The sequence below is a fragment of the Pseudomonas sp. PvP089 genome (assembly GCF_017875165.1).
Lineage (GTDB): Bacteria > Pseudomonadota > Gammaproteobacteria > Pseudomonadales > Pseudomonadaceae > Aquipseudomonas > Aquipseudomonas fortuita.
In genome coordinates, this window is sequence record NZ_JAGGME010000001.1 from 336267 (window position 1) to 393937 (window position 57671).

Annotated in this window: 42 protein-coding genes (1 of these 42 only partly in view); 24 read left to right on the plus strand and 18 right to left on the minus strand. The window is 62.3% G+C overall.

All coding sequences use genetic code 11. The features are described from left to right. The first annotated feature begins 5 nt into the window (after nt 1-5). The 4 genes from gltB to J3A71_RS01625 all read left to right on the plus strand — a co-directional run bounded on the left by gltB (nt 6) and on the right by J3A71_RS01625 (nt 7715). Nucleotides 6-4451 carry a glutamate synthase large subunit gene (gene gltB / locus J3A71_RS01610; protein ID WP_016489619.1) on the plus strand — a complete coding sequence of 1482 codons (4446 nt, stop codon included), beginning with the start codon at nt 6-8 and terminating at the stop codon, nt 4449-4451. Nucleotides 4452-4574: 123 nt separating this feature from the next. Then, nucleotides 4575-5993, plus strand: a complete 1419-nt coding sequence (locus J3A71_RS01615) for an FAD-dependent oxidoreductase (protein ID WP_016489618.1) — start codon at nt 4575-4577, stop codon at nt 5991-5993. 194 nt (nt 5994-6187) lie between these two features. Next, complete coding sequence (hemE, locus tag J3A71_RS01620; protein WP_051099567.1) at nt 6188-7252, plus strand: uroporphyrinogen decarboxylase; 1065 nt, start codon at nt 6188-6190, stop codon at nt 7250-7252. Between the two features lie 115 nt (nt 7253-7367). Further along, the gene (locus tag J3A71_RS01625) at nt 7368-7715 is read left to right on the plus strand and encodes a NirD/YgiW/YdeI family stress tolerance protein (RefSeq protein ID WP_016489616.1); all 348 of its coding nucleotides are present in this window, start codon (nt 7368-7370) and stop codon (nt 7713-7715) included. Nucleotides 7716-7796: 81 nt separating this feature from the next. Here J3A71_RS01625 and J3A71_RS01630 read toward each other — a convergent pair whose 3' ends face one another. Then, nucleotides 7797-8984, minus strand: coding sequence for an MFS transporter (locus tag J3A71_RS01630; RefSeq protein ID WP_224372599.1), 1188 nt, complete (start codon nt 8982-8984; stop codon nt 7797-7799). A gap of 165 nt (nt 8985-9149) precedes the next feature. Between J3A71_RS01630 and J3A71_RS01635 the strand changes: the two genes are divergently transcribed. Then, on the plus strand, nt 9150-10049 hold the full coding sequence (locus tag J3A71_RS01635; protein ID WP_016489614.1) for a LysR family transcriptional regulator: 900 nt from the start codon (nt 9150-9152) through the stop codon (nt 10047-10049). A 76-nt stretch (nt 10050-10125) separates the two neighbouring features. Continuing rightward, nucleotides 10126-10899, plus strand: a complete 774-nt coding sequence (locus J3A71_RS01640; protein WP_016489613.1) for a ParA family protein — start codon at nt 10126-10128, stop codon at nt 10897-10899. Between the two features lie 353 nt (nt 10900-11252). On the opposite strand, the gene trxC is transcribed toward J3A71_RS01640, so the two are convergent. From trxC to J3A71_RS01660, 4 genes are all read right to left on the minus strand, one after another. Then, the gene (gene trxC, locus J3A71_RS01645) at nt 11253-11687 is read right to left on the minus strand and encodes a thioredoxin TrxC (RefSeq protein ID WP_016489611.1); all 435 of its coding nucleotides are present in this window, start codon (nt 11685-11687) and stop codon (nt 11253-11255) included. A gap of 136 nt (nt 11688-11823) precedes the next feature. Further along, nucleotides 11824-13284: a protein adenylyltransferase SelO gene (selO, locus tag J3A71_RS01650; RefSeq protein ID WP_095116151.1), complete on the minus strand. Its 1461-nt coding sequence runs from the start codon at nt 13282-13284 to the stop codon at nt 11824-11826. Nucleotides 13285-13329: 45 nt separating this feature from the next. After that, complete coding sequence (gene mscK, locus J3A71_RS01655; protein ID WP_096426872.1) at nt 13330-16638, minus strand: mechanosensitive channel MscK; 3309 nt, start codon at nt 16636-16638, stop codon at nt 13330-13332. Nucleotides 16639-16673: 35 nt separating this feature from the next. Further along, the gene (locus tag J3A71_RS01660; RefSeq protein WP_016489608.1) at nt 16674-18416 is read right to left on the minus strand and encodes a potassium/proton antiporter; all 1743 of its coding nucleotides are present in this window, start codon (nt 18414-18416) and stop codon (nt 16674-16676) included. A 179-nt stretch (nt 18417-18595) separates the two neighbouring features. Here J3A71_RS01660 and J3A71_RS01665 point away from each other — a divergent pair, with 179 nt between their 5' ends. Continuing rightward, on the plus strand, nt 18596-20746 hold the full coding sequence (locus J3A71_RS01665) for a DUF6543 domain-containing protein (protein ID WP_096426871.1): 2151 nt from the start codon (nt 18596-18598) through the stop codon (nt 20744-20746). Between the two features lie 45 nt (nt 20747-20791). Here the strand turns inward: J3A71_RS01665 and betA are convergent, their stop codons facing one another. From betA to betI, 3 genes are all read right to left on the minus strand, one after another. Then, complete coding sequence (gene betA, locus J3A71_RS01670) at nt 20792-22489, minus strand: choline dehydrogenase (protein ID WP_016489606.1); 1698 nt, start codon at nt 22487-22489, stop codon at nt 20792-20794. A 77-nt stretch (nt 22490-22566) separates the two neighbouring features. Then, nucleotides 22567-24039, minus strand: coding sequence for a betaine-aldehyde dehydrogenase (gene betB, locus J3A71_RS01675; protein WP_096426870.1), 1473 nt, complete (start codon nt 24037-24039; stop codon nt 22567-22569). Between the two features lie 39 nt (nt 24040-24078). After that, a complete protein-coding gene (gene betI, locus J3A71_RS01680; RefSeq protein ID WP_016489604.1) occupies nt 24079-24735 on the minus strand; it encodes a transcriptional regulator BetI in 657 nt (218 codons plus the stop codon). Between the two features lie 532 nt (nt 24736-25267). On the opposite strand from betI, the gene J3A71_RS01685 reads away from it, so the two are divergent. Then, nucleotides 25268-27214 (plus strand): BCCT family transporter, encoded by a 1947-nt coding sequence (locus J3A71_RS01685; protein ID WP_224372596.1) that lies wholly within the window; start codon nt 25268-25270, stop codon nt 27212-27214. Nucleotides 27215-27387: 173 nt separating this feature from the next. On the opposite strand, the gene J3A71_RS01690 is transcribed toward J3A71_RS01685, so the two are convergent. The 4 genes from J3A71_RS01690 to gpmI form a co-directional block, all read right to left on the minus strand. Then, nucleotides 27388-28155, minus strand: a complete 768-nt coding sequence (locus J3A71_RS01690) for a divergent polysaccharide deacetylase family protein (protein WP_024717347.1) — start codon at nt 28153-28155, stop codon at nt 27388-27390. 8 nt (nt 28156-28163) lie between these two features. Next, the gene (locus J3A71_RS01695; RefSeq protein WP_016489601.1) at nt 28164-29480 is read right to left on the minus strand and encodes a S41 family peptidase; all 1317 of its coding nucleotides are present in this window, start codon (nt 29478-29480) and stop codon (nt 28164-28166) included. Nucleotides 29481-29558: 78 nt separating this feature from the next. Beyond that, nucleotides 29559-30866: a murein hydrolase activator EnvC gene (locus tag J3A71_RS01700; protein WP_016489600.1), complete on the minus strand. Its 1308-nt coding sequence runs from the start codon at nt 30864-30866 to the stop codon at nt 29559-29561. A gap of 208 nt (nt 30867-31074) precedes the next feature. After that, the gene (gpmI, locus tag J3A71_RS01705; RefSeq protein WP_060516906.1) at nt 31075-32610 is read right to left on the minus strand and encodes a 2,3-bisphosphoglycerate-independent phosphoglycerate mutase; all 1536 of its coding nucleotides are present in this window, start codon (nt 32608-32610) and stop codon (nt 31075-31077) included. Nucleotides 32611-32816: 206 nt separating this feature from the next. Between gpmI and J3A71_RS01710 the strand changes: the two genes are divergently transcribed. From J3A71_RS01710 to secB, 3 genes are read left to right on the plus strand one after another with little or no spacing between them, the layout of a single operon-like run. Beyond that, on the plus strand, nt 32817-33230 hold the full coding sequence (locus J3A71_RS01710; RefSeq protein WP_016489598.1) for a rhodanese-like domain-containing protein: 414 nt from the start codon (nt 32817-32819) through the stop codon (nt 33228-33230). 1 nt (nt 33231) lies between these two features. Beyond that, nucleotides 33232-33486 carry a glutaredoxin 3 gene (gene grxC / locus J3A71_RS01715; RefSeq protein ID WP_016489597.1) on the plus strand — a complete coding sequence of 85 codons (255 nt, stop codon included), beginning with the start codon at nt 33232-33234 and terminating at the stop codon, nt 33484-33486. Between the two features lie 39 nt (nt 33487-33525). Then, nucleotides 33526-34011 (plus strand): protein-export chaperone SecB, encoded by a 486-nt coding sequence (gene secB / locus J3A71_RS01720; RefSeq protein WP_016489596.1) that lies wholly within the window; start codon nt 33526-33528, stop codon nt 34009-34011. Nucleotides 34012-34165: 154 nt separating this feature from the next. Here the strand turns inward: secB and trmL are convergent, their stop codons facing one another. Then, nucleotides 34166-34627: a tRNA (uridine(34)/cytosine(34)/5-carboxymethylaminomethyluridine(34)-2'-O)-methyltransferase TrmL gene (trmL, locus tag J3A71_RS01725; RefSeq protein ID WP_013974580.1), complete on the minus strand. Its 462-nt coding sequence runs from the start codon at nt 34625-34627 to the stop codon at nt 34166-34168. Between trmL and J3A71_RS01730 the strand changes: the two genes are divergently transcribed. Beyond that, nucleotides 34626-35063: a hypothetical protein gene (locus tag J3A71_RS01730; RefSeq protein ID WP_209953618.1), complete on the plus strand. Its 438-nt coding sequence runs from the start codon at nt 34626-34628 to the stop codon at nt 35061-35063. The two genes, trmL and J3A71_RS01730, sit on opposite strands and share 2 nt — an antisense overlap. 442 nt (nt 35064-35505) lie before the next feature. On the opposite strand, the gene ntrC is transcribed toward J3A71_RS01730, so the two are convergent. From ntrC to glnA, 3 genes are all read right to left on the minus strand, one after another. Beyond that, entirely contained in the window at nt 35506-36942 is a 1437-nt protein-coding gene (gene ntrC / locus J3A71_RS01735; protein WP_016489594.1) for a nitrogen regulation protein NR(I), read from the minus strand. Continuing rightward, nucleotides 36939-38024 (minus strand): nitrogen regulation protein NR(II), encoded by a 1086-nt coding sequence (glnL, locus tag J3A71_RS01740; protein ID WP_016489593.1) that lies wholly within the window; start codon nt 38022-38024, stop codon nt 36939-36941. The genes ntrC and glnL overlap by 4 nt, the downstream gene beginning before the upstream one ends. Before the next feature lie 356 nt (nt 38025-38380). Beyond that, nucleotides 38381-39787, minus strand: coding sequence for a type I glutamate--ammonia ligase (gene glnA, locus J3A71_RS01745; protein ID WP_016489592.1), 1407 nt, complete (start codon nt 39785-39787; stop codon nt 38381-38383). Nucleotides 39788-40256: 469 nt separating this feature from the next. Here glnA and thiI point away from each other — a divergent pair, with 469 nt between their 5' ends. Then, a complete protein-coding gene (gene thiI / locus J3A71_RS01750) occupies nt 40257-41711 on the plus strand; it encodes a tRNA uracil 4-sulfurtransferase ThiI (protein WP_016489591.1) in 1455 nt (484 codons plus the stop codon). Between the two features lie 128 nt (nt 41712-41839). Then, entirely contained in the window at nt 41840-43663 is a 1824-nt protein-coding gene (gene typA, locus J3A71_RS01755; RefSeq protein WP_016489590.1) for a translational GTPase TypA, read from the plus strand. Nucleotides 43664-43785: 122 nt separating this feature from the next. On the opposite strand, the gene J3A71_RS01760 is transcribed toward typA, so the two are convergent. Then, on the minus strand, nt 43786-44190 hold the full coding sequence (locus J3A71_RS01760) for a YkgJ family cysteine cluster protein (protein WP_049870388.1): 405 nt from the start codon (nt 44188-44190) through the stop codon (nt 43786-43788). A gap of 184 nt (nt 44191-44374) precedes the next feature. On the opposite strand from J3A71_RS01760, the gene J3A71_RS01765 reads away from it, so the two are divergent. The 5 genes from J3A71_RS01765 (at nt 44375) to J3A71_RS01785 (ending at nt 49756) form a co-directional block, all read left to right on the plus strand. Continuing rightward, complete coding sequence (locus J3A71_RS01765; protein WP_016489588.1) at nt 44375-46825, plus strand: glycogen/starch/alpha-glucan phosphorylase; 2451 nt, start codon at nt 44375-44377, stop codon at nt 46823-46825. A 269-nt stretch (nt 46826-47094) separates the two neighbouring features. Then, entirely contained in the window at nt 47095-48105 is a 1011-nt protein-coding gene (locus tag J3A71_RS01770) for a class 1 fructose-bisphosphatase (RefSeq protein ID WP_012274595.1), read from the plus strand. Nucleotides 48106-48108: 3 nt separating this feature from the next. Beyond that, a complete protein-coding gene (locus J3A71_RS01775) occupies nt 48109-48705 on the plus strand; it encodes a DUF924 family protein (RefSeq protein WP_096426869.1) in 597 nt (198 codons plus the stop codon). Between the two features lie 227 nt (nt 48706-48932). Then, the gene (gene bamE / locus J3A71_RS01780; protein WP_003249234.1) at nt 48933-49187 is read left to right on the plus strand and encodes an outer membrane protein assembly factor BamE; all 255 of its coding nucleotides are present in this window, start codon (nt 48933-48935) and stop codon (nt 49185-49187) included. Beyond that, the gene (locus J3A71_RS01785; protein ID WP_016489586.1) at nt 49184-49756 is read left to right on the plus strand and encodes a lipocalin family protein; all 573 of its coding nucleotides are present in this window, start codon (nt 49184-49186) and stop codon (nt 49754-49756) included. The genes bamE and J3A71_RS01785 overlap by 4 nt, the downstream gene beginning before the upstream one ends. Nucleotides 49757-49872: 116 nt before the next feature. Here J3A71_RS01785 and J3A71_RS01790 read toward each other — a convergent pair whose 3' ends face one another. Then, the gene (locus J3A71_RS01790) at nt 49873-51237 is read right to left on the minus strand and encodes a formimidoylglutamate deiminase (RefSeq protein ID WP_096426868.1); all 1365 of its coding nucleotides are present in this window, start codon (nt 51235-51237) and stop codon (nt 49873-49875) included. A gap of 144 nt (nt 51238-51381) precedes the next feature. Between J3A71_RS01790 and hutC the strand changes: the two genes are divergently transcribed. The 5 genes from hutC to J3A71_RS01815 form a co-directional block, all read left to right on the plus strand. Next, the gene (hutC, locus tag J3A71_RS01795) at nt 51382-52092 is read left to right on the plus strand and encodes a histidine utilization repressor (protein WP_172455918.1); all 711 of its coding nucleotides are present in this window, start codon (nt 51382-51384) and stop codon (nt 52090-52092) included. Further along, nucleotides 52089-52661, plus strand: a complete 573-nt coding sequence (locus tag J3A71_RS01800) for a HutD family protein (RefSeq protein WP_016489583.1) — start codon at nt 52089-52091, stop codon at nt 52659-52661. The genes hutC and J3A71_RS01800 overlap by 4 nt, the downstream gene beginning before the upstream one ends. A gap of 423 nt (nt 52662-53084) precedes the next feature. After that, on the plus strand, nt 53085-54758 hold the full coding sequence (gene hutU, locus J3A71_RS01805; RefSeq protein ID WP_023048244.1) for a urocanate hydratase: 1674 nt from the start codon (nt 53085-53087) through the stop codon (nt 54756-54758). 108 nt (nt 54759-54866) lie between these two features. Continuing rightward, nucleotides 54867-56399 carry a histidine ammonia-lyase gene (hutH, locus tag J3A71_RS01810; RefSeq protein ID WP_016489581.1) on the plus strand — a complete coding sequence of 511 codons (1533 nt, stop codon included), beginning with the start codon at nt 54867-54869 and terminating at the stop codon, nt 56397-56399. Between the two features lie 147 nt (nt 56400-56546). Continuing rightward, nucleotides 56547-57671: the 5' portion of an amino acid permease gene (locus J3A71_RS01815; protein WP_016489580.1), read on the plus strand. Its footprint extends 279 nt past the window's final position; 1125 of the gene's 1404 nt are visible here — the first part of the coding sequence; it begins with the start codon at nt 56547-56549; its stop codon lies off the right edge, out of view.

Below are 57671 nucleotides of genomic sequence, written 5' to 3' on the forward strand. Positions count from 1 at the left end.
TGTCTATGAAAACAGGTCTGTACCATCCCGAAGAATTCAAGGACAACTGTGGTTTTGGCCTGATCGCCCATATGACGGGCGAACCGAGCCACCACCTTCTGCAAACCGCCATGCAGGCGCTGACCTGCATGACCCACCGTGGCGGTATCAACGCCGACGGCAAGACCGGTGACGGTTGCGGTCTGCTCATGCAGAAGCCCGATCAATTCCTGCGAGCCGTGGCCCAGGAACACTTCGCCGTCGAGCTGCCCAAGCAGTACGCCGTCGGCATGGTGTTCTTCAACCAGGACCCGGTCAAAGCCGAAGCGGCCCGCGCCAACATGGACCGCGAGATCCTCGCCGCTGGCCTGAAACTGGTCGGCTGGCGCAAGGTACCGATCGACACCAGCGTACTCGGCCGCCTGGCCCTGGAGCGCCTGCCGCAGATCGAACAGGTGTTCATCGGTGGCGAAGGCCTGAGTGACCAGGAATTCGCCATCAAGCTGTTCAGTGCCCGTCGCCGTTCGTCGGTGGCTAACGCCCACGACAGCGACCACTACATCTGCAGCTTCTCGCACAAGACCATCATCTACAAAGGCCTGATGATGCCGCGCGATCTCGCGGCGTTTTATCCAGACCTGGGTGATGAGCGCCTGCAAACCGCGATCTGCGTGTTCCACCAGCGCTTCTCCACCAACACCCTGCCGAAATGGCCGCTGGCGCAGCCGTTCCGCTTCCTCGCCCACAACGGCGAGATCAACACCATCACCGGCAACCGCAACTGGGCCATGGCCCGTCGCACCAAGTTCGCCAATGACCAGATCCCCGACCTCGAAGAACTCGGTCCGCTGGTCAACCGTGTCGGTTCCGACTCGTCGAGCATGGACAACATGCTGGAACTGATGGTGACCGGTGGCATCGACCTGTTCCGCGGCGTGCGCATGCTGGTACCGCCAGCCTGGCAGAACGTCGAGACCATGGACGCCGACCTGCGTGCCTTCTACGAATACAACTCCATGCACATGGAGCCGTGGGATGGCCCGGCCGGTATCGTCATGACCGAAGGCCGCCACGCGGTGTGCTTGCTGGACCGCAACGGCCTGCGCCCGGCGCGCTGGGTGACCACCACCAACGGCTACATCACCATCGCCTCGGAAATTGGCGTGTGGGGTTACCAGCCTGAGGAAGTGTTGGCCAAGGGCCGTGTCGGCCCGGGCCAGATCCTGGCGGTGGACACCGAAACCGGCCAGATCCTCGACACGGACGCCATCGACAACCGCCTGAAGTCGCGCCACCCGTACAAGCGCTGGCTGCGTCAGCACGCCACCCGTATCCAGGCGACGCTGACCGACGACCAGGGCGCGGCCAGCTACGACGCTGACCAGCTCAAGCAATACATGAAGATGTTCCAGGTCACCTTCGAAGAGCGTGACCAGGTACTGCGCCCATTGGGTGAGCAGGGCCAGGAAGCCGTTGGTTCGATGGGTGACGACACGCCGATGGCCGTGCTGTCGCAGCGTGTGCGTTCGCCTTACGACTTCTTCCGCCAGCAGTTCGCCCAGGTGACCAACCCGCCGATCGACCCGCTGCGCGAAGCCATCGTGATGTCGCTGGAGATCTGCCTGGGCGCCGAGCGCAACATCTTCCAGGAGTCCCCGGAGCACGCTTCGCGGGTCATCCTCAGCTCCCCGGTCATTTCGCCCGCCAAGTGGCGTTCGCTGATGAACCTGGAGCGCGAAGGTTTCGACCGTCAGCTGATCGACCTCAACTATGAACAGGGCGTCGGTCTGGAAGCGGCCATTCGCAACATCGCCGACCAGGCTGAAGAAGCCGTGCGCGCTGGCAAGACCCAGCTGGTGCTGAGCGACCGCTACATCGCCCCGGGCAAGCTGCCGGTGCACGCTTCGCTGGCCGTTGGCGCGGTACACCACCGCCTGACCGAACAGGGCTTGCGTTGCGACAGCAACATCCTGGTGGAAACCGCTACCGCCCGCGACCCGCACCATTTTGCCGTGCTGCTGGGCTTCGGTGCCTCGGCCGTCTACCCGTACCTGGCGTATGAAGTACTGGCTGACCTGATTCGTACCGGCGAAGTGCTGGGCGACCTGGACGAAGTGTTCAAGTACTACCGCAAGGGCATCTCCAAGGGCCTGCTGAAGATCCTGTCGAAGATGGGTATCTCCACCATCGCCTCATACCGCGGTGCGCAGCTGTTCGAAGCCATCGGCCTGGCCGAAGAAGTGGTCGGCCTGAGCTTCAAGGGCGTGTCCAGCCGCATCAAGGGGGCGCGCTTCGTAGACCTTGAAAGCGACCAGAAGCTGCTGGCGGCCGAAGCCTGGAGCGCGCGCAAGCCGATCCAGCAAGGTGGCCTGCTGAAGTTCGTTCACGGTGGCGAATACCACGCCTACAACCCGGACGTGGTCAACACCCTGCAAGCCGCCGTGCAGCAGGGCGACTATGCCAAGTTCAAGGAATACACCACGCTGGTCGACCAGCGTCCGGTATCGATGATCCGCGACCTGCTGAAAGTGAAGGTGGCCGACCAGCCACTGGCGCTGGAGCAGATCGAACCGCTGGAGGCCATTCTCAAGCGGTTCGACTCGGCCGGTATCTCGCTGGGCGCACTGTCGCCGGAAGCCCACGAGGCGCTGGCCGAGGCCATGAACCGCTTGGGCGCGCGTTCCAACTCTGGTGAAGGCGGTGAAGACCCGTCGCGCTACGGCACCATCAAGAGTTCGAAGATCAAGCAGGTGGCCACCGGCCGCTTTGGTGTGACCCCTGAATACCTGGTCAATGCCGAGGTGCTGCAGATCAAGGTTGCCCAGGGCGCCAAGCCTGGTGAGGGCGGCCAGCTGCCGGGCGGCAAGGTCAACGGCCTGATCGCCAAGCTGCGTTATGCGGTACCGGGCGTGACCCTCATCTCGCCGCCGCCGCACCATGACATCTACTCGATCGAAGACCTGGCCCAGCTGATCTACGACCTCAAGCAGGTCAACCCGCAGGCCCTGGTGTCCGTGAAGCTGGTGGCAGAAGCCGGCGTGGGCACCATCGCCGCTGGCGTGGCCAAGGCCTATGCCGACCTGATCACCATCTCCGGTTATGACGGTGGTACCGGTGCTTCGCCGCTGACCTCGATCAAGTACGCCGGCGCCCCGTGGGAACTGGGCCTGGCCGAAACCCACCAGACCCTGCGTGGCAACGACCTGCGCGGCAAGGTGCGGGTTCAGACCGACGGCGGCCTGAAAACCGGCCTGGACGTGATCAAGGCGGCCATCCTTGGCGCCGAAAGCTTCGGCTTCGGTACCGCGCCAATGATCGCCCTGGGTTGCAAGTACCTGCGCATCTGCCACCTGAACAACTGCGCCACCGGCGTAGCCACGCAGAACGACAAGCTGCGCAAGGACCACTACATCGGCACCGTCGACATGGTGATCAACTTCTTCACCTTCGTCGCTGAAGAAACCCGTGAGTGGCTGGCCAAGCTGGGCGTGCGCAGCCTGGGCGAGCTGATCGGCCGTACCGACCTGCTCGAAATGCTGCCAGGCGATACCGAGCGCCAGCAGTACCTGGACCTGTCGCCGCTGCTGGGCAGCTCGCACATTCCGGCAGACAAGCCGCAATTCTGCGAAGTCGACAAGAACCCGCCGTTCGACAAAGGCGAGCTGGCCGAGAAGATGGTGGACATGGCCCTGCCGGCGATCCGCGACCAGGCCGGTGGCGAGTTCAACCTCGACATCTGCAACTGCGACCGCTCCATCGGTGCCCGCATCTCTGGCGAAATCGCCAAGCTGTACGGCAACCAGGGCATGGCTGCCAACCCGATCACCTTCCGCTTCAAGGGTACTGCGGGCCAGAGCTTTGGCGTGTGGAACGCCGGTGGCTTGAACCTGCACCTGCAGGGTGATGCAAACGACTACGTCGGCAAGGGCATGACCGGTGGCAAGGTCACCATCGTGCCGCCAGCCGGCAGCCCGTTCGAAACCCAGCACAGCGCCATCGTCGGCAACACCTGCCTGTACGGTGCCACTGGCGGCAAGCTGTTTGCCGCGGGCACTGCGGGCGAGCGCTTCGCTGTGCGTAACTCCGGCGCCCACGCTGTTGTCGAGGGCACTGGCGATCACTGCTGTGAGTACATGACCGGCGGCTTTGTCTGCGTCCTGGGCAAGACCGGTTACAACTTCGGTTCTGGCATGACTGGCGGCTTCGCCTACGTGCTCGACATGGACAATAGCTTCGTCGACAAGCTGAACCACGAGCTGGTGGAAATCCAGCGTATCAGTGGTGAAGCGATGGAAGCCTACCGCAGCCACCTGGCGCGGGTACTTGGCGAGTATGTGGAAGAGACCGGCAGCGAGTGGGGGCGTGAGCTCTCGGAGAACCTGGACGACTACGTGCGGCGCTTCTGGCTGGTGAAGCCGAAGGCAGCCAACCTGAAGCAACTGTTGTCCAGCACACGTGCCAACCCGCAGTAAAAACAGCTGCAAGTGGCAAGCCTCAAGCTGCACCTGAAGGCAGTACGAGGTTTGCCCGGCTTAAGTGATCGTCTTGCGGCTTGCAGCGTGTAGCTTGCAGCTGCTGTAAAGAGGTTTTGAAAAATGGCTGAACGTCTGAACAACGACTTCCAGTTCATCGAAGTGGGCCGCAAGGACCCTAAGAAAAAGCTGCTGCGCCAGCGCAAGAAGGAGTTCGTGGAAATCTACGAACCGTTCAAGCCGCAGCAGTCAGTAGACCAGGCGCACCGCTGCCTGGGCTGCGGTAACCCGTATTGCGAATGGAAGTGCCCGGTGCACAACTTCATCCCTAACTGGTTGAAGCTGGTGTCCGAAGGCAACATCCTGGCGGCGGCTGAGCTGTCGCACCAGACCAACACCCTGCCGGAAGTGTGCGGCCGTGTGTGCCCGCAAGACCGTTTGTGTGAAGGTGCCTGCACCCTGAACGACGGCTTCGGCGCGGTGACCATCGGTTCGGTGGAGAAGTACATCACCGACACCGCCTTTGCCATGGGCTGGCGCCCGGACATGTCAAAGGTCAAACCAACCGGCAAGCGCGTCGCCATCATCGGTGCCGGCCCTGCTGGCCTGGGGTGCGCCGACGTGCTGGTGCGCGCTGGCGTAACCCCGGTTGTGTTCGACAAGAACCCGGAAATCGGTGGCTTGCTGACCTTCGGCATTCCAGAGTTCAAGCTGGAAAAGACCGTGCTCAGCAACCGCCGCGAAGTGTTCACCGGCATGGGCATCGAGTTTCGCCTGAATACCGAGGTGGGCAAGGACGTGACCATGGAACAGCTGCTCGCCGAGTACGACGCAGTGTTCATGGGCATGGGTACCTACACCTACATGAAGGGCGGCTTCCCGGGCGAAGACCTGCCGGGCGTGCATGACGCACTGGATTTCCTGATCGCCAACGTCAACCGCAACCTGGGCTTCGAGAAGTCCCCGGAAGACTTCGTCGACATGCAAGGCAAGAAGGTGGTGGTACTGGGCGGTGGTGACACCGCGATGGACTGCAACCGCACCTCGATCCGCCAGGGCGCCAAAGCGGTGACCTGCGCCTATCGCCGTGACGAAGCCAACATGCCGGGTTCGCGCAAAGAGGTGAAGAACGCCAAGGAAGAAGGCGTGAAGTTCCTTTACAACCGCCAGCCTATCGCCATTGTCGGCGAGGACAAGGTCGAAGGCGTGAAGGTGGTCGAGACCCGTCTCGGCGAGCCGGATGCCCGTGGCCGCCGCAGCCCTGAGCCGATCCCGGGCTCCGAGGAGATCCTGCCAGCCGATGCCGTGGTGATCGCCTTCGGCTTCCGCCCAAGCCCGGCGCCGTGGTTCGAGCAGCATGGTATCCAGCTGGACAGCCAGGGCCGTGTAGTAGCCCCGGAGAAAGGCAAGTTCAAGCACCAGACCAGCAACCCGAAAGTGTTCGCCGGTGGCGACATGGTGCGTGGTTCGGACCTGGTGGTGACGGCGATCTTCGAAGGGCGTACGGCTGCGGAAGGTATCCTGGACTACCTCGAAGTCTGATTTTCACTCTATTCGCGGGCATGCCCGCTCTCACAGGGTTAAGCGCAGAACCTGTGGGAGCGGGCATGCCCGCGAAGCTTTTGTATACAAAAACGCTTGATCTATAGCATCCAATAGACAAAACGCATGGCCATGGCCGTGCCTTTTGCGCTGGCGTCTGAGAAAATGCCCGCACTATTTTTCCGGATGCCGACATGACTGCCCTGAAGAACGATCGTTTCCTGCGTGCGCTGCTCAAGCAACCCGTAGACGTCACCCCGGTGTGGATGATGCGCCAGGCCGGCCGCTACCTGCCGGAGTACCGCGCCAGCCGCGCCAAGGCCGGCGACTTCATGAGCCTGTGCATGAACCCGCAGTTTGCCTGCGAAGTTACCCTGCAGCCGCTGGACCGCTACCCGCTGGACGCGGCGATCCTGTTCTCGGACATCCTCACCATCCCTGACGCCATGGGCCTGGGCCTGTACTTCGAAACCGGCGAAGGCCCGCGTTTCAAGAAGGTCATCAGCACCCCGGCCGACATCGAAGCGCTGCCGATCCCCGATCCGCAGAAAGACCTGGGCTATGTGATGGACGCGGTCAGCACCATTCGCCGTGAGCTCAATGGCCGTGTGCCCTTGATCGGCTTCTCCGGCAGCCCGTGGACCTTGGCCACCTACATGGTCGAAGGCGGCTCGTCGAAGGACTTCCGCAAGACCAAGGCCATGGCCTACGACAACCCGCAAGCCCTGCACCTGCTGCTGGACAAACTGGCCCAGTCGGTCACCAGCTACCTGAACGGCCAGATCCTGGCCGGTGCCCAGGCTGTGCAGATCTTCGACACGTGGGGCGGTAACCTGTCGGCGGCGGCCTACCAGGAGTTCTCCCTGGCCTACATGCGCAAGATCGTCAGCGGGCTGATCCGCGAGCACGAAGGGCGCAAGGTGCCGGTGATCCTGTTCACCAAGAACGGTGGCTTGTGGCTGGAAAGCATTGCCGAAGCCGGCGCCGACGCACTGGGCCTGGACTGGACCTGCGAGATCGGCGATGCCCGCCGCCGTGTGGGTGACAAGGTGGCGCTGCAAGGCAACATGGACCCGACCGTGCTGTACGCCAAGCCTGAGGCCATCCGCCAGGAAGTGGCGCGCATTCTGGCCAGCTATGGTCACGGCACCGGCCACGTGTTCAACCTTGGCCATGGCATTACCCCGGAAGTCGACCCGGAGCATGCGGGCGTGTTCATCAATGCCGTGCACGAGCTTTCGGCGCAGTACCATCAGTGACCTGAGCGCTGAAAGCAAAGCCCGGCCCTGTGCCGGGCTTTTTGTTGCATTAAGTTTGGATTCAGCGAACGTCGCTAATCTGGTCCCATCGAAACCTAAACAGGACCCGATCCTCATGAAAGCACGTTATCTCGCCCTTATCTTTGCCCCGCTGTTCAGCACTGCTGCACTGGCCGCCAGCTATACCGGCCCCGGCGCCCAGTCGGTCACCACCGTGGCAGCTGCCAACGACGCTGCCGATGACACGCCCGTGGTGCTGCAGGGGTATGTGACCAAGAAGATCAACAACGACGACAAGTACGAGTTCAAGGACAACACCGGCACCATCACTGTTGAAATCGACGATGAGGACCTGCCGCCGACGCCGTTCAACGACAAGACCAAGGTGAAGCTGACCGGTGAGGTGGAGAAGCACCTGATGAGCAGGGAAGTGGATGTGGATATCGTCGAGATCATCAACTGACCTGATGGCCTCTTCGCGGGCACGCCCGCTCCCACAGGGATTGCACTGAACCCTGTGGGAGCGGGCGTGCCCGCGAATGTTTCACACCGATTTGGGCGGTAACTTGCTGAGGTGCAACGCCACCAGCAACGCAACCGCCAGCAAGCTGCCAATGAACAGCCCGATGCCGTTCCAGCCCCACTGGTGCCAGAACACCCCGCCCGCCGTACCGGCCACGCTGGACCCTGCGTAATAGCTGAACAGGTACAGCGACGATGCCTGCCCCTTGGCTTTGAGCGCCCGGCGGCCAATCCAGCTGCTGGCCACCGAGTGTGCGCCAAAAAAGCCGAAAGTGAACACCAGCATGCCCACGATCACCATCGCCAGCGGGCTGGCCAGGGTCATCAGCAAGCCACCGGCCATCACCACGATACTGGCCCAGAACACTTTGCGCCGGCCTAGCTTGTCTGCCAGGGCACCGACTTGCGCCGAGCTGTAGATCCCGGACAGGTACACTACCGACAGCAAACCGACCAGCGCCTGGTTCATGTGGTAGGGCTCGGCCAGCAAGCGGTAGCCGATGTAGTTGAACAGGGTGACGAAAGCCCCCATCAGCAGGAAGGCTTCCAGGAACAGCCAAGGCAGCCCGGCGTCTTTGAAGTGCATGACAAAACCGTCCAGCAGGCTGCGCGGGCTCATCATCTGCGGGCGGAAGTTGCGCGATTCGGGCAGCACCTTCCAGAACACCAGTGCGGCGACCAGAGCCAGGCCACCGATGGTCAGCATGGCCGTGTGCCAGCTGACGAAGTCGATCAGCACGCCGGTAATCAGCCGCCCGCTCATGCCGCCAATCGCGTTGCCGCCGATGTACAGGCCCATGGCCAGGCCGATGTGCTGTGGGTGGATCTCTTCGCTCAGGTAGGTCATGGCCACAGCGGCCAAACCGCTCAGGGACAGGCCAACCAGGGCGCGGGTGGCCAGTACCAGTTCCCAGCTTGGCATTACCGCGCTGGCCAGGGTGGAGAGGGCGGCGCAAACCAGGGCAAAGACCATCACCGGCTTGCGCCCGATGCGGTCAGAGATGGGGCCGGTGATCAGCAGGCCGAACGCCAGCATGGCGGTGGAAACCGACAGCACCAGGCTGCTCTGCGCCGCGTTGATGGCAAATTCTTTCGACAATAGCGGCATCATCGGCTGCACGCAGTACAGCAGGGCAAAGGTGGCGAAGCCGCCGCTGAACAGTGCCAGCACGGTCTTCATGAAGGCGGGGGTGCCTTTTTCAATCCACATTTCGTTCAGGGAGGCAGGCTCTGGTTCGGCAGGAAGGGGAGCTACAGCAGTTTTCACGGGCGGGTACCTCTGGCGCAATGAAAAAAGCATATAGCTGGCTAATGATTAGATCCAATATATTGTTCGACCTATTTAAGACGTTTTTCGACTCATTAGGAGCTGGTCATGGAACTGCGTCACCTGCGCTACTTCATTGCTGTGGCTGAAGAGCTGCACTTTGGCCGCGCCGCCCAGCAACTGGGCATTTCCCAGCCGCCCCTGAGCCAGCAGATCCAGGCCCTGGAGCAGGAACTGGGAGCGCGGCTGTTCGAGCGTACCAACCGTCGGGTCGAGCTGAGCGAGGCGGGGCGACTGTTCCTTGAGGAAGCGCGGCAGGTGCTGGCGCAAGTGGAGAAGGCCGCAGATGTGGCGCGGCGGGCGCAGTTGGGTGAATTGGGCGAAATGAAGATTGGCTTTACCTCGTCTGCGCCATTCACCTCGAAGATCCCCAAGGCCATCCATGCCTTTCGCCAGCGCTTCCCGGCTGTGCACCTGAACTTAAAAGAAATGAGCAGCCGTGATATCGCCGAAGCAGTGTTCGACGAGTCCATCGAAGTAGGGCTGATGCGGCCGATGCCTTTGCCGGAAGGCTTGCTGGCCACCGAATTGTTCCGCGAGCCGCTGGTGGCGGTGATCAACGCATCGCATCCGCTGGCTGAAGGCACGGAACAAGGGGTGCACATGGCGGCGCTGGCCCATGAGCCGTTTGTGTTCTTCCCGCGCAGTTATGGCAGCGGCCTGCATGCACAGTTGCTCAGCCTGGCGCGGCAGGCGGGCTTCAGCCCGCACTTTGCCCAGGAGGCTGGGGAGGCAATGACCATCATCGGCCTGGTCTCGGCGGGGTTGGGGGTATCGGTGTTGCCAGCGTCGTTCCAGCGTATGCGCATCGAAGGGGTGGTGTACCGCACGCTGCTGGATGAAGGGGCGATGTCGGCGGTGTGGCTAGTGCAGCGCGAGCGGGGCAATTCGGTAATGGCCAAGGCGTTTGCCGAGCTGTTGACCGGGCAGGTGGTCGGCCAGGGCTAATGTTGGCCAAATGGCGCTGGCCATTGCCGCAGTGCCGCCACATACTCGGGCATTCGTTGAAACACGGAGGTCAATCATGCGTCGCGTGGTGTTCAATCAGAAAGGTGGGGTGGGCAAGTCGAGCATCGCCTGCAACCTGGCGGCGGTCAGTGCCAATGAAGGCTACCGGACCCTTTTGATCGACCTGGATGCCCAGGCGAACTCGACCCAGTACCTCACCGGCCTGACCGGCGAGGATATCCCGATGGGTATTGCCGACTTCTTCAAGCAAAGCCTGTCCAGCGGGCCGTTCAGCAAGAAGAACAAAGTCGATATCTACGAAACCCCGTTCGACAACCTGCACGTGGTCACTGCCACTGCCGAGTTGGCCGACCTGCAGCCCAAGCTTGAGGCCAAGCACAAGATCAACAAGCTGCGAAAGTTGCTCGACGAGCTGGACGAGGACTACGAGCGTATCTACATCGATACCCCGCCAGCGCTGAACTTCTATGCCGTTTCTGCGTTGATCGCCGCAGATCGCGTGCTGATTCCCTTCGACTGTGACAGCTTTTCGCGCCAGGCCCTGTATGGCCTGCTGGCGGAGATCGAAGACCTCAAGGAAGACCACAACGAAGACTTGATGGTCGAAGGCATCGTGGTCAACCAGTTCCAGTCCCGTGCCAGCCTGCCGCAGCAGATGCTCGACGAGCTGCTGGAAGAAGGCCTGCCGGTGCTACCGGTGTACCTGGGCAGCTCGGTGAAGATGCGCGAATCGCACCACGCCAGCCTGCCGCTGATTCACCTGGAGCCCAAGCACAAGCTGACCCAGCAGTTTGTCGAGTTGCATGATCTGCTGGAGGAGAGAGGTTAGACGTCTGGTAGGTATCAAGGCTGCCAGGTGCCTGGCGCAGCATTTTCGGCGCCTGTGACATCGAGCGCCGCCCGCGCGGCGCTTCGCGGGACAAGCCCGCTCCCACATCTGTTTTGGGCCAGTCCCTCCTGTGAGTTCACCGCTGTCCGGCTTGTTTGTTCCATTCGATATCAAAGGTTACGCAGCTACCCTTCACCCATCTTTCGCCATATACCAAGGGTGCGCGCGCCTATGGCACAGGAGTAATTGGCCAGAAACAAATGTGGGAGCGGGCTTGTCCCGCGAAGCGCCGCGCGGGCGGCGCTCGATCTCACAGGCGCCATCCTGCTAACGGCATGCACCAGAAAACACACCTAAACCCCTTGGCTACGCACCCACTCCAGCAACGACTGGAGTGGAAATGCTCCGGCCTGGCGGCTGACTTCGCGGCCGTTCTTGAACAGCAGCAGGCTGGGGATCGAGCGGATGCCCAGTTGCCCGGCCAGGTTGCGGTTGGCTTCGCTGTCGAGCTTGGCCAGGCGGCAGCGGCCGGCCAGTTGGCGGGCGGCTTGTTCGAAGGTGGGAGCGAAGGATTTGCAGGGGCCGCACCAGTCGGCCCAGATGTCGACCAGCAGCGGCAGGTCGCCTTTGATCTGGCTGGCGTAGCTGGCTTCGGTGAGCTCGAAGGGGGTGCTCAACAGCACCTCCTGTTTGCAGCGGCCGCATTTCGGCGCGTCGCCCAGGCGCTCGGCGGGCAGGCGGTTGAGGCCGTTGCAGTGGGGGCAGGGGATTACCAGTGGGTCGGACATATCAATTCCTTGTGTTGTTTGTTCGGGCCCTATCGCCGGCAAGCCAGCTCCCACAGGGGGACCGCTTGCCTCAGGTCTGGCACGTTACCTGTGGGAGCTGGCTTGCCGGCGACAGGGCCGGTAGAGCAATCATCAATCAGGAAGAGCAGCTGATTTCCAGGTGCTTGCCCCATTCCGGCGGTCGCTGGGCGTAGGCCTGCATCCCGGGCTGTTCCTCGAAGGGGCGGGTCAGTACCTGGTGCAATTGCCGTACTTCACTGTAATCCCCCGCCTCAGCCGCTTCGATGGCCTTTTGCGCCAGGTAGTTGCGCAGCACATACAGCGGGTTCACCGCATGCATCCGTTCACGGCGGCCTTCGGTATTGCCGGGTTCGCGTTCACAGCGGGCCAGGTAGTCTGCACCCCAGGCATCGAAGCCGGCCAGGTCGATAAAGTCGTCGCGCACCACCTTCAGCGCCTGTGCCGCAGGCTGTTCACCCAGCTTGCGGAAGAACAGGCTGTAGTCCACGCCACCACGCTGCATGCACTGCAGCAGGCGCTCGACCAGTGCCATATCGTCGTCTTCGGCAGTGGTCAGGCCCAGGCGCCGGCGCATCAGGTCCAGGTAATGCGCCTGGTACAGCGGCAGGAACAGCCCCAGTGCTTCCTTCAGTGGCTCAACCTCGATGACAGTGGTCAGGGCCTGAGCCAGCGCGCTGAGGTTCCAGTGGGCGATGGGCACCTGGTTGGCGTAGCTGTAGCGGCCACGGTCGTCGGAGTGGTTGCAGATGAAGTTGGCGTCGAAGTCGTCGAGGAAGGCGTACGGGCCGAAGTCGAAGGTGATGCCCAGGATCGACATGTTGTCGGTGTTCATCACCCCGTGGCAGAAGCCATAGGCCTGCCAGCGGGCGATCAGTTCGGCGTTGCGCTCGACGATGGTACGGAACATGGCCAGGTACGGTTGTTCGGCGTCACGGCATTCGGGGTAGTGCTGCTCCAGCACATGGTCGATCAGCACACGCTGCTGTTCGGGCTGCTTGGTGTAGTAGAAATACTCGAAATGGCCGAAACGTACATGGCTCTGCGCCAGGCGGGTGAGCATGGCGGCGCTTTCACGGGTTTCGCGCCACACCACGGTGCTGGAGCCGATCACGCACAGCGCCCGGCTGCTGGGGATGCCGAGGGCGTGCAGGGCTTCGGAAGCAAGGAATTCGCGGATCGACGAGCGCAGCACGGCGCGGCCGTCGCCCATGCGTGAATACGGGGTCTGGCCGGCGCCCTTGAGGTGCAGGTCCCAGTGCTCGCCTTTGTCGTTGAGGACTTCGGCCAGCAGCAGGCCGCGGCCATCGCCCAGGCGGGGGTTGTACGAGCCGAACTGGTGCCCGGAATAGACCATCGCCCGTGGGTCGGCTTCTTCCCACAACTTATGGCCGCTGAACAGCTCGGCGAACACTGGCAGGTCGGCTTGCGCGGGGTCGAGCTCGAGCAAGGCCATGGCCGACTCGCTGGCTACCACCAGGCGCGGGTCTGCAATGGGCTCGGGCAGCACCTGGGTGGAGAACGCATCGCCCAGGCGGGCGAAGCGGTTGTCGAAGGTGAGTTGGTCGAGGGCTTTCACGGGCTGCTCCTGAGATTCAGCACAGAATAAAGCATTCGAGCCCACTCAGGCCGGTGCAGTGCCATCCGGTTTAGGTTGCTCCAGCGGAATCAACTGCTGCTTGCCGTCCTTCTGGTCCATCAGGAACACCTCCACCTGGCGTACCGAGATCTTGATATTGTGGGCCTTGAACTCGCGGTTGATGTAGCGGTTGATCTCGTCCAGCGTCGGGTTGCGGTCGCCCAGGTCGCGCACGTGCATGCGCAACTCGTGGTCCAGCGAGCTTTCACCGAAGTTGAGGAAGTACACGATCGGCTCCGGGTCCTTGAGCACGCGCGGGTTTTCGTGTGCGCCCTTGAGCAGCAGGTCGCGTACCAGGTCCAGGTCGGAGCCGTAGTCGATGCCCAGCTTCAGCGTCACCCGGGTGACCGTGTCGGTCAGCGACCAGTTGATCAGCTGGCCGGTGATGAAGGTCTTGTTGGGGACGATGATGTCCTTGCGGTCGAAATCGGTGATGGTGGTGGCGCGGATGCGTATCTTGCTCACCGTGCCCGACAGGTTGCCGATGGTGATGGTGTCGCCGATCCGTACCGGGCGCTCGAACAGAATCATGATGCCGGAAATGAAGTTGGCGAAAATTTCCTGCATGCCGAAGCCCAAGCCCACCGACAACGCGGCCACCAGCCATTGCAGCTTGTCCCAGCTCACCCCCAGGGTCGATAGGGTGCTGACGATACCGATGCCGACAATGGTGTACGACAGCAGGGTCGTGGTGGCATAGGCACTGCCTTGGGCCAGGTTCAGGCGTGAAAGCACCAGCACCTCGAGCAGGCCTGGCAAGTTGCCCGCCAGGGCGAAGGTGATGCCGACGATCACCAGCGCACCCAGCAGGTCGCCGAGGCTGATCGGCACCATACTGGCGGCCGTGCCGGTGCCGCTGGTGTATTCGTACAGGACGAAGTTGTTGAGGTAGGCGAACACTGAGATCAGGTCTGCCCACACCCAGTACAGGCCGGCGATGAAGCCGCCGAGCAGGGCCAGGCGGATCAGGCGCAGCGATTGCTGGTTGACCTGCTCGATGTCCAGCGTCGGCTCTTCGGTAATGACTTCGCCATCCAGCCCTTCCTTGGCCGCAGCCCGTTTGCTGAGCGCGCGTTGGTAAGCCAGGCGCCGTGCCGCCACTGACAGGCCGCGCACGAATGCCGCTTCGATCACCAGCCAGAACATTAGCAGGTACAGGGTGTAGATCAGCCGGTCGGTGAGTTTAAGCGCGGTGTAGTAGTAGCCGAAGCACACAGCGACGAACAGGGCGATGGGCAGGGCGGTGAACGCGACGCCCACGGCCTTGCGGAACAGAGAGGTATTGCGGTGCGCGGGGCTGCTGAGCAGCAGGCGGCTGAGCAGCCAGGCCATCAGTGCGTAGCAGGTCAGCACCACGCCGATACCCAGCACGTCGTCGGCCAACGCCGAAGGCTGGTGTTCGGCCACCGCCACCACACCGACCAGTGCCAGCACCACGGTGCCCAGGCGCCGCACCCAGCCACGCAGGAACTCGACCTGCGGTTTGTGCCAGCGGAAGTGGATTTCTGCCACGCCACCGGGGGCGAGGATGCGGTAGGCGGTGTAGAACACCAGCCAGGCCTGGGCCAGCTGCCAGAGTGCGGCGCCCAGGTTGGCGTTTTGCCCGCGGGCGTCGATCTGCAAGGCGTAGCTGCACAGCGCCAGGCCAAGGCTGACCGGCATCGCCAGGAGGATGTTGATAAGGATCGCCTGGGGCGTGTGCCATTGGCTGTCACGGCGGAAGTGGCCGATGTCCTGGTGCACCTTGCCTAGCCGTTGGTACAGGTACTTGCGCCGCCACAACAGCGCGCCGATGACCAGCAACAGTGGCAAGAACAGCAGCGGACGCTGGCTCAGGCCGTCGGCCAGCTCTTTCAGGCCCGAGCCCCACGGCAGGTTGGCGACCTGGTCGGCCAGGCGCTCGGGTACATAGCTCAGCCAGTCCCAGTCCAGCGGCTTGTTGCTGGGGATCCAGAACATCTGCTCGTCCAGGGTGGTGCGCAGGTTCTGCGCGGTGCCCAGCAGCTGCTTCTGGTTGAGCTGCAGGGTGATCGATTCGTTGAGCAGCGCCGACAGTTCGCGGTTCAGCCGCTCCAGCAGGTCACTGCGGGTGATCGCCACTTCCAGCAACGCCTTGCGCAGCTGGGGAGTCACGTCTTCCTGCGGTTGGGCGGCCAGCAGCTTGTCGACGTAGGTGACCGGGTTGCTCATCTGCTCGCGTTGCTGGTTGACCTCGAACTGGTACAGCCGGGTGTCGGCGATCTGGTCGGCCAGGTCGCGGTCGACTTTCAGGTGCGGCAGGGTCTGCTTCTGCTTGTAGAGGATCTTTGACAGCAGCAAGCTGCCCTTGAGCACGTTGATCTGCTCGTCCAGCGCCTGGTCGGCCTGGGTCAGGCTGTCCAGCTGCTGCTTGGTGCGCAGGTTCTGCTGGGTCAGCTCGTTGAGGCGGTCGGTGCTTTTCAGCAGGTAGTCGGAGAGCTTGAGGTTGATCGCGCTTTCGGTCGCCAGCAGGCTGCTGCCACCGGCCTTCTGGGCCTCGATCGACTGTTGGGTAACCGCTTCCTGGGACTGGGCCAGGCGCTTTTCGTTGATCAGGGTCTGCAGGTCCTGGATTTCCTGCTCCAGGCGCGCGGCGCGCTCGATCAGCAAATCATGACGAGCATTGCCGAGATCTTGCAGCAGGGTGTTGCCGGCCAGTTCCTGGCGGCGCAACAGGGTCAGCGCGTTGAGCGAGGCAAGTTCGGCGTTGAGCTGGTTGCGCTGGTCGGCGTTGATCGATTTGCCGCCGTCCTTGCCGGTTTTAAGGATGGTGTTGATCTGCTGGGCGCGGGCCTGGCTGTTGCTGATTTCGGCCTGGGCGCGTTCCGGGCGGGTTTGCGAATTGATGATCAGGCTGTTGGCTTCGGACAGCGCCTTCTGCAGCTCGCCCTGCTGGGTGTTGCGTTCGCTGAGCATTTGCTCGAGCTGCGGCACGGTGAGTGCGGCGTACCGTTGAGCGACGGGCTGCGCCTTGCTTTGCTTGAGCCTGGCGAGCTCCTTCTGGCTGTCACTGGTTTCCTTGGGCGCACTGGTCAACTGCTGCTTGAGCGCGGCGAGCTTCTTTTCGTTGTCTTCCTTGCTGGCAAGCAGGCTCAGCGTTTGCTCGAGCACTTGCTGCAGGGCCTTCTGGTCAGCCTCGGGCAGTTTGCGCTCGGCGATCTTGTCGAGGCTATTCTGGATGCTGGCGGTGGTCGGGGCTTCTGCCGCGGTGGCGGCAAAGGAAAGGGACAGGCACAGCCCGAGCAGGGCTGTGCGAAGGTACGCGCGCAGGGACATAGGCAGACTACTTGTGGATCCGGCAGAAACGAAGTTTAGAGGAACAATCCTGGTCCGGGTCGCGTTCCTTCGGGGAATCTGACGCCTACTTTCTGAATCTTGTTCCCGTCCATGGTCGCCACGGTCCAGATCGTGCCATGCCAATCGACCTGGTCACCTACTACTGGAGCGCCTCCGACCTTCTGTCGGATGAACTGCGCCAACGGCATTTTCGCGTCCAGGCCATCGAGTTTCAGGCCGTAAAGCGCTGCAACGGCTCCCAGTTCGGCATCGCCTTCGAGCACGAAGTCGCCAAAGAAACGCAGGTCCAGGCCGCGTTGTGGCGCTTGGCTGAACAACTTGCCCAGGGCAGGCAGGTTGTGCTCATGACCGATCACGCAGAGCATGTCGTCAACTTGCAGCACGGTACTGCCTGAGGGGTGCAGCAGTTGTTCGCCCCGGAACAGCGCGGCAATCCGCGTGCCTTCGGGCATTTTCAGCTCGCGCAGGGCGGCCCCGATGCACCATTTTTCGGCGCCCAGGCGGTAGACGAACATTTCCCACTCGCTGGTGATGTGCACTTCCAGGGCAGAGCGGGAGATTGGCGCCGGGTCTGGCGGTACGGTCACTTTTAGCAGTTTGGCCACCCACGGCAGGCTGGTGCCTTGCACCAGCAGTGATACCAGCACGATGAAGAACGCCAGGTTGAAGAACAGCTGAGCGTCTGGCAGGCCGGCCATCAGCGGGAACACCGCCAGAATGATCGGCACCGCGCCGCGCAGGCCTACCCAGGAGATAAAGCCTTTTTCGCGGCCATGGAAGGCCTTGAACGGCAGCAGTGCCGCGACCACCGACAGCGGCCGCGCCACCAGGATCATCCACAATGCCAGGCCTAGCGCCGGCAAGGCGATGGGCAGCAGGTCGTGAGGTGTGACCAGCAGCCCCAGCACCAGGAACATGCCGATCTGGGCCAGCCATGCCATGCCGTCGAGCATGTGCAGGATGCCATGGCGGCTGCGGATAGGCTTGTTGCCCAGCACCAGGCCGCACAGGTATACGGCGAGGAAGCCGCTACCGTGCAGGGCGTTGGTCAGCGAGAACACCACCAGGCCGCCGGCTACTACCAGGATCGGGTACAGGCCACCGGCCAGGTTGATGCGGTTTACCAGTTGCAGCATCAGCCAGCCGCCACCCAGGCCCAGCAGCCCGCCGATGCCGAATTCGCGCAACAGGTGGCCCAGCAGGCTCCAGTGCAGGCCGGTCTGGCCGCTGGCGATCATGTCGATCAGGGTGACCGTGAGGAACACGGCCATTGGGTCGTTGCTGCCCGACTCGATCTCCAGGGTGGCGGTAACCCGTTCGTTCAGGCCTTTGCCGCCCAGCAGCGAGAACACCGCAGCCGCATCGGTAGAGCCAACGATGGCGCCGATCAGCAGGCCCTGGATCAGGCTCAGGTTGAACAGCCAGGCGGCGACCAGGCCGGTGAGGGCGGTGGTGATCATTACCCCGACCGTGGCCAGCGACAGCGCCGGCCACAGCGCTACGCGAAAGCTTGCCACCCGCGTGCGCAAGCCACCGTCGAGCAGGATCACGGCCAATGCCAGGTTGCCCACCAGGTAGGCGGTCGGGTAGTTGTTGAAGATGATGCCGCCACCATCGACACCGGCGACCATGCCGACGGCGAGGATGATGACCAGAATGGGGATGCCCAGGCGCGAAGACAGCGAGCTGACCAGAATACTTGCACCCACCAGCAATGCGCCGATCAAGAACAGGCTGTTGATGGTGCTTGCATCCAAAGGCAGGTACTCCGAGACAGCGGCGGGAAAGGACGTGGTAGCGCGTTTTTCAGCAAAAGCTAGCAGGTCGCGTGCCAATCGATTCTAACCTGAGGCCGATGCGGGCTGTAAAGCGATACCGCATCGTTACTGCGGCTTGCCTGTGTAGTGGAACGCCTTGTCCCAGGTAGCCAAGATCCATGAACGATCGAGAAACCTTGTCACTCGCCCAGCTGGCCCAACGCATGCTGGGGCATTTCCCTGATTTGCACAGGATGGCGCGTCAAGCGGCCGGCCAGGTGCTGCACCAGCAACTAGGGTACTGGGTGGATCCGGACAGGCTCTATTGGCACGAATTCCACGCCGCAGCAACGAGCTCGCGCAGCTACACCGGCTGGTGCCACAGCGGGCCGCCTTGGCGCTCCCTGAGCCTGACCGAGCTGGTGATCCAGCGCTTCAGCCCACAGCAGCAGGACAGTGCAGATGAATTAAGCGTTTACGGTGGCTTCTACCGGGTGGACGCCAGCCACATTGACTATGACGAGCGCAACGAAGTGCGGCTTGACCCACAGCACGTGCTGAAGGCGTTCTGGCAACTGGATTTTGCGGGGCGCTATACCGAGGCTCTGAGCAGGTTCCGGTCGCTGCATGGCGAAGATTATTGCGTGCTGGCCCGCGCCCGTTTCCTTGCCGCCGTGGGCCAATCGACGCTCAGCGAGCCAGAGCGGCGGGAGCTGATGGTGGCGACGTTTGCGGTACCCGCACTGCCGATCAGTGTGCAAGGTCTGCGACAGACCCGGCCAGTGAATGCCCAGCGGGGTTGGAGCACGCTTGCCATCGGCGGTATCAGCGCCAGGCTGCTGTTCCAGCATAAGCTGAAGACTGGCAAGTTGTGCCTCTATCTTGCCGATGCGCAGGCTGTTGTGCAGGTATTCGACAATCGCCACGCACTTACAGCATGGCTTGCTGATCAGGCCGTCACGCCTGAGGGGCGGGAGCGCCTGGTCAGGCTGTTCGTCGGGGATGGAGTACTGGCACAGCCGCTACGCCTGCGCATAAGCACATACCTCAAGTGGCTTGCCCAGTCACGGGGCGATATCACGATTGCCGGGCAGGCGATTGCAGGGGACCTGTTCGTCCACCTGCGCGAAGCGGTCATGGATGATCTGACCAGCGATGCCCACGAGCGGCTGACCACCAACGCACAACTGCGCAAGGCCAACTGGTTGGCGGGCTTACAAGCTGCCAGTCTGGTCATTGCACCGATGGCGCCGTTTGGCTGGCCAGTCTTATTGACCTCGCTGGGGCTTGGCACCGTGAGCCTGGCGCTGCACCTGGACCGGGCGCTCAATGGCAAACGGGCCTGGCGCACGGCAGCATGGTGGGCAGTACTGACGGATATCCTTTTCATCCTGCTTGATGCAGCAATGATGCGTGCCGGTGAGCTGTTCAGCGATAGCCGCGTACCCCCGCGCATTGTTGGCCAGGCGCAAACCGCGGTTGCCAAGGTCGATTGGGGGCTTTACATGGCGCCGGCGGCAGACGAATTGCTGGCTGTGTCGGACGGGGCGCTGGCCCGCCAGGAAGCCCTGATGGGCGCGGTGCCGTGGGCTGACCTGGATGCCTTGGGCGCCCGCGGTGAGTATCTGGATGCATTCAGTGAGCCCTTTCCCGTCTATCGCGATGAGCACGGCTTTGGCTCGCCCGCCATTGCCGAGTACACCAGCTCACCAGAGCGCTACAACAACCTGTGGCGGGGGCTGCCCCTCGAGGGTACTCACGCCGAGAATATCCAGCGCAGTCACGACCTTGCCCGTGCCCTTGGCGAGATAGGCGTAAGCAACCAGGTACGGCTGTACCGTGCTGCGTCGGGCTTGCGGGGTTCCGGTATACCGGCGTTCGGCGATGGCGCCATTGAGGTGGGGGACGTGCTGGTGACCACCGACTTCACGTCTTTCACGGAAAACCGTTATGCGCTCTGGGAGGTTTTCAACGACCCGCAGACCCAGGTCAGTGGCAGAGGGGCGTTTGATGACAACGCGTTGGTGTACGTGCTGGAACCGGGCGAGGACATGCAGGCCACGCCTATCGGGCCTTTCTCAAGGCGACCGGATGAGGCAGAGTCGCTGATGTTGCCAGGGCGCTACCTGCAAGTGGAAAAGATGACAGCCGTTCAGGGCCACGATTATCGCTTCATGGAGGTGTGCCTGAAGGCACTGGCGCAAGCGCCAAGCGGGGTGACAGTGCGGGAGATGCGCACGGGGGTATTGTTCGATCGCCAGGCACTGGCTGAGCGGTTGGGCACAGAGGATGACGCGTTGATGCGCACCTTCTTTGCGCTGCCCACCTGACTGGAAGGCGTAAGAGGGGCCGCAGCGCGGCCCCTGATCAGGGTGTCAGCCCTGCTTCACTTCACGCATCGGCTTGCCTTTCACCGGCGCATCCCCTGCCACATAGTACTTGGCGGTGCTGCGCGGCAGCGGCTTGCGACCACGGATCTTGTCCGAGATCTTCTCGGCGATCATGATCGTGGTGGCGTTGAGGTTGCCGGTGATGATCAGCGGCATGATCGACGCATCGACCACGCGCAGGCCCTTCATGCCATGCACACGGCCTTCGCCGTCAACCACTGCCATGTCGTCGGTGCCCATCTTGCACGAGCACGACGGGTGGAAGGCGGTTTCGGCGTGCTCGCGGATGAACTTGTCCAGCTGTTCGTCTGTTTGCACGTCGGCGCCCGGGCTGATCTCGCGGCCACGGTATGGGTCCAGTGCCGGCTGGGCCATGATTTCGCGGGTCAGGCGGATGCCGTCACGGAACTCCTGCCAGTCCTGCTCGGTGGACATGTAGTTGAACAGGATGCTCGGGTGCTGGCGCGGGTCTTTCGACTTGGCCTGGATGCGGCCACGGGCAGGCGAGCGCATGGAGCCCATGTGCGCCTGGAAGCCGTGTTCCTTCACGCCATTGGAGCCGTTGTAGTTAATGGCCACCGGCAGGAAGTGGTACTGAATGTTCGGCCACTTGAATTCAGGGCGCGTACGGATGAAGCCACCAGCCTCGAACTGGTTGCTGGCGCCGATACCGGTGCCGTTGAACAACCACTCGGCGCCGATGGCCGGCTGGTTCCACCACAGCAGCGATGGGTACAGCGACACCGGCTGGGTGCAGGCGTACTGCAGGTACAGCTCAAGGTGGTCCTGCAGGTTTTCGCCAACGCCCGGCAGGTCGTGCACAACCGGGATGTCGAGGCTTTCCAGCAGTGCGCGCGGGCCCACGCCGGAGCGCTGCAGCAGCTGCGGAGAAGCGATGGCGCCGGAGCTTACGATCACCTCCTTGCGGGCACGGGCTTCAACACGCTCTTCGCTGTCGCCGACCAGGTAGGTCACGCCAACGGCGCGTTTGCCGTCGAACAGTACGCGGTCGCTCAGGGCGTGGGTGACGATGGTCAGGTTCGGGCGCTTCTTGGCTTGGTCCAGATAGCCACGGGCGGTGCTGGAGCGGCGGCCGTTTTTAGTGACCGAACGGTCCATCGGGCCGAAGCCTTCCTGCTGGTAGCCGTTGAGGTCTTCGGTGCGCGGGTAACCGGCTTGTACGCCGGCCTCGACCATGGCGTGGAACAGCGGGTTGTTGCCGGCCTTTGGCGTGGCAACGCTGACCGGGCCTTCACCACCGTGGTAATCGTTCGGGCCGATGTCACGGGTTTCGGCTTTACGGAAGTACGGCAGGCAATCCAGGTAGGTCCAGTCTTCCAGGCCTGGCAGTTCTGCCCAGCCGTCGAAGTCCATGGCGTTGCCGCGGATGTAGCACATGCCGTTGATCAGCGACGAGCCACCCAGGCCCTTGCCACGGCCACACTCCATGCGGCGGCCGTCCATGTGCGGCTCCGGGTCGGTCTCGTAGGCCCAGTTGTAGCGGCGGCCCTGCAGCGGGAAAGCCAGGGCGGCTGGCATCTGGGTGCGGAAGTCGAAGCGGTAGTCAGGGCCACCGGCTTCGAGCAGCAGCACGGTGACGCCGGCGTCTTCGGTCAGGCGGGTGGCCAGGGTGTTACCGGCCGAACCGGCACCGACGATGATGTAATCGAATTCTTGGGACATGAAAGTACCCTCGTGTTGGCGGTGATCAGGGAGCGGGAACGCCCGTGCACAGCGGCACGGGCGTGGCTAGACAGGGTTTAGAAAACCGAGTTGTAGCCGCCCAGCTCGACCTGGACCGACTTGATGCGAGTGTATTGAGCCAGCGAGCTGACGCCGTTCTCACGGCCGACGCCCGACTGCTTGTAGCCACCGACCGGCATTTCGGCCGGCGATTCACCCCAGGCGTTGATCCAGCAGATACCGGCGTCCAGCTTGTGGATGATGCGGTGGGCGCGGGTGATGTCGTTGGTGCACACACCGGCGGCCAGGCCGTACTCGGTGTCGTTGGCACGGCGGATCACTTCTTCCTCGGTCTCGTAGGACAGGATGCTCATGACCGGGCCGAAGATTTCTTCCTTGACGATGGTCATGTCGTCGGTGCAGTCGGTGAACACGGTCGGGGCCACGAAGGCGCCCTTGGCGAAGTCACCTTCGGTCAGACGCTCGCCGCCGCACAGTACGCGGGCACCTTCTTCTTTACCCTTGGCAATGTAGCCCAGCACGTTTTCCATGTGAGCGAAGCTGACCAGCGGGCCGAAGTTGGTGTTTTCGTCTTCCGGGTTGCCAACGCGGATGCGCGCAACACGCTCGGCGATCTTGGCTTCGAACGCCGCCTTCATTTCAGCCGGGATGAACACGCGGGTGCCGTTGGTGCACACCTGGCCCGAGCTGTAGAAGTTGGCCATCATGGCGATGTCGGCGGCCTTGTCCAGGTCGGCGTCGGCGCAGATGATCAGTGGCGACTTGCCGCCCAGCTCCATGGTGACTTCCTTCAGCGAGGAGCTGGAGGCGCTGGCCATGACTTTCTTGCCGGTGGTGGTGCCGCCGGTGAAGGAGACTTTTTCGATGCGCGGGTGCTCGGTCAACCAGGTGCCAACTTCGCGGCCGCTGCCGGTCAGCACGTTGAACACGCCATTCGGCAGGCCGGCTTCGGTGTAGATCTCGGCCAGTTTCAGGGTGGTCAGCGAGGTGACTTCCGATGGCTTGAAGATCATCGCGTTGCCGGCGGCCAGGGCCGGGGCGGATTTCCACAAGGCGATCTGGATCGGGTAGTTCCAGGCGCCGATACCTGCGGTCACGCCCAGCGGCTCGCGGCGGGTGTAGACGAAGGACGATTCACGCAGCGGAATCTGCTCGCCTTCGATGGCCGGTACCAGGCCTGCGTAGTATTCCAGCACGTCGGCGCCGGTGACGATGTCGACGTAGCGGGTTTCGGAATACGACTTGCCGGTGTCCAGGGTTTCCAGCTGGGCCAGTTCATCGTTGCGCTCGCGCAGAATTTCGACGGCACGGCGCAGGATGCGCGAACGCTGCATGGCGGTCATCGCAGCCCAGACTTTCTGGCCACGCTCGGCGCTTTCCACGGCCTTCTCGACATCGGCCTCGGTGGCACGTTGTACGTGGGCGAGGACTTCGCCGGTGGCCGGGTTGATGGCTTCGAAGGTGGCATCGCTGCCAGCGTCGACGTAAGCGCCATCAATGTAGAGTTTTTGCGTTCCGAAACGGGCCATAGTGTCCTCGCAAGTGCAGTGTGTGGTTTGGCTTGCGCGTCACGCTCCTGCCGGGTTGGCAAGGGCCGTGCGTGCTGGTTCGGCAGCCTGGTCGTTTGTGCCCAGGGTGTGCTGTTTAGCCAGTTGTAGATCCATGTATTCGTAAGCAATCCGTATCGCCTGGTCGGTGTCGAATGCATCACCCGACAGGGCGCCACGCAGCCACAAACCGTCGATCAGGGCTGCCAGGCCGCGGGCTGCCTTGCGCGCATGGTAGAGCGGCAGGGCGCGGCGGAACTGGCAGCACAGGTTGGAATACAAGCGGTGGTCGTTGATCCGCTGCAACCTGTGCAAATCGGGCTGGTGCATGCTGGAAGCCCAGAAGGCCAACCAGGTTTTCATTGCCGGGCCGTTCACCTGGCTGGCATCGAAGTTGCCTTCGATGATCACTTTCAGATGAGCGCGCGGGCTGTCATCCGCCAGGGCCTGTCGGCGTGCTCTGACACCTTCGTTGAGCATGCTCATGATGTAACCCATCGTCGCTGCGATCAGGCCGTTCTTATCCCGAAAGTAGTGACTGATGATGCCGTTTGACACACCGGCCAAGCGGGCAATCAGCGCAATGCTGGCGTCCCCCAGACCGACCTGATCGACCGCCTGCAATGTGGCTTCGATCAACTGCTGGCGGCGGATGGGTTGCATACCGACCTTGGGCATCTTGCTATCTCCTCAGGTCTGCGAGCAGGCGACGGGCGGCTGACTCGGCGAAGACCAGTCTATTTTGTTTTGATTGAACGTTCAATCAATAAAGAATAAGCTCTGCGACAATTTGTGCCATTGACAGCTTTCAGGGCGGTCGAGAAGGCACGGATTGACACCCTAGGAAATCGTGTAACCCCCGGAATACAAGGCGTTGACGGGCATGAGCGATGCGAAATACAGATTCTGCCGCACGGCCCCTGGCCCTGCGACAGGCCCTTGGAGCGGGCGAGGTAGTCTGTGACGAATGCGCGCACCCCTGCGGATGCTTGGCATTTTTCAGCAGCCCCAGTCTGTTTTTTTGCAACGTATCGATTCGGGATCACGGTTTCCAAGGTGCTTTTATAACACCTGACGCAGTGGGGATATTCCACCAATTGCTCGGGAAAGACTGATTAGCCTCCACAGCCGTACTGCCCGGAGCATTCGTGCAATGAGTTCTGCCTCACTTACCAAGCCCCCCGCCGAGAGGGTACGGGTCAACCGCGTGGTGTTCTTCACCTCCGCGCTGATGATCCTTGTTCTGACTGCCTTGCTGATCGCTGTACCCGATACCGCTGGCCAGGTGCTGGGCGTGGCCCAGAAATGGCTGACGCGCACCTTTGGCTGGTACTACATGCTGGTGATCTGCGGTTACCTGCTGTTCGTCGTCTACCTGGCCTTCTCCGATTACGGCAAGCTCAAGCTTGGCGGCAAGGACGACCAGCCTGACTTCAGCTACGGCGCCTGGGCCGGCATGCTGTTCTCTTCCGGTATTGGCATTTCGCTGCTGTACTTCGGCGCTTCCGAGCCGCTGGACCATTACTTCAACCCACCGGAAGGCACCCCGGCCAGCCTCGAAGCTGCGCGCCAGGGCCTGCAGCTGACCTTCCTGCACTGGGGCCTGCATGGCTGGGCGATCTACGCCTTGGTCGGCCTGGCTGTGGGTTACTTCGCCTACCGTCACAACCAGCCGCTGGCATTGCGCTCAGCGCTGTACCCGCTGGTGGGCGAGCGTTGGGTCAAGGGCGCTGCCGGCAACGCGGTGGACATCTTCGGCATGTTCGTCACCCTGCTGGGCCTGGTGACCAACCTGGGGATCGGCTCGATGCAGGTGTCCTCGGGCCTTGAATACCTGTTCGGCATGGAGCACAGCCAGACCAACCTGCTGGTGGTGATCCTGGTCATGGCCGGCGTGGCCACCGTGGCGGCGGTATCGGGCGTGGAAAACGGCATTCGCCGCTTGTCCAACCTGAACATCCTGCTGTTCAGCGGCCTGCTGCTGTTCGTGCTGCTGGCGGGCAACACGCTGCACCTGTTCAACGGCTTTGTGCAGAACGTTGGCGACTACCTGAACGGTATCGTGTTGAAAACCTTCGACCTTTACGTGTACGAAGGCGAAGCCGGCAAGTCCGAGCGCTGGTTGGGCCTGTGGACCGTGTTCTACTGGGCCTGGTGGATTTCCTGGGGCCCGTTCGTCGGCATGTTCATTGCCCGTATCTCCAAGGGCCGTACCGTGCGCCAACTGGTCAGCGGCGTGCTGTTGATCCCGCTGGGCTTCACCTTGGCCTGGCTGTCGATCTTCGGCAACACCGCACTGGACCTGGTGATCAACCAGGGGGCGGTGGAGCTGGGCAAGACCGCGCTGGAACAGCCGTCAATGTCGATCTACCAACTGCTGGAATACTTCCCGGCGGCGAAGATCGTGATTGGTGTGGCGGTATTTGTCGGCTTTGTACTGTTCCTCACCCCGGCCGATTCCGGCGCGGTGATGATGGCCAACCTGTCGTGCAAAGGCGGCAAGGTGGATGAAGACGCCCCGCACTGGATGGTGGTGTTCTGGTCGGTTGTCATTACCCTGGTCACCATCGGCCTGCTGTTTGCCGGTAACTTCGAAGCCATGCAAACCATGGTCGTGCTGGCAGGCCTGCCGTTCTCGGTGGTGCTGGTGCTGTTCATGTTCGGCCTGTACAAGGCCATGAAGCAGGACGTGGCGGTCGAGCAGGAGCGCGCCGAACTGGCGGCCCGTGGTCGTCGTGGCTTCAGCGAGCGCCTGACCCAGCTGGAGCTGCAGCCCACCCAGGCTGTGGTGCAGCGCTTCATGGACAAGCAGGTCAGCCCGGCGCTGAAAGAAGCGGCCGCGCAGTTGCAGACTCTGGGCTTTGAGGTGGAAACCCGCGTTGGCCAGTCGCGCAACATGATGGGCCTGCGGGTGATGATGGACGAGGGTAACCCGTTCGTTTACGAAGTGAGCCTGGACGGCTACATGGCCGCGCCGAGCGAGGCGCCGGTTGAAGGCGAACCGGAAGTGCGTCAGCGCTACTATCGCGCCGAGGTGTACCTGCACGATGGCAGCCAGGAGTATGACCTGATGGGCTTTGCGCCCGAGCAGATCGTGCGTGATGTGCTGGATCAGTTCGAAAGCCACCGCCAGCTGCTGGGGCGTGTGTACAGCTGATTGCTGTTGATGCAAACAAAACCCCGCTCACTGAGCGGGGTTTTTTATTGGGGTCGCTTTGCGGCCCTTCGCGGGCATGCCCGCTCCCACAGGATTGTCACAGGGCCTGAAGCCGGCGCGATCCCTGTGGGAGCGGGCGTGCCCGCGAAGGGCTGCAAAGCAGCCCCAGCTTCTCAGCGATTGGTGTAGCGGCCATTCTTGCCATGCCCAGGCATCGCCTGGTTGCTGCGCACGGCAATCATCTGGCTGAGCCTGATCAGTTCGACGCCCTGGGCCTTGAGCTGTGGCAGTGCCCGTTCCAGCACGTCGAGGGTTTGTGGGTAAGGATGCCCGATCAGCACCGCAGACCCTTGCTTGCGCGCCAGGGCGATGCCTTGCTGCAACTGCCCGGTGATCGCCTCGGTTGTGCGCACATCGTCGAGGAACACATCCCGCGAAACGTGGGCCAGGCTGATGCGCTGGGCCTCGGCTGCGGCCACGGTGGCGGCGCTGGTGCGGCTGTCGACGAAGAACAGGTGGCGTTGCTGCAGTTCACCCATCAACCAGGCCATGGGTTCACGCTGTGCCGTCATGCGGCTGCCCATGTGGTTGTTGATGCCGGCGGCGTAGGGCACTTTCGCCAAGGCCGCATCCAGGCGCTGCGCCAGCGCTTCGATGGCTATGCCTGGGTGCCAGGCATAGGGCCCGGTGGCCGGGTCCATGGGCATGTGCAGGATCACCGTTTTGCCGGCCTTGTGGGCCTGGCGGGCGAAGTCAGTGGCATGCGGGGTATCGGGCATGATCGCCATGGTCACCGGGCCGGGAAGGGCGAGGGTACGGCTGTCACGCTCGGTGCTTTGGCCCAGGTCGTCGATGATGATGCTCATGTAGGCCTTGCTGACCGGCGCCGCGTGCGCGACACCGGCCATCAGGGAGAACAGCAGACACAGCAGGTAACGCATCGTGTGGATCATTTGCCCGAAGTGATGTTCAGCCCCTTGAGCAGGCTCAGAGCCTGGCTCAGCTGGAAGTCATCGTCCTGCGGGCGTTCCTTGCGTTTGCTGCTGCCGGTCGGGCGGTCGGCGCCGCCGTTGCCGTTGCCCAGGTGGCCCTGCAGGTCGGCTTCCTTGAAATTGTCGGTATCGACTTCGGCGGTAAGTTTGGCCGGGCGCACTTCGATATCGGGGACGATGCCCTGGGCCTGGATCGAGCGGCCATTCGGCGTGTAATACAGCGCGGTAGTCAGCTTCAGGGCGCGGTCGTTGGCCAGCGGCAGCACGGTCTGCACCGAGCCTTTGCCGAAGCTGTCGGTACCCATCAGTACGGCGCGCTTCTGGTCCTGCAGGGCGCCTGCGACAATTTCCGAGGCCGAGGCACTGCCGCCGTTGATAAGCACCACCAGTGGCACGCCATCGCTGGCGTCGGCCGGGTCGGCAGAGAAACGCAGTTCGGAGTTGGCGATGCGGCCCTTGGTGTAGACGATCAGGCCCTTGGTCAGGAAGTGGTCGGCCACTTCCACCGCCGACTGCAACACGCCGCCCGGGTTGTTGCGCAGGTCCAGCACTACCCCGCGCAACTTCTTGCCGTTGTCTTTGCGCAGCTTGGCCAGCGCCTTGCCCACTTCGTCGCCGGTCTTGACCTGGAACTGGGTGATGCGGATGTAGCCGTAATCGTTCTCCAGCAGCTGGCTCTTCACGCTCTTGACCTGAATAACCGCGCGGGCCAGTGTCACGTCGAACGGATTGCCGCCGTCACGCACCAGGGTCAGGGTGATCTTCTCGCCGATCTTGCCGCGCATCTTGTCGACCGCTTCGGTCATGGTCTGGCCACGGGTCGGGGCGCCGTTGATCTTGACGATCAGGTCGCCTGCCTGCACGCCGGCACGCGAAGCCGGGGTGTCGTCGATTGGCGACACCACCTTGATAAAGCCGTCTTCCTGGCCAACCTCGATGCCCAGCCCGCCGAACTCACCGCTGGTGCTTTCCTGCAGCTCCTGGAAGTCCTCCGGGCCGAGGTAGGCGGAGTGCGGGTCGAGGTTGCTGAGCATGCCCTTGATGGCGTTTTCCAGCAGGGTCTTGTCATCCACCGGTTCGACGTAGGCAGCCTTGATGCGGTCCATGACCTCGGCGAAGGTGCGCAGCTCTTCCAGCGGCAGCGGCGCCTTGGCGGTTACCTCGGTGGCTGGCACTGCGGCGGCCTTGGCCGGCTCTGCGGCGGTGGCCAGGGGCGCGCCGACCGCCAGGGCGATGGACAGGGCCAGCTGGGTGAGACGAGGCGAGTGCAGCATGTCGAACGAACTCCTGATCCTGTAAGTGCTCCCTGGGGAGCATCGGCGCAGCTCTCAGTCTACGCCGTATAAATTTGACTAGCCCCGGCACCATTGCGAAGGGTCGGTAGGCCGGCCCTGCTGGCGGATGGCGAAGTACAAGCCTGCCGCGTCCTGGCCACCGCTGTCACCAACGGTGGAAATGGCTTCACCGGCCTTGACGATATCACCGGCGTTTTTGAGCAGGCTCTGGTTGTGACCGTACAGGCTCAGGTAACCATTGCCATGGTCGAGAATGACCAGAAGCCCCGCGCCGCGCAACCAGTCGGCGAACACCACGCGCCCGCCGTGCACCGCACGGACCTGGGTGCCCGGGTTGGCACTGATCATCACCCCATCCCACTTGGCACGGGCGTCGCTGCCGCGGGCATCACCGAAGCGTGCCAGCAATCGACCGTTCACCGGCCATGGAAGTTTTCCCCGTGCCGAAGAAAATGCACCGCCGTAGCTTGCGCCGTCGGTGGAAACCATCGGGCCGAGTGTGGTGCGGGCCTTTTTCGGTGGTTCCACAGGTTCCTGGGCCTGCTCGCGGGCAGCGGCGGCGGCCAGCGCCTCCTGCTGACGGCGTTTTTCCGCTTCCTGCTGGGCCAGCAAGGCTTTCTTGCGCGCCTCTTCAGCTTCGCGGGCCTGCCGGGCCAGGGTTTCCTCGATGGTCTTGAGGACTTTGGACAGGTCGGCCTGGTCCTGCTCGCGGGCTTGCAACTTCTGATCGCGGTCCTTCATGTCGCCATTGAGCTTGGCCAGCACCTGCTGGCGCTTGCCGCGTTCGGCTTCCAGCGCCTGGCGGCGGCTGTCGAGGTCGGCGCGCTGGGTCAGCAACTGTTGCTGCTGGCCGGCAATTTCCTGCTCGACGTTGGCCAGTTGGCGCAAGGTCTCGTTGAAGGTGCGCAATTGCTCCAGGCGCGCTTTGCTGAGGTAGTCGTAGTACGTCAGGGTGCGGGCGAACTTCTCGGGGTTCTGCTGGTTGAGCAGCAGTTTGAGGTATTCCTCGCGGCCGTTGTTCTGGTAGGCCGAGCGGGCCTGTATGGCAATCAGTCGTTGTTGTTCAACGCGGGCGCTCTGGAGTTTTTTTTTCTCGGTATCAAGGCGCTCCAGATCGCCCTCGGTCTTTTTTAGTTCTTGCTGCAGTGCCTCCACCTGCTTTTCGAGGTTGCCGATGTCGGTCTCGGTGGCTTTGAGGTCCTTTTGCACACCGGCCTTTTCTTCCTGGAGCTTGCCCAGCGTCTTCTTGAGCTCGGCAATATCCTGGCGGGTGGCGTCCAGTTGCTGCTGGGTCTGGGCACGCTCATCGGCAAAGGCCGGGCTGAGCAGGCAAGACAGGGCGAGTAGGATCAGGGCGCGAAGCATGGGGTTTGGCGTACCAAGGATGGAGACCGGCCTAGTATGCCCGCCCGGGCAGGCAAAAAAAACGCCTCGCTGCGGGTGCAGGGGGGCGTTGGTCTGGAAGTCATGTGCGATCGGGGCCGCTTTGCGGCCCATTCGCGGGGCAAGCCCGCTCCCACAGGTACCCACGCAGTGCGTTGTGGGAGCGGGCTTGTCCCGCGAATGGCGCCAATCAGGCGTCGATCAGGATCGACGTCCCGGTCATTTCCACCGGCTTTTCCAGCCCCAGCAGCTTCAGCATGGTCGGTGCCACATCGGCCAGCACACCGCCTTCGCGTACCTTGACGTTGCGCTTGCCCACATAGATGAACGGCACCGGCTCGGTGGTGTGCGCGGTGTGCGCCTGGCCGGTGCATTCGTCTTCCATCTGCTCGACGTTGCCATGGTCGGCGGTAATCAGCGCTTCGCCGTCTACCTTCTCCAGTGCTTCGACAATGCGCCCTACACAGGTATCCAGCGCTTCGACCGCCTTGACCGCTGCCTCGAACACGCCTGTGTGGCCAACCATGTCACCGTTGGCGTAGTTGACCACGATCACATCGTAACGCTGCTGCTCAATGGCTTCGACAATGCGATCGGTCACTTGCGGCGCGTTCATCTCCGGCTGCAGGTCGTAGGTGGCGACCTTCGGCGACGGGATCAGAATGCGTTCTTCACCTTCAAACGGCTCTTCACGCCCGCCCGAGAAGAAGAAGGTAACGTGGGCGTACTTCTCGGTCTCGGCGATGCGCAGCTGGGTCTTGCCGTTCTTGGCCAGGTACTCGCCCAGCACATTGTTCAGGCTGGAGGGTGCAAAAGCCGCCGGGGCCGGGATCTTGGCCGAATACTGGGTCAGGCCGATGTAGGCCGCCAGTTTTGGCAGGCGGGCGCGTGGGAACTCGCTGAAGTCGGTTTCCACAAACGCACGCGACAGCTCGCGGGCGCGGTCGGCGCGGAAGTTCATGAAGATCACGGCGTCGCCATCTTCAACCTTGACCGCCTCGCCAATGCGCGTGGCCTTGACGAACTCGTCGCTCTCGTCACGGGCATAGGCCGCTTCCAGGCCGGCCTGGGCGGTGTCGGCGGTGTACTCGGCGGTGCTGTCGACGATCAGGTTGTAGGCGGCGCTGACACGGTCCCAGCGGTTGTCGCGGTCCATGGCAAAGTAGCGGCCGATCAGGCTGGCGATGCGGCCCTTGCCCAGCCTGGCGAAGGTGGCGTCGATCAGTTCGATGGACGACTGGGCGCTGCGTGGCGGGGTGTCGCGGCCATCGAGGAAGGCGTGCAGGTAGATCTTTTCTGCCCCGCGCTGCGCAGCCAGTTCGGCCATGGCAACCAGGTGGTCCTGGTGGCTGTGCACGCCGCCATCAGACAGCAGGCCGAGAATGTGAACGGCCTTGCCGGCACTGGTTGCCTTGTCCACAGCGCCGGTGAGCACCGGGTTCTCGAAGAACTCGCCATCGCGGATGGCTTTGGTGACGCGGGTGAAGTCCTGGTAGACGACGCGGCCGGCCCCCAGGTTCATGTGACCGACTTCGGAGTTGCCCATCTGCCCGTCCGGCAGGCCGACATCCATGCCCGAGCCGGAAATGAGCCCATGCGGCCGGGTGGCGCGCAGGCGATCATAAACCGGCGTATTGGCGGCAAAGATGGCGTTGTGTTCGGGGATTTCACTGTGGCCGAAGCCATCCAGGATGATCAGGACCAGGGGTTTGGGCGTACTCGTCATCAATCAAACTCACGGTTGTTCAAAGATGATAAAGACACGCATTTTAGGGCAAATACGCCACCTGCGGCGAATATTCGTCCTGTTCCCTGACCAGCGCGGCCAATGCGGCAACATGAAGGTACCTTTGCAGCCCGCCCGTCGGGCTTTGGTGGTACTGGGGGGCTGTGTATACTGGCCGGCATTTTCAATCGCCTGGAACACCGCTGATGGTTGCTCACCTGATTCAATTCGCGACAGATCACTACATCCTGGTTGCGATTTTCGTTGTTCTGCTGGTCCTGCTGCTGCTCAACGAAATCCGCCGCGGCGGCCAGAGCCTGAGCAATGGCCAACTGACCGCCCTGGTCAACGCCGACAAGGGCCTGGTCATCGACATCCGTACTGCCAAGGAATACGCCGCTGGCCACATCGTCGGTGCCATCAACATTCCGCAGGACAAGCTGGCCGCTCGCATGAGCGAGCTTGAAAAGCACAAAGAGAAGACCCTGATCGTTGTCGACGCAATGGGCCAGCAGTCCGGCACCCACTGCCGCGAACTGCTCAAGGCTGGCTACACCGCTGCCAAACTGAGCGGTGGCGTTTCCAGCTGGAAAGCCGATAACCTGCCCCTGGTGAAGTGATATGAAGCCCGTCATCGTCTATTCCAGCGACTACTGCCCCTACTGCATGCGCGCCAAGTACCTGCTCGAGAGCAAGGGCGTGGCCTTCCAGGAAATCAAGGTCGACGGCAAGCCGCAGGTTCGCGCCGAGATGAGCCAGAAGGCCGGCCGTACGTCGGTGCCGCAGATCTGGATCGGCAGCACCCACGTCGGTGGATGCGATGACCTCTATGCCCTGGAGCGCGCTGGCAAGCTCGACGCGCTGCTGGCGGCCTGATTTGCACTGCATTCAAAAACATTAGGATAAGGACCTGCCATGACTGACCAACAGACCAACGGCGCTGCTGCAGAAGACAACAGCCCTCAGTTCTCCCTGCAGCGCATCTATGTGCGCGACCTGTCGTTCGAGGCCCCGAAAAGCCCGCAGATCTTCCGTCAGACCTGGGAGCCAAGCGTTGCGCTGGACTTGAACACCAAGCAGAAGGCTCTGGAAGGTGACTTCCACGAAGTGGTGCTGACCCTGTCGGTTACCGTCAAGAACGGTGACGAAGTGGCCTTCATTGCTGAAGTGCAGCAGGCCGGTATCTTCCTGATCGCCAACCTGGATGCGGCTTCGATGAGCCACACCCTGGGTGCGTTCTGCCCGAACATCCTGTTCCCTTACGCCCGTGAGACCCTGGACAGCCTGGTGACCCGCGGTTCGTTCCCGGCCCTGATGCTGTCGCCGGTCAACTTCGACGCACTGTACGCGCAAGAAATGCAGCGCATGCAGGAAGCGGGCGAAGTGCCGACTGTGCAGTAATCACTGCCGGTATCAAGAAAGCGCCTCTCGGGGCGCTTTTTTGTTGCCTGTTCCGGCCTCTTCGCGGGGCAAGCCCGCCCCCACGTTGAACTGTGTACGCCCAACCCTTGTGGGAGCGGGCTTGCCCCGCGAAGAGGCCGCACCTGCCAATGCATCAGCTACCGGCAAACCCGTTCTGCCGCCAGGCCTCATACACCGTCACCGCCACGGTATTGGACAGGTTCAGGCTACGGCACCCCGGCCGCATTGGCAGGCGCAGGCGTTGTTCAGCCGGCAGGCTGTCCAGCACCTCGGCCGGCAACCCGCGGCTCTCTGGCCCGAACAGGAAGGCATCGCCCGGCTGATAGGCCACTTCATGGAACGGGTGCGAGCCTTTGGTGGTAAAGGCGAACAGCCTTGGATTACCCAGGCTTTCCAGGCATCCGGCCAGGCTCTCGTGGCGCTTGAGCGTGGCATACTCATGGTAATCCAGCCCCGCGCGACGCAGGCGCTTGTCATCCAGTTCGAAGCTGATGGGTTCGATCAGGTGCAGGTCGCAGCCGCTGTTGGCGCACAGGCGAATGATGTTGCCGGTATTCGGCGGAATTTCTGGTTGAAAAAGGATGACGTGAAACATGCACGGCTCCAAGCGTGAAAATGACGGGCATTCTACCCCTGAACCGGACGTGCGTTCGAAGGCCTTCCCACGGGTAATGCTGTCACTGGCGATTGTCGGCTTGATGGTAGGGCTGATGATCGGCCGCCTGACCGCGCCCGACGAGCGTGAGCTGCAGCAGGTGGAGGTGGTGCAGGATGGCCTGACGCTGTGGTTCAACGAAGAACCCAAGCTGCATGGCGAGAATGTGGAAGGCACGGTTGCGCTGCTGTTCCAGGCTCAGGGCAAGGCTCAGCAGGGGCAATTGAGCCTGCAGGGCAAACCGGTCAGTTGGCGGGTACAGAAGAGTCAGGAAGGGTTGTTGCTGACGGTGATTGCCGCGCGTCCCCTGCACGGCGAGTGGGCCGGTGCAGAGGACGATGGGCGTTGGCGGGTACAGGTGAAACTGCACGAATAAAAGAGGGGATATCCCGGCCTGCCTGTACCAGGGTCCCCAAAAGGGGTTACTGCGTATAAAGGGGGGATGACCCGGCCTGCCTGTACCGAGGTCCCCAAAACGGGCGGTGCTGCGAATAAAAGAGGGGTTCACCCGGCCTGCCTGTACCAGGGCCCCCGAAACTGGGTATGTATTAGCTATTGCAGGGGGCGTGCCAATTTTGCAAAGCCCGTGAATGTTGGGCTTTGAGGGGGATTTGGCCGAGTTTTGAGGGGGTTTGTGCCTTCCAGCGGTGCATCGGGCACAGGATCGGTGCATCGGGGCTGAAATAGCTGGGGCCGCTTTGCGGCCCTTTCGCGGCACAAGGCCGCTCCTACAGGAGAACGCGAACCCCTGTGGGAGCGGCCTTGTGCCGCGAAAGGGCTGCAAAGCAGCCCCGGGAGATTACGGGTTTACCGATAAGTCAGTGCTCGTCACCTTCCTCGTCATCCCCACCCGCCACGTTCATCCCCAGCTCCTTGATCTTGCGCGTCAGGGTATTACGCCCCCAACCCAGCAACAGCGCCGCATCCCGGCGCCGTCCGGCGGTGTGCTTGAGCGCCGTCTCGATCATGATCCGTTCAAAACTCGGCACCGCGCTGTCCAGCAGGTTCGACTGCCCGCGTGCCAGCGCCTGGTCGGCCCACTGGCGCAGGGCCTGCTCCCAGTTGGTGACCGGTGCAGCATCCTGTGGCAGGTTCAGCAGCTCGGGGGGCAGGTCGCCAATCAGCACCTCGCGGCTGGAGGCCATCACGGTGATCCAGCGGCAGGTGTTTTCCATCTGCCGCACATTGCCCGGCCATGGCAGGTTGCGGATGAACTCTTCGGTTTCCGGTTTCAGAATCTTCGGCTCGACGGCCAGCTCCTGAGCGGCCCGGGCAAGGAAGTGGCGGGCGAGGGCAGGGATATCCTCGCGACGGTCGGCCAGCCGCGGAATGTGGATGCGGATCACGTTCAGGCGGTGGAACAAGTCCTCACGGAACTTGCCCGCCTGCACCAGCGACTCCAGGTTCTGGTGAGTCGCAGCAATGATGCGCACGTCGACCTTGACCGGCACATGCCCGCCAACGCGATAGAACTCGCCGTCGGCCAGTACCCGCAGCAGGCGGGTCTGGGTGTCGGCGGGCATGTCACCGATTTCGTCGAGGAACAAGGTGCCGCCATCGGCCTGTTCAAAGCGGCCCCGGCGCAGGTTGGCAGCACCGGTGAAAGCCCCTTTTTCATGGCCGAACAGCTCGGACTCCATCAAGTCCTTGGGGATGGCCGCCATGTTCAGGGCAATGAACGGCGACGCCGCACGCGGGCTGTGACGGTGCAGGGCATGGGCGACCAGCTCTTTGCCGGTGCCGGACTCGCCGTTGATCAGTACGGTGATGTTGGAATGGCTAAGGCGGCCGATGGCGCGGAACACCTCTTGCATTGCCGGGGCTTCACCGATGATCTCCGGGGTGCGTGCCAGATTCTGTGGCACATCCAGGCCTTGCTGCTCTTGGGCATGCTGGTTGGCGCGCTTGACGAGCGAGACGGCCTCGTCCACATCGAACGGCTTGGGCAGGTACTCGAAAGCACCGCCCTGGTACGACGCCACGGCGCTGTCGAGGTCGGAATGGGCGGTCATGATGATGACCGGCAGGCGCGGGTGGTGTTCGCGGATCTGTGCCAGCAGGTCAAGACCGCTGGCGCCCGGCATGCGGATGTCGGAAATGATCACGTCCGGCTGCTGGCGTGCCAGGCGGCCCATCACGCCATCTGCGCTGTCGAAGCTCTGGGTGGTCATGCCTTCTTGTTGCAGGGCTTTTTCCAGGACCCAGCGGATGGAGCGATCATCGTCGACGATCCATACGGTTTCACTTCGGCTCATGAGGCGGTGGCTCCTTGTTCCAGGGGCAGGTAGATCGAGAAGGCGGTGTGGCCTGCGTGGCTTTCGCACTCGATCAGGCCCTGGTGCTGGCTGATGATGTTCTGGGTAATGGCCAGGCCCAGCCCGGTACCGTCCGGGCGGCCACTGACCATGGGATAGAAGAGGGTGTCTTGCAGTTCCGGTGGAATGCCCGGGCCGTTATCGATGATCTCCACCCGCGCGACCAGGCGATGGCGAACATGGCCGATGGTGAACTGGCGCAAGGCGCGGCTGCGCAGGGTGATGCGGCCCAGGCGCAGTTCGTTCTGCGAACTGATCGCCTGCATGGCGTTACGCACGATGTTGAGCACGGCCTGGATCATCTGCTCGCGGTCGATCAGCACGTCCGGCAGGCTTGGGTCGTAATCGCGCACCAAAGTGATGCAGCCCTGGCTTTCGGCGTCGACCAGGCTGCAGACCCGCTCCAGCACTTCGTGGATGTTGGTCATGGCCAGCGATGGCAGTTTGTTCGAGCCGAGCATGCGGTCGACCAGGTTGCGCAGGCGGTCGGCCTCTTCGATGATTACGTTGGTGTAGTCGCGCAGGCCTTCTTCGGGTAGCTCGCGGGCCAGCAACTGGGCCGCGCCGCGAATGCCGCCAAGGGGGTTCTTGATTTCGTGGGCCAGGCCGCGCACCAGCATCTTGGTGGTTTCCTGCTTGCTCAGCTGGGCCTCTTCCTTGGTGATGCGCAACAGCCGGTCGCGGGGGTGCACCTCCAGCAACAGCAGGGTCTGGCCCTGGTTGAGGATGGGCGTTACCGCATAGTCCACGGTGATGGTCTGCCCGGTCAGCGAGGTGAGCTGCGCTTCGCGCTTGGTGAACGGGTGCGCCTGCTCGACGGCCTGGCGCAACGAGCTGAGCGCCTCGGTCGATTCGGTAAACAGCTCGCTGATGAACTGCCCATGGCTACGTTGACCACTGACGGCCAGCAGCATTTCCGCGGCCGGGTTCATGTATTCCAGGCGCAGCTCGGCGTTGAGCAGCAACGTGGCGGTGGTCAGGTTGTCCAGAAGCAGACGGTGCTGCGCATCGCTGATGGTCATAAGGCGTCGTTGACCTCTTTTGGCGCTTGCCTGGCACTTCTTTGGCCAGGGCCGGGCTCGGGGTGCATCGGCTGATGCGTGTCTCTCCGCAGAAAAAATGCAAGAAACAAACCAAAGCTCCGAAAAGAAGCGGGATTTGCCGATAAAGGCCTGGATCTGCGCAAATTCGGATCAGAAAGTCTTGATGAAACGTTTAATGTGAACCAGATTGGGGAGCAAATCGGGGCACTGTACTCAATCTTGCACCAAGATAGAGCATAGCGTGGCGGGCGAGGGTTCTGCGTGTGGCGCAAACGAAAACGGCCTCCCGAAGGAGGCCGTCTTGATCATGTCATCGGCGCGAAGCGGCGATCAGATCAGCAGCTGTAGTACAGCTCGTATTCCAGCGGGTGCACGAAGGTACGGACCTTGATCTCTTCTTCCGACTTCAGTTCGATGAAGGCATCGATGAAGTCGTCGGAGAACACGCCGCCCTTGGTCAGGAACGCACGGCCTTTGTCCAGCTCTTCCAGGGCTTCTTTCAGGCTGCCGCAGACTTGCGGAATGTCCTTGGCCTCTTCTGGTGGCAGGTCGTACAGGTTCTTGTCGGCAGCATCGCCTGGGTGAATCTTGTTCTGGATGCCGTCCAGGCCGGCCATCAGCAGGGCCGCGAAGGCCAGGTACGGGTTGGCCGATGGGTCCGGGAAGCGTGCTTCGATACGGCGGGCTTTCGGGCTGCCGACGTAAGGAATACGGATCGAGGCGGAACGGTTGCGAGCCGAGTAGGCCAGCATTACCGGAGCTTCGAAGCCTGGGACCAGACGCTTGTAGGAGTTGGTCGACGGGTTGGTGAAGCCGTTCAGGGCCTTACCGTGCTTGATGATACCGCCGATGAAGTACAGGGCGGTGTCGGACAGGCCGGCATAGCCTTCACCCGAGAAGGTGTTCTTGCCGTCTTTCCAGATCGACATGTGCACGTGCATGCCCGAACCGTTGTCGCCGTACAGTGGCTTCGGCATGAAGGTAGCGGTACGGCCGTAAGCGTCGGCAACGTTGTGCACGACGTATTTCAGGGCCTGTACTTCGTCAGCTTTCTTCACCAGGGTGTTGAACTTGACGCCGATTTCGTTCTGGCCGGCAGTCGCCACTTCGTGGTGGTGAACTTCAACGGTCTGACCCATTTCTTCCAGTGCGTTGCACATGGCAGTACGGATTTCGTGGTCGTGGTCGAACGGCGGAACAGGGAAGTAGCCGCCTTTCACGCCTGGACGGTGGCCTTTGTTGCCGCCTTCCACGTCAGCGCCGGTCATCCACGAGCCTTGCTCGGAGAAGATCTTGAACATCGAGCCGGAGATGTCCGAGTGGAACTTCACTTCGTCGAAGATGAAGAACTCTGGCTCCGGGCCTGCGAATACGGTGTCACCGATGCCGGTGCTCTTCAGGTACTCTTCGGCGCGCTTGGCGATCGCACGTGGGTCGCGATCGTAGCCCTGCATGCTCGACGGGTCGACGATGTCGCAGGTGATGATCAGGGTTGGTTCTTCGGTGAACGGGTCCAGCACGGCGGTGTCGTCGACCGGCATCAGGATCATGTCGGACGCTTCGATGCCTTTCCAGCCAGCGATGGAGGAGCCGTCGAACATCTTGCCGACTTCGAAGAAGTCTTCGTCCAGCGCATCACGCGACGGCATGGTCACGTGGTGCTGAATGCCTTTGGTGTCCGTGAAACGCAGATCAATCCACTTGACGTCATGATCTTTGATGAGTTGAACCGACTTCGACATGTTGTCCTCCGGATGGTCTAGAGCGCGGTGGGCCGCTGCCCTGGAAAAAGGGTGTTGCCGGGCGCGGATAGTCGGCCAAGCTTACCTGCCTCACAAGGGAGCAAATTGCATGCCAGTGCCCGAAAATGGCGAGGGTGGGATAAAAGCAGGCGTTTGCGGGCATTTGGCGGCGGGTTGGCGGGGAAAAGTGCACCCTTACGATGCGGTTTTTGGCATCAACGCACCAATAGGGTGCATTGGTTGGTTGTGTGCTTCCTTTAAGGGCCTCATCGCCGGCAAGCCAGCTCCCACTGAGAGGGCGCAGGTGTTGAAGCCTGCCGAAGTCCTGTGGGAGCTGGCTTGCCGGCGATGAGGCCAGTACAGGCAATATAAATCCAACCTTCTGTACAAAAGTTGGTCAAATCCTGAGCAGTTTCCGCTATAATTCGCGCCCCACATTTTCGGCAGGCCCTGCGCGCGCTGTTAACCAATGAAACTTATCGTCAAAGTCTTCCCAGAAATCACCATCAAGAGCCGGCCGGTGCGCAAGCGCTTCATCCGTCAGCTCGCCAAGAACATCCGCAACGTGCTCAAGGATCTCGATCCTGAGCTCGCGGTCGATGGTGTCTGGGACAATCTCGAAGTGGTCACCCGCATCGAAGACGAAAAAGTCCAGCGCGAGATGATCGAACGCCTCACCTGTACCCCGGGTATCACCCATTTCCTGCAGGTAGAGGAATACCCGCTGGGTGACTTCGATGACATCGTTGCCAAGTGCAAGCAGCACTTCGGCCACCTGCTGGCCGGCAAGCACTTTGCCGTGCGCTGCAAACGCGGGGGCCACCATGACTTCACCTCGATGGACGTCGACCGTTACGTCGGCAGCCAGCTGCGCCAACAGTGTGGCGCGGCCGGCATCGAGCTGAAGAAGCCTGAAGTGCTGGTGCGCATCGAAATCCGCAACCAGCGCCTGTACGTGATCCACAACCAGCACCAGGGGATCGGCGGCTACCCGCTGGGCGCCCTGGAGCAGACCTTGGTACTGATGTCCGGTGGCTTCGACTCCACCGTGGCAGCCTACCAGATGATGCGCCGTGGCCTGATGACCCACTTCTGCTTCTTCAACCTCGGCGGCCGTGCCCACGAGCTGGGCGTTATGGAAGTGGCCCACTACCTGTGGAAGAAGTACGGCAGCAGCCAGCGCGTGCTGTTCATCAGCGTGCCGTTCGAAGAAGTGGTCGGCGAGATCCTCAACAAGGTCGACAACAGCTACATGGGCGTGACCCTCAAGCGCATGATGCTGCGCGGTGCCGCGCACATGGCTGACCGCCTGGAAATCGATGCCCTGGTCACGGGCGAGGCCATTTCCCAGGTGTCCAGCCAGACCCTGCCGAACCTGTCGATCATCGACTCGGCCACCGACAAGCTGGTGCTGCGCCCGCTGCTGGCCAGCCACAAGCAGGACATCATCGACCAGGCCACCGAAATCGGCACCGCCGACTTCGCCAAGCACATGCCAGAATACTGCGGCGTGATTTCGGTAAACCCGACCACTCACGCCAAGCGCCACCGCATGGAGCATGAAGAGAAGCAGTTCGACATGGCCGTGCTGGAGCGCGCCCTGGAGCGCGCCAAGCTGATCTCCATCGACCATGTGATCGACGAGCTGGGCAAGGATGTCGAAATCGAGGAAGTGGCCGAGGCGCTGTCGGGCCAGATCGTCATCGACATTCGTCACCCCGATGCCCAGGAAGACGAACCCCTGGTGCTGGACGGTATCGAAGTCCAGGCCATGCCGTTTTATGCCATCAACAGCAAGTTCAAGCACCTGGACCCCACGCGCCAGTACTTGCTGTATTGCGACAAGGGTGTGATGAGCCGTTTGCACGCACACCATCTGCTCAGTGAGGGACATGCCAATGTGCGTGTTTATCGTCCGACATAAGACGCCGGGGCTGTATGGCGGCAGTATCCGCCATCGCCCTCCCGACCACCGGGCCCGCTGAGCCTTAAACAGTACATATTGGCCGCCTACACTGGGCGGCAACCGAATCCTCTGATCGAGATACACTTGTGATCGAAAATCTGCGTAACATCGCCATCATCGCCCACGTTGACCATGGTAAAACCACCCTGGTCGACAAACTCCTGCGTCAGTCCGGCACTCTGGAGCGTAACGAGCTCAACGACGAGCGCGTCATGGACTCCAACGACCAGGAAAAAGAGCGCGGTATTACCATTCTGGCGAAAAACACCGCCATCAACTGGAACGGCTACCACATCAACATCGTCGACACCCCCGGCCACGCCGACTTCGGTGGCGAGGTTGAGCGTGTAATGTCGATGGTCGATTCCGTGCTGCTGCTGGTCGACGCTCAAGACGGCCCTATGCCGCAAACCCGCTTCGTAACCAAGAAGGCTTTCGAAGCTGGCCTGAAGCCAATCGTCGTGATCAACAAGGTTGACCGCCCGGGCGCGCGTCCTGATTGGGTTCTGGACCAGATCTTCGACCTGTTCGACAACCTCGGCGCTACCGACGAGCAGCTGGACTTCAAAGTGGTCTACGCTTCGGCCCTGAACGGCATTGCTGGTCTGGACCACACCGAAATGGGCGAAGACATGACTGCCCTGTACCAGGCTGTCATCGACCACGTTCCAGCGCCAGCTGTTGACCGTGACGGCCCGTTCCAGATGCAGATCTCTGCACTGGACTACAACAGCTTCCTGGGTGTTATCGGCGTTGGCCGTATTGCCCGTGGCCGCATCAAGCCGAACACCCCGGTTGTCGCCATCGACGCTGACGGCAAAAAGCGTAACGGCCGTATCCTCAAGCTGATGGGTCACCACGGCCTGCACCGCGTCGACGTTGAAGAAGCCCAGGCTGGCGACATCGTTTGCATCAGCGGTTTCGACGAGCTGTTCATCTCCGACACCCTGTGCGACCCGACCGCCGTTGAGGCGATGAAGCCGCTGACCGTTGACGAGCCAACCGTTTCGATGACCTTCCAGGTCAACGACTCGCCGTTCTGCGGCAAGGAAGGCAAGTTCGTCACCAGCCGTAACATCAAGGACCGTCTGGACAAAGAGCTGCTGTACAACGTAGCCCTGCGCGTTGAAGAAACCGATTCCCCAGACAAGTTCAAGGTCTCGGGCCGTGGCGAGCTGCACCTGTCGGTACTGATCGAAACCATGCGTCGCGAAGGCTTCGAGCTGGCCCTGGGCCGCCCAGAAGTAATCATTCGCGAAGTAGACGGCGTCAAGCAAGAGCCGTTCGAAAACGTCACCATCGACATCCCTGAAGAATCCCAGGGCAAGGTCATGGAAGAAATGGGTCTGCGTAAAGGCGACCTGACCAACATGGTCCCGGATGGCAAGGGCCGTGTTCGCCTGGAATACAACATCCCGGCGCGTGGTCTGATCGGTTTCCGCAACCAGTTCCTGACCCTGACCAACGGTGCAGGCATCCTGACCTCGATCTTCGACCGCTACGACGCTGTGAAGTCCGGCCACATGTCCGGCCGTCAGAACGGCGTACTGGTTTCGGTCGAAACCGGCAAGGCGCTGACCTACTCGCTGGAAACCCTGCAGGCGCGTGGCAAGCTGTTTGTCGAGCACGGTCAGGAGATCTACAACGGTCAGATCATCGGCCAGAACAGCCGCGACAACGACCTGGGCGTCAACCCTACCAAGGGCAAGAAGCTCGACAACATGCGTGCTTCGGGTAAAGACGAAGTCATCGCCCTGGTTCCGCCTGTTCGCTTCACCCTGGAACAGGCTCTGGAATACATCCAGGAAGACGAGCTGTGCGAAGTAACGCCGAAGTCCATCCGTCTTCGCAAGAAGATCCTGGACGAAAGCGAGCGTACCCGCGCTGCCAAGAAAGCCAAGAACAGCTAAGTTAGCTTTGGCTGAATGAAAACGCCCCCGGTCGAAAGGCCGGGGGCGTTTTTTTATGCCTTCAGGATTTGTGTTGGCCCCTTCGCGGGCTTGCCCGCGAAGGGGCCCTTGAAGCCTGACGATCAGCGCCCGACCACCTTGGGCTTATAGGCGCAATACCCTGGCCGCGGCCCGACCTTGGGGTGGTTGCGGCAGGTATCCGGGCGCTTGTCATAAATGGTGCACAGCCGGCTTTTACGATCCAGATACATGCAGTCATCGTTGCTCATCCGGGTCAGGGTGAAGATCCCTGACTTCTGGTTGAAGCGCTCGATGATGCCTTCCTTCTGCAAGCGTTTAGCCACGTTTTTGGGGGGTTCGTCTTTCTCGAACTCGTCCACCACGCCGATACGGATCAGATCCTTGATCTTCACCTCTACCGGCAGGGTGCAGCAGGTCGAATGGCAGCCGTGGCACATGTGGCTGGCGTAGCGCTGCCAAGTCTCCAGGCGGTCGACTTCGGCGGCGGCGATCAGGGTCGTTTTCATCTTTATAGGGTGGATCACGGTCTTGGGGCGCGCGATGATACCGGAATTGCTCAATTTATGAACAACCTTTTGCCGGATTCGCAGAGTCGGCATGAAAACTGCGAACAGTCACTGTCACTCCCTGTCGAAGGGTCTAGTCTGATCAATCTCCCTCCGCTTTCGTCAACTTGCCAGAGGATGCCGCATGTCTCAGGAACCCAAAGCACGTGACGCCGAGGTGGCCGAATTTCGCGCCGCTGTACTGAACAAGCTGACCTACGCGGTCGGCAAGGACCCGGAACATGCGTTCGACCACGACTGGTTCGAGGCCATCGCTCTGGCCGCGCGCGACCACATGGTCGACCACTGGATGGACCACACCCGCCTGGCCTATCGTCGTAGCCAGAAGCGGGTCTATTACCTCTCCCTCGAGTTCCTAATCGGGCGCTTGCTGTACGACAGCCTGAGCAACCTGGGGCTGCTGGACGTCGCCCGTGATGCGCTGGAAGGGCTGGACGTGGACCTGGAGCGCATCCGCCTGCTCGAGCCCGACGCCGCCCTGGGTAACGGTGGTCTCGGCCGCCTGGCTGCGTGCTTCATGGAAAGCATGTCCACCCTGGGCATCGCCGCCCATGGTTACGGCATTCGCTACGAACATGGGTTGTTCCGTCAGGCTGTAGTCGATGGCTGGCAGCAGGAACAGACCGAAAACTGGCTGGACTTCGGTAACCCTTGGGAGTTCGAGCGTGCTGAGGTGATCTACCCGATCAGCTTCGGCGGCAGTGTCGAAACCGTCAACGATGCCAGTGGCAACCAGCGGCAAGTATGGTCGCCGGGCGAAACGGTGCGGGCGGTGGCCTACGACACGCCCGTGGTCGGCTGGCGTGGATCCAGCGTCAACACACTGCGCCTGTGGCGTGCGCGGGCGCTGGAAGAGCTGCACCTGGAGCGCTTCAATGCCGGTGACCACCTGGGGGCCGTGGCCGAAGTGGCGCGGGCCGAGAGCATTTCGCGCGTGCTGTACCCGGCCGACAGCACCGAGGCGGGGCAGGAACTGCGCCTGCGTCAGGAGTACTTCTTTGTGTCGGCTTCGCTGCAGGACTTGCTGCGCCGTCACCTGAACATGCACAAGGACCTGCTCAACCTGCCCGACGCGGCGGCCATCCAGCTCAACGACACACACCCTTCGATTGCCGTTGCCGAGTTGATGCGGCTGCTGGTGGACCAGCATGAAGTGCCCTGGGACAAGGCCTGGGAACTGACCGTTGGCACGCTCGCCTACACCAACCACACCCTGCTGCCCGAAGCCCTGGAAACCTGGCCGGTAGCCCTGATGGAGCGCATGCTGCCGCGGCACATGCAGATCATCTACCTGATCAACGCCTACCATATCGATGCATTGCGGGCCAAAGGCCTGCACGATTTCGACGTGCTGCGCGCGGTGTCGCTGATCGAGGAAGACAATGGGCGCCGGGTGCGCATGGGTAACCTGGCGTTTCTGGGCTCGCACAGCGTCAACGGTGTGTCCGCGCTGCACAGCAAGCTGATGAAGAGCACGGTGTTTTCCGAGCTGCACAAGCTCTACCCGCAACGGATCAACAACAAGACCAACGGCATTACCTTTCGCCGCTGGCTGTACCAGTCAAACCCTCAGCTGACCGAGATGCTGGTCGAAGCGCTCGGGCCGGAACTCAAGGACGACCCTGAAGGGCTTCTGGTTGGCCTGGTGCCATTTGCCGACAAGGCCAGTTTCCGCAAGCAGTTCGCTGCTCAACGGCTGCACAGCAAGCGTGCCCTGGCCAGCATCATCCAGGACCGCATTGGTGTCACCGTGAACCCTGAAGCGCTGTTCGATGTGCAGGTCAAGCGTATCCACGAGTACAAGCGCCAGCTGCTCAACCTGCTGCACACCGTGGCGCTGTATCAGGCCATTCGCAACGATCCCGGCACCAGCTGGGTGCCGCGGGTGAAGATCTTCGCCGGCAAGGCTGCGGCCAGTTACCACCAGGCCAAGCTGATCATCAAGCTGGCCAACGACATTGCCCGGGTGGTGAACAATGACCCGACCGTGCGCGGTCTGCTCAAGGTGGTGTTCCTGCCTAACTACAACGTCAGCCTGGCCGAAAGCATCATCCCGGCGGCCGACCTGTCCGAGCAGATTTCCACCGCAGGTTATGAAGCCTCCGGTACCAGCAACATGAAGTTCGGCCTGAACGGCGCGCTGACCATCGGCACCCTGGACGGTGCCAACGTGGAAATGTGCGAACAGGTGGGTGCCGACAACATGTTCATCTTTGGCCTGACTGCGCAGCAGGTCGAGGCGCGCAAGCGTGCCGGTGATTTTGGTGCAAACGCCGCCATAGCCGCTTCCAACCGCTTGAGCGACGTGTTGCAGGCGATTCGCAGTGGTGTGTTCTCGCCAGACGACCCATCACGCTATACCGGGTTGATCGACGGGCTGGTGGCCTATGACCGCTTCCTGGTGTGTGCCGACTTCGATGCCTACTGGGATGCCCAGCGGCGGGTCGAAGAACTGTGGCACACACCGCAGGAGTGGTGGCGTATGGCCGTGCTGAACACGGCGCGGATGGGCTGGTTCTCGTCGGACCGGACCATTCGCGAATATGCGACCGAGATCTGGAAGGCACTGGATTGAGCATGTGGGGCCGGGTTGCGGCCCATTCGCGGGGCAAGCCCGCTCCCACAGGATCTGCGTTGTCTTGAAGGCAGCGCAAACCTGTGGGAGCGGGCTTGCCCCGCGATTGGACTGTAAAGCAGCTTCACTCGACAGCCGGCCTGGCGCAGGCTGAACTAGCGACCTATTGTGCCGTCTGAGAGCCGTGGCGAGTCTCATTGCTCGCTAGCCTGCCACTCTCCCTGTAAACTGCGGGGGTTTTTACTCCCACAATCCTTTCGGAGCCATACATGTCCCGCGTTACCCTGAGTCGCTATCTGATTGAGCAGACCCGCAGCAACAATACCCCTGCCGATCTGCGCTTCCTGATCGAAGTGGTGGCGCGTGCGTGCAAGGAAATCAGCCATCACGTGTCCAAAGGCGCCCTCGGTGGCGTGCTGGGCAGCATGGGCACTGAAAACGTGCAGGGCGAAGTCCAGAAGAAACTGGACGTGATTTCCAACGATATCCTGCTGGAAGCCAACGAGTGGGGCGGCCACCTGGCCGGCATGGCCTCCGAAGAAATGGACAACGCCTACCAGATTCCGGGCAAGTACCCGAAAGGTGCGTACCTGCTGGTCTTCGACCCATTGGACGGTTCGTCGAACATCGACGTCAACGTCTCGGTCGGTACCATCTTCTCGGTGCTGCGTTGCCCTAACCAGTACCTGAGCCAGAACGAAAGCCTCAACGAAGAAGCCTTCCTGCAGCCAGGCACCGAGCAGGTCGCCGCCGGTTACGCCATCTACGGCCCGCAGACCATGCTGATCCTGACCTTGGGCAACGGCGTCAAGGGCTTCACCCTGGACCGTGAACTGGGCAGCTTCGTCCTGACCCACGAAAACATCCAGGTGCCGGCAACCACCGCCGAATTCGCCATCAACATGTCCAACCAGCGTCACTGGGAAGCCCCGGTACAACGCTACGTGGGCGAACTGCTGGCCGGCGAAACCGGCCCGCTGAAAAAGAACTACAACATGCGCTGGATCGCCTCGATGGTGGCCGATGTGCACCGCATCCTGACCCGTGGCGGCCTGTTCATGTACCCACGTGACGCCCGCGAGCCAAGCAAGCCGGGCAAGCTGCGCCTGATGTACGAAGCCAACCCGATGTCGTTCATTATCGAACAGGCAGGCGGCGCCTCTACCAACGGTTACGATCGCATCCTCGACATCAAGCCAGAGAGCCTGCACCAGCGCGTGTCGGTGATCCTTGGCTCGAAGGAAGAAGTAGAGCGCGTCACCGCCTACCACAAGGAGTAAGTCATGCTCGCACCTTGGCAGCCGTTGCTGGAATGGTGGTTCGGTTGGGGCACCAGTGCCCAGGCCGTGGCTGACGAGAAGAGCACGCTGTGGTTCGGCAAGCACCACGATGCCGATGCCCATGCGCTGTTTGGCGACCTGGTCGAGCACGCCTTGGCGGGCGGGCTCGATGATTGGCAGCAAAGCCCGCAGGGCTGGCTGGGCCTGTTGATCTTGCTGGACCAGTTGCCGCGCATGATCTACCGCGACACGCCGCGCGCCTTCGAGGGCGACCGGCGCGCCCAGGTGGTGGCGATGCAGGGCCTGCAGAAGGGCTGGGACTACCAGTTGCTGCCGATACAGCGTGTGTTCGTGCTGCTGGTGCTGGAGCATGCCGAGGTGCTGGACTGGCAGAACCTGTGTGTCGAGCGCTATCAGTTGTTGCTGGACGAGCAGCCCGAAGCCAGCCGGCGGCTGTTCGAAGGCTTCCTGGACTATGCCGAGCAGCACCAGCGGGTGATTGCCCGGTTTGGCCGCTTCCCGCACCGCAACCTGGTGCTTGAGCGGCCAAGCACCAGCGAAGAGATGGACTTTTTGCTGGAGCCTGGGTCCAGGTTCTGATGCCCACGGGGCCTGCTGCGCAGGCCATCGCGATGCGAGGCCGCACCTGCAAGGGTGCGGCCTTTTTATTGGGAAGTGATTAATGCTTTGTGATTAATCGCACAGTAGTGGCCATCCGACCAATGGTGTAGGGGTAAAGTGGGTAGGGCAGGGAACCTGGGAGGGATTTTCCCGTCGAAGGTCACTGCAGGCCACTCGCCTGTTTCCCCTCTTCAGGAGTGTCCTTCATGTCGTTGCGTTCCCTCGCCCTGTTGTCGCTGTGCGTCGTCCTGACTGCCTGCAGCAAGATCAACCAGGAAAACTATTCCAAGATCAAGGCCGGTATGAACAAGGCCGAGGTCGAGCAGTTGCTCGGTACGCCGACCGAGTGCTCTGGCGCGCTGGGCATGAGCAGCTGCACCTGGGGGGACGAGAAGAGCTTCATCAGCGTGCAGTACGCGGCTGACAAGGTGCTGATGTATTCAGGGCAGGGCCTCAAATGAGGCGTCTGTACCTGCTGATGGGGGTATGCCTGGCATTGCTGCTGGGCGGTTGTGCAGGCTCCGTGCACGACCCGCTGGCGCCGAAGACCGCTGGCAACGTCGACCTCAAGCGCTACCAAGGCAAATGGTTCGAGCTGGCGCGCCTGCCCATGCGCTACCAGACCGGCTGCGAGCAGTCCGAGGCGCATTACAACCTCAAGCCTGATGGCACGTTTGGTGTGCTCAACCGCTGCCGCACCATGGGTGATGAGTGGCTGCGTGCCGAGGGGCACGCAAGCATCCAGGAGCCGGGGCACACCGACAAGCTGTGGGTAGAGTTCGATAACTGGTTCACCAAGCTGGTGCCTGGCGTGGCGCGGGGCGAATACTGGATTCTGTACGTGGACGATCGCTACCGCACGGCAGTGGTCGGCAGCCCGGACCGCAAGTACCTGTGGATACTGTCACGCACGCCGACGTTGCCGGCCTGGGAGCGCGAGCACCTGCTGGCCAAGGCACGCCAGCAGGGGTATGACACCAGCCGGCTTATCTGGCGGGCGTCCGATCAGCAAATCGTAAAAATGCACTGATTTTTGGGGCCGCTTTGCGGCCCTTTCGCGGCACAAGGCCGCTCCTACAGGGATACGCGTTCCCCTGTAGGAGCGGCCTTGTGCCGCGAAAGGGCTGCAAAGCAGCCCCAATACGCTCACCCCAAGAGCTGCCGCAGCACCCCGGCAAACGCCCGCGCGCTTTCCTCTTCCTGGGCATGCCGCCCCTGGCGCACCACCCATTGCCCATTCACCATCACATCGCGCACCTGGCGATCCCCGCCAGCAAACAGCCAGCGGTTGAGAATGGCATCGCCATCCGCCATGGCGATGTAAGGGTCTTGTCCATCCAGTACCAGCCAGTCGGCGCGCTTGCCCACGGCCAGTTCACCGACCGCTTGGCCCAGTGCCTGTGCACCGCCCGCCAGCGCGGCGTCGTACAGCGTGCGCCCGACCATCGGCTGGTCGCCACGGTACAAGCGGTTGCGTCGTTGGTCCCGCAGCCGCTGGCCATATTCCAGCCAGCGCAGTTCTTCCACCACGCTTAGTGACACATGGCTGTCCGAGCCGATGCCCATGTGCCCGCCCTGGGCCAGGAAGTCCACCGCCGGGAAAATCCCGTCGCCCAGGTTGGCCTCGGTGGTCAGGCACAACCCGGCCACCGCGCCACTGTGGGCCATGGCGGTGACTTCATCCGGCTCGGCATGGGTGGCATGCACCAGGCACCAGCGACGGTCCACATCCACATGCTCGTACAACCATTGCAGCGGGCGCAGGCCGCTCCAGGCCAGGCAGTCGTTCACCTCCTTTTGCTGCTCGGCGATATGGATATGCACCGGGCATTGTTTGTCGCTGGCCGCCAGCACTTCGGCGATCTGCCCCGGCGTCACCGCACGCAGCGAGTGGAAGCACAGGCCCAGTTGCTGCGCAGGTTGCGCGGCCAGCAGCGGGGCCAGTTGCGTTTGCAGTTGCAGGTACTGTTCGGTGGTGTTGATGAAGCGCCGCTGCCCGTCGTTCGGTGCCTGGCCGCCGAACCCGGCGTAGCTGTACAGCACCGGCAACAGGGTCAGGCCAATGCCACTGTCGGCCGCGGCCGCGCTGATGCGGCGGGACAGCTCGGCCGGGTCGGCGTAGGCCTTGCCTGCCTGGTCGTGGTGCACGTAATGGAATTCGGCCACCGAGGTGTAGCCGGCCTTGAGCATTTCGATATACAGCTGGCGGGCGATGACCTGCAACTGGTCCGGGGTGATCTGCCCGACCAGGCGGTACATCAGGTCGCGCCAGGTCCAGAAGCTGTCGTTGGGGTTGCCGGCGACTTCCGCCAAGCCCGCCATGGCACGCTGGAAGGCATGTGAGTGCAAGTTGGGCATACCGGGCAGCAACGGACCTGCCAGGCGCTCGGCGCCTTCGGCCGAAGCGCCCGGCTCGATGCGGGTCACATGGCCATCGCTGGCGACCTCGATACGGACATGGCGGGCCCAGCCCGTAGGTAGCAGGGCGCGTTCGGCGAAATAGGCGGACATCGGTGAAATCCTGTTATTGTTAACTTGTATATACATATACAGGCGTTTGCCTGCCGGGTAAACTGCGGCAAGCTACCGCTCATTCCATACGCACAAGGATCCAACGCCGTGCCGACACCTCCTGTCTCCGCGCTGGTTGCCCAGATGGGCGAGGGCCCGGCGCCGCTGTACGCCCGGGTCAAACAGATGATCATCCAGCAGATCGACAACGGCAGCTGGCCACCCCATCACCGGGTCCCCTCGGAGAGTGAACTGGTCAACGAACTGGGTTTCAGCCGCATGACCATCAACCGTGCCCTGCGCGAACTCACGGCCGAAGGCCTGCTGGTGCGCATGCAAGGGGTTGGCACTTTCGTAGCCGAGCCCAAGGGCCGTTCGGCGTTGTTCGAAGTCAACAACATTGCCGATGAAATTGCCGCACGCGGCCATCAGCATAGCTGCCAGGTGATCACGCTCACCGAGGAAGCAGCCGGTTCCGAACGGGCCCTGGCCCTGGACATGCGCGAAGGCCAGCGAGTGTTCCACTCGCTGATCGTGCATTTCGAGAACGGTGTGCCGGTGCAGATCGAGGACCGCTACGTCAACGCCGCGATCGCACCCGACTACCTCAAGCAGGATTTCACCCGGCAGACGCCATATGCCTACCTGTCCCAGGTAGCGCCGCTGACCGAGGGTGAGCACGTGGTCGAAGCCATCCTGGCAGAGCCGGAAGAATGTCGCCTGCTGCAGATCGAGCGGGGCGAACCATGCCTGCTGATTCGCCGCCGTACCTGGTCCGGTCGCCAGCCGGTGACCGCTGCACGGCTGATCCACCCCGGTTCCCGTCATCGCCTGGAAGGACGTTTCAGCAAATGAGCCAGTTGCAGTTGTTGCGCGCGCAGGATTACCCGCGCATGCCGTGGAAGAACGGTGGCGGTTTCACCGAAGAGATCACCCGCGACAGTGGTGAGGGCCTGGACGGTTTTGGCTGGCGCCTGTCGATTGCCGATATCGAAGAGTCTGGCGGCTTTTCCACCTTCGCCGGTTACCAGCGGATCATCACAGTGCTGCAGGGCGATGGTATGCGGCTGTTGGTCGATGACCAACCCAGCCGGCCGTTGCTGCCGTTCGATGCCTTTGCCTTCGGCGGTGAGAGCCAGGTCAGCTGCAAGCTGCTGGGTGGGGCGATCCGCGATTTCAACCTGATCTATGCACCGCAGCGGTACCGGGCGCGGTTGCAGTGGTTCGATGGCACAAGCCGCTTGTACAGCTCGGCGTCGACGGTGCTGTTGTTTGCTGCCAGCAGCCACGTGGAAGTGACCATGGCGGGGCGTGAGGTGCAGCGGTTGGGGTTGTATGACTGCCTGCGCCTGGAGGGCAACGATGAGTTGCTTGGGTTGGAGGTTCAGGGGCGGTTTTGCTTGATTGAGCTCATTTCTCGCTGATGGGCTTGGCGATACATTTTCATCGCCTGTGAGATCGAGCGCCGCCCGCGCGGCGCTTCGCGGGGCAAGCCCGCTCCCACATTTGTTTCGGGCCAGTTTCTCCTGGGAAGTCACTGCTGCCCGCCCTGTATGTTTTGTTTGATATCCAGGGTTGCACAAGGGCAGCTCCCCGATTTGCAGCCATGCACCAAGGCTGCAACCCACCTGACTCAGGAATGATTGGCCCGAAACAGATGTGGGAGCGGGCTTGCCCCGCGAAGCGCCGCGCGGGCGGCGCTCGATCTATGCGCCGCCACACAACTCAAGCCAGGAACGGCAAGGTCCAATTATTTTGGTTGTCCATGCTTGTACATACAAGTAAAGGTGTGTTTGTATATTGACCACGACATACCCGCCCGCGGACGACCGCAGAGGACCTTTCCCGTGACCGACAACAACAAATACCGTGACGTTGAAATCCGTGCCCCACGTGGCAACAAGCTGACCGCCAAAAGCTGGCTGACCGAAGCGCCACTGCGCATGCTGATGAACAACCTCGACCCACAGGTTGCGGAAAACCCGAAAGAACTGGTGGTGTACGGCGGTATCGGCCGCGCCGCGCGTAACTGGGAATGCTACGACAAGATCGTCGAAACCCTGACCCGCCTGGAAGACGACGAAACCCTGCTGGTGCAGTCGGGCAAGCCGGTCGGCGTGTTCAAGACCCACAGCAATGCCCCGCGCGTGCTGATTGCCAACTCCAACCTGGTGCCGCACTGGGCCAACTGGGAGCACTTCAACGAACTGGACGCCAAAGGCCTGGCCATGTACGGCCAGATGACCGCCGGCAGCTGGATCTACATCGGCAGCCAGGGCATCGTCCAGGGCACTTATGAAACCTTCGTCGAAGCCGGTCGCCAGCACTACGGTGGCAGCCTGAAAGGCAAGTGGGTACTCACCGCAGGCCTCGGCGGCATGGGCGGCGCCCAGCCATTGGCGGCTACCCTGGCCGGCGCCTGCTCGCTGAACATCGAATGCCAGCAGAGCCGCATCGACTTCCGCCTGGAAACCCGCTACGTCGACGAGCAGGCCACTGATCTCGACGACGCTCTGGCGCGTATCGCCAAATACACCGGCGAAGGCAAGGCCATTTCCATCGCCCTGCATGGCAACGCCGCCGAAATCCTGCCAGAGCTGGTCAAGCGTGGCGTACGCCCCGACATGGTCACCGACCAGACCAGCGCCCACGACCCTCTGAACGGCTACCTGCCTGCGGGCTGGACCTGGGAACAGTACCGCGACCGCGCGCAGACCGAACCTGCTGCTGTGGTCAAGGCGGCCAAGCAGTCGATGGCTGTGCACGTGCAGGCTATGCTGGACTTCCAGAAGCAGGGTGTCCCGACCTTCGACTATGGCAACAACATCCGCCAGATGGCCAAGGAAGAGGGCGTGGCCAATGCCTTCGACTTCCCGGGCTTCGTCCCTGCCTATATCCGTCCCCTGTTCTGCCGCGGCGTAGGCCCGTTCCGCTGGGCGGCGCTGTCTGGCGAGGCCGAGGACATCTACAAGACCGACGCCAAGGTCAAGGAACTGATCCCCGACGACGCCCACCTGCACCGCTGGCTGGACATGGCCCGCGAGCGCATCAGCTTCCAGGGCCTGCCAGCACGTATCTGCTGGGTTGGCCTGGGCCTGCGCGCCAAGTTGGGCCTGGCTTTCAACGAAATGGTCCGCAGCGGCGAGCTGTCGGCGCCGGTCGTGATCGGCCGTGACCACCTGGACTCGGGTTCGGTCTCCAGCCCCAACCGCGAAACCGAAGCCATGCGTGATGGCTCGGACGCTGTGTCCGACTGGCCGCTGCTCAACGCCCTGCTGAACACCGCAGGCGGCGCTACCTGGGTGTCGCTGCACCATGGTGGTGGCGTGGGCATGGGCTTCTCGCAGCACTCGGGCATGGTCATTGTCTGCGACGGCACCGATGAAGCCGCCGAGCGCATCGCCCGTGTACTGACCAACGACCCAGGGACTGGCGTCATGCGCCACGCCGATGCCGGTTATGACATCGCCATCGACTGCGCCAAGGAGCAGGGCCTGGACCTGCCGATGATCACTGGCTGATTGCCACGCTTTGGATCGCACCCCGCCAGGGGTGATACTGAACAACAAGAAGGAGCGCGCAGGCACCCACGAACGGGCCTGCGGCTCCACGCGATTTGGAGTAGTAACGTGACCGAACTCACCCTCAAGCCCGGCACCCTGACCCTGGCCCAGCTGCGCGCGATCCATGCCGCGCCTGTGCGCCTGCAACTGGATGCCAGCGCCGCGCCGGCCATTGACGCCAGCGTCGCTTGTGTCGAGCAGATCATTGCCGAAGACCGCACCGCCTACGGGATCAACACCGGTTTCGGCCTGCTGGCCTCGACCCGCATCGCCAGCCACGATCTGGAAAACCTGCAGCGCTCGCTGGTGCTGTCCCACGCCGCCGGTATCGGCGCGCCGCTGGATGACGACCTGGTGCGGTTGATCATGGTGCTGAAAATCAACAGCCTCAGCCGTGGCTTCTCCGGCATTCGTCGCAAAGTCATCGACGCGTTGATCACCCTGGTCAACGCCGAAGTCTACCCGCACATCCCGCTGAAAGGCTCGGTGGGTGCTTCCGGTGACCTGGCGCCCCTGGCACATATGTCACTGGTGCTGCTGGGCGAAGGCAAAGCCCGTTACAAGGGCCAGTGGCTGTCGGCCACCGAAGCCCTGGCAGTTGCCGGCCTCGAACCGCTGACCCTGGCTGCAAAAGAAGGCCTGGCCCTGCTCAATGGCACCCAGGCGTCCACCGCCTATGCCCTGCGCGGCCTGTTCCATGCCGAAGACTTGTACGCGGCGGCCATCGCCTGCGGCGGCCTCAGCGTCGAGGCCGTATTGGGCTCGCGTTCGCCGTTCGATGCGCGTATTCACGAAGCGCGTGGCCAGCGCGGCCAGATCGACACCGCCGCCTGCTTCCGCGACCTGCTGGGCGAAGCCAGCGAAGTGTCGTTGTCGCACAAGAACTGCGACAAGGTTCAGGACCCGTACTCGCTGCGCTGCCAGCCGCAGGTCATGGGCGCGTGCCTGACCCAGCTGCGCCAGGCCGCCGAGGTGCTGGGCATTGAAGCCAACGCCGTGTCCGACAACCCGCTGGTGTTCGCTGCCGAAGGTGACGTGATTTCCGGCGGCAACTTCCACGCCGAACCGGTGGCCATGGCCGCCGACAACCTGGCCTTGGCCATCGCCGAAATCGGTTCGCTCAGTGAGCGCCGCATCTCGCTGATGATGGACAAGCACATGTCCCAGCTGCCGCCGTTCCTGGTGGAAAACGGTGGCGTCAACTCCGGCTTCATGATCGCGCAGGTTACCGCTGCCGCTCTCGCCAGCGAGAACAAGGCCCTGTCGCACCCGCACAGCGTGGACAGCCTGCCGACCTCGGCCAACCAGGAAGACCACGTGTCGATGGCCCCGGCTGCCGGCAAGCGCCTGTGGGAAATGGCCGAAAACACCCGTGGCGTGCTGGCCATCGAATGGCTGGGCGCCTGCCAGGGCCTGGACCTGCGCAAAGGCCTGAAAACTTCCGCCAAGCTGGAGCAAGCGCGCCAGGCGCTGCGTAGCGAAGTGCCGCACTATGACCGTGACCGTTTCTTTGCACCAGACATCGAAAAGGCTGTGGAACTGTTGGCCAAGGGTAGTCTGACCGGTTTGCTGCCGGCGGGTGTACTGCCAAGCCTGTAATGCCCCTAGGGCCGCGTTGCGGCCCATCGCGAGCAAGCTCGCTCCTACAAAGGCAACGCGTTCCCTTGTAGGAGCGAGCTTGCTCGCGATGGGGTTGCATGGCGCCCCCCTGATCTCACGACCACAAAAACAATTTAAGGACGTGACATGCAACAAGCTCAAGGTCTCAAGCGCGGGCTAAGTGCCCGCCACATCCGTTTCATGGCCCTCGGTTCCGCCATCGGTACCGGGCTGTTCTACGGATCGGCCTCGGCCATCCAGATGGCCGGCCCGGCCGTGCTGCTGGCCTACCTGATCGGCGGCGCCGCCGTGTTCATGGTCATGCGCGCCCTCGGCGAAATGGCCGTACACAACCCGGTGGCCGGCTCCTTTGGCCACTACGCCAGCACCTACCTCGGCCCCATGGCCGGCTTTATCCTCGGCTGGACCTACGCTTTCGAGATGGTCATCGTCGCCATCGCCGACGTTACCGCCTTCGGTATCTACATGGGCTTCTGGTTCCCGGAGGTAGCCCGCTGGGTCTGGGTGCTGGGCATCGTCTTCGTCATCGGCGGCCTCAACCTGTGCAACGTCAAGGTCTTTGGCGAGATGGAATTCTGGCTGTCGCTGCTCAAGGTCGGCGCCATCGTCGCGATGATCCTGGCCGGCCTCGGCATCATGGCCTTCGGCTTCAGCCAGGTCGGTACCGGGCATGCCGTGGGGGTAAGCAACCTGTTCGACCACGGTGGCTTCATGCCCAATGGCGTGGGCGGGCTGATTGCCTCCTTTGCCGTGGTGATGTTCGCCTTTGGCGGTATCGAGATCATTGGTGTCACTGCCGGTGAGGCCAAGGACCCGCAGCGTGTTATCCCCAAGGCAATCAACGCCGTGCCGCTGCGCATCCTGCTGTTCTATGTGCTCACCCTGTTTGTGCTGATGTGCCTGTACCCGTGGCCGCAGATCGGCAGCGAAGGTAGCCCGTTCGTGCAGATCTTCAGCCACCTGGGGATTGGCTCTGCCGCCGCAGTGCTGAACGTGGTGGTGATTTCTGCCGCGATCTCTGCCATCAACAGTGACATCTTTGGCGCAGGCCGCATGATGTATGGCCTGGCCCAGCAAGGCCATGCGCCACGCAGCTTCGGCAAGCTGTCGAAACACGGCGTGCCGTGGATGACCGTGGTGGTGATGGGCGCTGCGCTGCTGATCGGCGTGTTGCTCAACTACCTGATCCCCGAGAACGTGTTCCTGCTGATCGCTTCGATCGCCACCTTCGCCACCGTCTGGGTGTGGCTG

What these genes read in the sequence shown, in the direction of transcription:
- trmL (WP_013974580.1), bottom strand. Translation starts at nt 34,627, where the DNA reads ATGTTTCACGTCATCCTTTTTCAACCAGAAATTCCGCCGAATACCGGC.
- trxC (WP_016489611.1), bottom strand. Translation starts at nt 11,687, where the DNA reads ATGTCCGACCCACTGGTAATCCCCTGCCCCCACTGCAACGGCCTCAAC.
- hutC (WP_172455918.1), top strand. Translation starts at nt 51,382, where the DNA reads ATGGGCGAGGGCCCGGCGCCGCTGTACGCCCGGGTCAAACAGATGATC.
- gpmI (WP_060516906.1), bottom strand. Translation starts at nt 32,610, where the DNA reads ATGACGAGTACGCCCAAACCCCTGGTCCTGATCATCCTGGATGGCTTC.
- J3A71_RS01800 (WP_016489583.1), top strand. Translation starts at nt 52,089, where the DNA reads ATGAGCCAGTTGCAGTTGTTGCGCGCGCAGGATTACCCGCGCATGCCG.
- J3A71_RS01690 (WP_024717347.1), bottom strand. Translation starts at nt 28,155, where the DNA reads ATGCGTTACCTGCTGTGTCTGCTGTTCTCCCTGATGGCCGGTGTCGCG.
- betI (WP_016489604.1), bottom strand. Translation starts at nt 24,735, where the DNA reads ATGCCCAAGGTCGGTATGCAACCCATCCGCCGCCAGCAGTTGATCGAA.
- glnL (WP_016489593.1), bottom strand. Translation starts at nt 38,024, where the DNA reads ATGACCATCAGCGATGCGCAGCACCGTCTGCTTCTGGACAACCTGACC.
- hemE (WP_051099567.1), top strand. Translation starts at nt 6,188, where the DNA reads ATGACTGCCCTGAAGAACGATCGTTTCCTGCGTGCGCTGCTCAAGCAA.
- J3A71_RS01625 (WP_016489616.1), top strand. Translation starts at nt 7,368, where the DNA reads ATGAAAGCACGTTATCTCGCCCTTATCTTTGCCCCGCTGTTCAGCACT.
- gltB (WP_016489619.1), top strand. Translation starts at nt 6, where the DNA reads ATGAAAACAGGTCTGTACCATCCCGAAGAATTCAAGGACAACTGTGGT.
- J3A71_RS01730 (WP_209953618.1), top strand. Translation starts at nt 34,626, where the DNA reads ATGCACGGCTCCAAGCGTGAAAATGACGGGCATTCTACCCCTGAACCG.
- thiI (WP_016489591.1), top strand. Translation starts at nt 40,257, where the DNA reads ATGAAACTTATCGTCAAAGTCTTCCCAGAAATCACCATCAAGAGCCGG.
- J3A71_RS01640 (WP_016489613.1), top strand. Translation starts at nt 10,126, where the DNA reads ATGCGTCGCGTGGTGTTCAATCAGAAAGGTGGGGTGGGCAAGTCGAGC.
- J3A71_RS01710 (WP_016489598.1), top strand. Translation starts at nt 32,817, where the DNA reads ATGGTTGCTCACCTGATTCAATTCGCGACAGATCACTACATCCTGGTT.
- J3A71_RS01765 (WP_016489588.1), top strand. Translation starts at nt 44,375, where the DNA reads ATGTCTCAGGAACCCAAAGCACGTGACGCCGAGGTGGCCGAATTTCGC.
- J3A71_RS01790 (WP_096426868.1), bottom strand. Translation starts at nt 51,237, where the DNA reads ATGTCCGCCTATTTCGCCGAACGCGCCCTGCTACCTACGGGCTGGGCC.
- J3A71_RS01695 (WP_016489601.1), bottom strand. Translation starts at nt 29,480, where the DNA reads ATGCTGCACTCGCCTCGTCTCACCCAGCTGGCCCTGTCCATCGCCCTG.
- J3A71_RS01700 (WP_016489600.1), bottom strand. Translation starts at nt 30,866, where the DNA reads ATGCTTCGCGCCCTGATCCTACTCGCCCTGTCTTGCCTGCTCAGCCCG.
- J3A71_RS01785 (WP_016489586.1), top strand. Translation starts at nt 49,184, where the DNA reads ATGAGGCGTCTGTACCTGCTGATGGGGGTATGCCTGGCATTGCTGCTG.
- glnA (WP_016489592.1), bottom strand. Translation starts at nt 39,787, where the DNA reads ATGTCGAAGTCGGTTCAACTCATCAAAGATCATGACGTCAAGTGGATT.
- J3A71_RS01760 (WP_049870388.1), bottom strand. Translation starts at nt 44,190, where the DNA reads ATGAAAACGACCCTGATCGCCGCCGCCGAAGTCGACCGCCTGGAGACT.
- J3A71_RS01615 (WP_016489618.1), top strand. Translation starts at nt 4,575, where the DNA reads ATGGCTGAACGTCTGAACAACGACTTCCAGTTCATCGAAGTGGGCCGC.
- J3A71_RS01635 (WP_016489614.1), top strand. Translation starts at nt 9,150, where the DNA reads ATGGAACTGCGTCACCTGCGCTACTTCATTGCTGTGGCTGAAGAGCTG.
- J3A71_RS01770 (WP_012274595.1), top strand. Translation starts at nt 47,095, where the DNA reads ATGTCCCGCGTTACCCTGAGTCGCTATCTGATTGAGCAGACCCGCAGC.
- grxC (WP_016489597.1), top strand. Translation starts at nt 33,232, where the DNA reads ATGAAGCCCGTCATCGTCTATTCCAGCGACTACTGCCCCTACTGCATG.
- bamE (WP_003249234.1), top strand. Translation starts at nt 48,933, where the DNA reads ATGTCGTTGCGTTCCCTCGCCCTGTTGTCGCTGTGCGTCGTCCTGACT.
- J3A71_RS01665 (WP_096426871.1), top strand. Translation starts at nt 18,596, where the DNA reads ATGAACGATCGAGAAACCTTGTCACTCGCCCAGCTGGCCCAACGCATG.
- ntrC (WP_016489594.1), bottom strand. Translation starts at nt 36,942, where the DNA reads ATGAGCCGAAGTGAAACCGTATGGATCGTCGACGATGATCGCTCCATC.
- mscK (WP_096426872.1), bottom strand. Translation starts at nt 16,638, where the DNA reads ATGTCCCTGCGCGCGTACCTTCGCACAGCCCTGCTCGGGCTGTGCCTG.
- betB (WP_096426870.1), bottom strand. Translation starts at nt 24,039, where the DNA reads ATGGCCCGTTTCGGAACGCAAAAACTCTACATTGATGGCGCTTACGTC.
- betA (WP_016489606.1), bottom strand. Translation starts at nt 22,489, where the DNA reads ATGTCCCAAGAATTCGATTACATCATCGTCGGTGCCGGTTCGGCCGGT.
- J3A71_RS01775 (WP_096426869.1), top strand. Translation starts at nt 48,109, where the DNA reads ATGCTCGCACCTTGGCAGCCGTTGCTGGAATGGTGGTTCGGTTGGGGC.
- J3A71_RS01630 (WP_224372599.1), bottom strand. Translation starts at nt 8,984, where the DNA reads ATGTGGATTGAAAAAGGCACCCCCGCCTTCATGAAGACCGTGCTGGCA.
- secB (WP_016489596.1), top strand. Translation starts at nt 33,526, where the DNA reads ATGACTGACCAACAGACCAACGGCGCTGCTGCAGAAGACAACAGCCCT.